The 57,671-nt window shown below is 56.8% G+C and carries 52 protein-coding genes, 1 tRNA gene, 1 other RNA gene, 2 pseudogenes and 1 riboswitch (2 of these 57 cut by a window edge); of the genes and pseudogenes, 33 read left to right on the forward strand and 23 right to left on the reverse strand.

Translation table 11 applies throughout. The features are described from left to right. The 6 genes from rpiA to K3727_03880 all read left to right on the forward strand — a co-directional run. A protein-coding gene (gene rpiA, locus K3727_03855) for a ribose-5-phosphate isomerase RpiA (protein UWQ91947.1) crosses the window boundary here: on the forward strand, positions 1 to 129 show its end. 660 nt of this gene lie to the left of the window's left edge; the window shows 129 of its 789 coding nt (coding positions 661–789); its start codon lies beyond the left edge, outside the window; the stop codon is at positions 127 to 129. An 11-nt stretch (positions 130 to 140) separates the two neighbouring features. Continuing rightward, entirely contained in the window at positions 141 to 1,499 is a 1,359-nt protein-coding gene (gor, locus tag K3727_03860; GenBank protein ID UWQ91948.1) for a glutathione-disulfide reductase, read from the forward strand. 76 nt (positions 1,500 to 1,575) lie between these two features. Then, entirely contained in the window at positions 1,576 to 2,727 is a 1,152-nt protein-coding gene (gene hflK, locus K3727_03865; GenBank protein ID UWQ91949.1) for an FtsH protease activity modulator HflK, read from the forward strand. Continuing rightward, positions 2,727 to 3,605 (forward strand): protease modulator HflC, encoded by an 879-nt coding sequence (locus K3727_03870; protein UWQ91950.1) that lies wholly within the window; start codon positions 2,727 to 2,729, stop codon positions 3,603 to 3,605. The genes hflK and K3727_03870 overlap by 1 nt, the downstream gene beginning before the upstream one ends. After that, positions 3,602 to 3,808 (forward strand): DUF2065 domain-containing protein, encoded by a 207-nt coding sequence (locus tag K3727_03875; GenBank protein UWQ91951.1) that lies wholly within the window; start codon positions 3,602 to 3,604, stop codon positions 3,806 to 3,808. The genes K3727_03870 and K3727_03875 overlap by 4 nt, the downstream gene beginning before the upstream one ends. 345 nt (positions 3,809 to 4,153) lie before the next feature. Beyond that, positions 4,154 to 5,548, forward strand: coding sequence for a Do family serine endopeptidase (locus K3727_03880; GenBank protein ID UWQ93262.1), 1,395 nt, complete (start codon positions 4,154 to 4,156; stop codon positions 5,546 to 5,548). Positions 5,549 to 5,843: 295 nt separating this feature from the next. On the opposite strand, the gene K3727_03885 is transcribed toward K3727_03880, so the two are convergent. The 3 genes from K3727_03885 to K3727_03895 form a co-directional block, all read right to left on the reverse strand. After that, positions 5,844 to 6,512 carry a Crp/Fnr family transcriptional regulator gene (locus K3727_03885; protein UWQ91952.1) on the reverse strand — a complete coding sequence of 223 codons (669 nt, stop codon included), beginning with the start codon at positions 6,510 to 6,512 and terminating at the stop codon, positions 5,844 to 5,846. 103 nt (positions 6,513 to 6,615) lie between these two features. After that, positions 6,616 to 7,101, reverse strand: a complete 486-nt coding sequence (locus K3727_03890; protein UWQ93263.1) for a peptidoglycan-binding protein — start codon at positions 7,099 to 7,101, stop codon at positions 6,616 to 6,618. Positions 7,102 to 7,188: 87 nt separating this feature from the next. Then, on the reverse strand, positions 7,189 to 7,674 hold the full coding sequence (locus K3727_03895; protein ID UWQ91953.1) for a hypothetical protein: 486 nt from the start codon (positions 7,672 to 7,674) through the stop codon (positions 7,189 to 7,191). 83 nt (positions 7,675 to 7,757) lie between these two features. On the opposite strand from K3727_03895, the gene K3727_03900 reads away from it, so the two are divergent. Beyond that, the gene (locus K3727_03900; protein UWQ91954.1) at positions 7,758 to 8,081 is read left to right on the forward strand and encodes a 2Fe-2S iron-sulfur cluster binding domain-containing protein; all 324 of its coding nucleotides are present in this window, start codon (positions 7,758 to 7,760) and stop codon (positions 8,079 to 8,081) included. Beyond that, positions 8,081 to 8,959: a VCBS repeat-containing protein gene (locus tag K3727_03905; protein ID UWQ91955.1), complete on the forward strand. Its 879-nt coding sequence runs from the start codon at positions 8,081 to 8,083 to the stop codon at positions 8,957 to 8,959. Before K3727_03900 ends, K3727_03905 begins: the two co-directional genes overlap by 1 nt. Before the next feature lie 125 nt (positions 8,960 to 9,084). Here the strand turns inward: K3727_03905 and K3727_03910 are convergent, their stop codons facing one another. The 3 genes from K3727_03910 to purD all read right to left on the reverse strand — a co-directional run bounded on the left by K3727_03910 (position 9,085) and on the right by purD (position 11,995). Next, complete coding sequence (locus tag K3727_03910) at positions 9,085 to 9,699, reverse strand: LuxR C-terminal-related transcriptional regulator (protein UWQ91956.1); 615 nt, start codon at positions 9,697 to 9,699, stop codon at positions 9,085 to 9,087. Between the two features lie 209 nt (positions 9,700 to 9,908). After that, positions 9,909 to 10,391, reverse strand: a complete 483-nt coding sequence (locus tag K3727_03915) for a GNAT family N-acetyltransferase (GenBank protein UWQ91957.1) — start codon at positions 10,389 to 10,391, stop codon at positions 9,909 to 9,911. A gap of 341 nt (positions 10,392 to 10,732) precedes the next feature. Then, complete coding sequence (gene purD, locus K3727_03920; protein ID UWQ91958.1) at positions 10,733 to 11,995, reverse strand: phosphoribosylamine--glycine ligase; 1,263 nt, start codon at positions 11,993 to 11,995, stop codon at positions 10,733 to 10,735. A gap of 98 nt (positions 11,996 to 12,093) precedes the next feature. Between purD and xseA the strand changes: the two genes are divergently transcribed. Next, complete coding sequence (gene xseA, locus K3727_03925) at positions 12,094 to 13,683, forward strand: exodeoxyribonuclease VII large subunit (GenBank protein UWQ91959.1); 1,590 nt, start codon at positions 12,094 to 12,096, stop codon at positions 13,681 to 13,683. Positions 13,684 to 13,753: 70 nt separating this feature from the next. On the opposite strand, the gene K3727_03930 is transcribed toward xseA, so the two are convergent. After that, positions 13,754 to 14,155, reverse strand: coding sequence for a hypothetical protein (locus K3727_03930; GenBank protein ID UWQ91960.1), 402 nt, complete (start codon positions 14,153 to 14,155; stop codon positions 13,754 to 13,756). A gap of 36 nt (positions 14,156 to 14,191) precedes the next feature. Beyond that, on the reverse strand, positions 14,192 to 15,241 hold the full coding sequence (locus K3727_03935) for an alkane 1-monooxygenase (GenBank protein ID UWQ91961.1): 1,050 nt from the start codon (positions 15,239 to 15,241) through the stop codon (positions 14,192 to 14,194). A 105-nt stretch (positions 15,242 to 15,346) separates the two neighbouring features. Between K3727_03935 and K3727_03940 the strand changes: the two genes are divergently transcribed. The 4 genes from K3727_03940 (at position 15,347) to K3727_03955 (ending at position 18,866) form a co-directional block, all read left to right on the forward strand. Next, the gene (locus K3727_03940; GenBank protein ID UWQ93264.1) at positions 15,347 to 15,994 is read left to right on the forward strand and encodes a lysoplasmalogenase; all 648 of its coding nucleotides are present in this window, start codon (positions 15,347 to 15,349) and stop codon (positions 15,992 to 15,994) included. A gap of 60 nt (positions 15,995 to 16,054) precedes the next feature. Next, positions 16,055 to 17,260, forward strand: a complete 1,206-nt coding sequence (gene ftsY, locus K3727_03945) for a signal recognition particle-docking protein FtsY (protein UWQ91962.1) — start codon at positions 16,055 to 16,057, stop codon at positions 17,258 to 17,260. Between the two features lie 86 nt (positions 17,261 to 17,346). After that, positions 17,347 to 18,249 carry a DMT family transporter gene (locus K3727_03950; GenBank protein ID UWQ91963.1) on the forward strand — a complete coding sequence of 301 codons (903 nt, stop codon included), beginning with the start codon at positions 17,347 to 17,349 and terminating at the stop codon, positions 18,247 to 18,249. Next, on the forward strand, positions 18,246 to 18,866 hold the full coding sequence (locus K3727_03955; protein ID UWQ91964.1) for a septation protein IspZ: 621 nt from the start codon (positions 18,246 to 18,248) through the stop codon (positions 18,864 to 18,866). The genes K3727_03950 and K3727_03955 overlap by 4 nt, the downstream gene beginning before the upstream one ends. A 114-nt stretch (positions 18,867 to 18,980) precedes the next feature. Here K3727_03955 and K3727_03960 read toward each other — a convergent pair whose 3' ends face one another. Together K3727_03960 and K3727_03965 are read right to left on the reverse strand one after the other, a co-directional pair. Beyond that, entirely contained in the window at positions 18,981 to 19,670 is a 690-nt protein-coding gene (locus K3727_03960; protein UWQ91965.1) for a glutathione S-transferase N-terminal domain-containing protein, read from the reverse strand. 32 nt (positions 19,671 to 19,702) lie between these two features. Continuing rightward, complete coding sequence (locus K3727_03965; protein UWQ91966.1) at positions 19,703 to 20,638, reverse strand: alpha/beta hydrolase; 936 nt, start codon at positions 20,636 to 20,638, stop codon at positions 19,703 to 19,705. Between the two features lie 153 nt (positions 20,639 to 20,791). After that, positions 20,792 to 20,870, forward strand: a riboswitch (SAM riboswitch). A gap of 60 nt (positions 20,871 to 20,930) precedes the next feature. Here K3727_03965 and metZ point away from each other — a divergent pair. Continuing rightward, positions 20,931 to 22,121, forward strand: coding sequence for an O-succinylhomoserine sulfhydrylase (metZ, locus tag K3727_03970; GenBank protein ID UWQ91967.1), 1,191 nt, complete (start codon positions 20,931 to 20,933; stop codon positions 22,119 to 22,121). Positions 22,122 to 22,171: 50 nt separating this feature from the next. Here the strand turns inward: metZ and modC are convergent, their stop codons facing one another. The 4 genes from modC to K3727_03990 all read right to left on the reverse strand — a co-directional run bounded on the left by modC (position 22,172) and on the right by K3727_03990 (position 25,730). Further along, positions 22,172 to 23,272 carry a molybdenum ABC transporter ATP-binding protein gene (gene modC / locus K3727_03975; GenBank protein ID UWQ91968.1) on the reverse strand — a complete coding sequence of 367 codons (1,101 nt, stop codon included), beginning with the start codon at positions 23,270 to 23,272 and terminating at the stop codon, positions 22,172 to 22,174. After that, the gene (gene modB, locus K3727_03980) at positions 23,269 to 23,973 is read right to left on the reverse strand and encodes a molybdate ABC transporter permease subunit (protein UWQ91969.1); all 705 of its coding nucleotides are present in this window, start codon (positions 23,971 to 23,973) and stop codon (positions 23,269 to 23,271) included. The genes modC and modB overlap by 4 nt, the downstream gene beginning before the upstream one ends. Next, positions 23,970 to 24,713 carry a molybdate ABC transporter substrate-binding protein gene (gene modA, locus K3727_03985; GenBank protein ID UWQ93265.1) on the reverse strand — a complete coding sequence of 248 codons (744 nt, stop codon included), beginning with the start codon at positions 24,711 to 24,713 and terminating at the stop codon, positions 23,970 to 23,972. The genes modB and modA overlap by 4 nt, the downstream gene beginning before the upstream one ends. Before the next feature lie 135 nt (positions 24,714 to 24,848). Beyond that, the gene (locus K3727_03990) at positions 24,849 to 25,730 is read right to left on the reverse strand and encodes a hypothetical protein (protein ID UWQ91970.1); all 882 of its coding nucleotides are present in this window, start codon (positions 25,728 to 25,730) and stop codon (positions 24,849 to 24,851) included. 202 nt (positions 25,731 to 25,932) lie between these two features. Between K3727_03990 and K3727_03995 the strand changes: the two genes are divergently transcribed. The 10 genes from K3727_03995 (at position 25,933) to K3727_04040 (ending at position 37,551) form a co-directional block, all read left to right on the forward strand. Next, a tRNA-Thr gene (locus tag K3727_03995) sits at positions 25,933 to 26,008 on the forward strand. Between the two features lie 164 nt (positions 26,009 to 26,172). Beyond that, positions 26,173 to 27,360, forward strand: a complete 1,188-nt coding sequence (locus K3727_04000; protein UWQ91971.1) for a tyrosine-type recombinase/integrase — start codon at positions 26,173 to 26,175, stop codon at positions 27,358 to 27,360. Further along, positions 27,324 to 28,205 carry a hypothetical protein gene (locus K3727_04005; GenBank protein ID UWQ91972.1) on the forward strand — a complete coding sequence of 294 codons (882 nt, stop codon included), beginning with the start codon at positions 27,324 to 27,326 and terminating at the stop codon, positions 28,203 to 28,205. Before K3727_04000 ends, K3727_04005 begins: the two co-directional genes overlap by 37 nt. Positions 28,206 to 28,294: 89 nt before the next feature. Next, on the forward strand, positions 28,295 to 28,504 hold the full coding sequence (locus tag K3727_04010; protein UWQ91973.1) for an AlpA family phage regulatory protein: 210 nt from the start codon (positions 28,295 to 28,297) through the stop codon (positions 28,502 to 28,504). After that, positions 28,497 to 28,922, forward strand: a complete 426-nt coding sequence (locus K3727_04015) for a helix-turn-helix domain-containing protein (GenBank protein UWQ91974.1) — start codon at positions 28,497 to 28,499, stop codon at positions 28,920 to 28,922. Before K3727_04010 ends, K3727_04015 begins: the two co-directional genes overlap by 8 nt. 52 nt (positions 28,923 to 28,974) lie before the next feature. Continuing rightward, on the forward strand, positions 28,975 to 29,997 hold the full coding sequence (locus K3727_04020; GenBank protein ID UWQ91975.1) for a site-specific integrase: 1,023 nt from the start codon (positions 28,975 to 28,977) through the stop codon (positions 29,995 to 29,997). Positions 29,998 to 30,059: 62 nt separating this feature from the next. Then, complete coding sequence (locus tag K3727_04025; protein UWQ91976.1) at positions 30,060 to 31,616, forward strand: type I restriction-modification system subunit M; 1,557 nt, start codon at positions 30,060 to 30,062, stop codon at positions 31,614 to 31,616. After that, a complete protein-coding gene (locus K3727_04030; protein UWQ91977.1) occupies positions 31,613 to 32,848 on the forward strand; it encodes a restriction endonuclease subunit S in 1,236 nt (411 codons plus the stop codon). The genes K3727_04025 and K3727_04030 overlap by 4 nt, the downstream gene beginning before the upstream one ends. Before the next feature lie 68 nt (positions 32,849 to 32,916). After that, on the forward strand, positions 32,917 to 35,790 hold the full coding sequence (locus K3727_04035) for a type I restriction endonuclease subunit R (GenBank protein UWQ91978.1): 2,874 nt from the start codon (positions 32,917 to 32,919) through the stop codon (positions 35,788 to 35,790). 825 nt (positions 35,791 to 36,615) lie between these two features. Continuing rightward, positions 36,616 to 37,551 (forward strand): hypothetical protein, encoded by a 936-nt coding sequence (locus tag K3727_04040; protein UWQ91979.1) that lies wholly within the window; start codon positions 36,616 to 36,618, stop codon positions 37,549 to 37,551. Positions 37,552 to 37,724: 173 nt separating this feature from the next. Here the strand turns inward: K3727_04040 and K3727_04045 are convergent. After that, positions 37,725 to 38,027, reverse strand: a pseudogene (locus tag K3727_04045) (ABC transporter permease subunit). Positions 38,028 to 38,610: 583 nt separating this feature from the next. On the opposite strand from K3727_04045, the gene K3727_04050 reads away from it, so the two are divergent. Both K3727_04050 and K3727_04055 read left to right on the forward strand, forming a co-directional pair. Beyond that, entirely contained in the window at positions 38,611 to 39,147 is a 537-nt protein-coding gene (locus tag K3727_04050) for a DUF1643 domain-containing protein (protein ID UWQ91980.1), read from the forward strand. A gap of 164 nt (positions 39,148 to 39,311) precedes the next feature. Beyond that, complete coding sequence (locus tag K3727_04055; GenBank protein UWQ91981.1) at positions 39,312 to 42,290, forward strand: AAA family ATPase; 2,979 nt, start codon at positions 39,312 to 39,314, stop codon at positions 42,288 to 42,290. A 337-nt stretch (positions 42,291 to 42,627) separates the two neighbouring features. Here the strand turns inward: K3727_04055 and K3727_04060 are convergent, their stop codons facing one another. Further along, the gene (locus tag K3727_04060; protein UWQ91982.1) at positions 42,628 to 43,275 is read right to left on the reverse strand and encodes a class I SAM-dependent methyltransferase; all 648 of its coding nucleotides are present in this window, start codon (positions 43,273 to 43,275) and stop codon (positions 42,628 to 42,630) included. A 97-nt stretch (positions 43,276 to 43,372) separates the two neighbouring features. On the opposite strand from K3727_04060, the gene K3727_04065 reads away from it, so the two are divergent. Further along, positions 43,373 to 44,281: a LysR family transcriptional regulator gene (locus K3727_04065; protein UWQ91983.1), complete on the forward strand. Its 909-nt coding sequence runs from the start codon at positions 43,373 to 43,375 to the stop codon at positions 44,279 to 44,281. Positions 44,282 to 44,856: 575 nt separating this feature from the next. After that, positions 44,857 to 45,780 (forward strand): LysR family transcriptional regulator, encoded by a 924-nt coding sequence (locus K3727_04070; GenBank protein UWQ91984.1) that lies wholly within the window; start codon positions 44,857 to 44,859, stop codon positions 45,778 to 45,780. A 1,052-nt stretch (positions 45,781 to 46,832) separates the two neighbouring features. Here K3727_04070 and K3727_04075 read toward each other — a convergent pair. From K3727_04075 to K3727_04100, 6 genes and pseudogenes are all read right to left on the reverse strand, one after another. Beyond that, positions 46,833 to 47,233 (reverse strand): annotated as a pseudogene (locus tag K3727_04075) (XRE family transcriptional regulator). Between the two features lie 144 nt (positions 47,234 to 47,377). Further along, positions 47,378 to 47,761, reverse strand: coding sequence for a tyrosine-type recombinase/integrase (locus K3727_04080; protein UWQ91985.1), 384 nt, complete (start codon positions 47,759 to 47,761; stop codon positions 47,378 to 47,380). Positions 47,762 to 47,821: 60 nt separating this feature from the next. After that, positions 47,822 to 48,520 (reverse strand): hypothetical protein, encoded by a 699-nt coding sequence (locus K3727_04085; GenBank protein UWQ91986.1) that lies wholly within the window; start codon positions 48,518 to 48,520, stop codon positions 47,822 to 47,824. Between the two features lie 44 nt (positions 48,521 to 48,564). Beyond that, the gene (locus K3727_04090) at positions 48,565 to 49,143 is read right to left on the reverse strand and encodes a hypothetical protein (GenBank protein UWQ91987.1); all 579 of its coding nucleotides are present in this window, start codon (positions 49,141 to 49,143) and stop codon (positions 48,565 to 48,567) included. A gap of 94 nt (positions 49,144 to 49,237) precedes the next feature. Then, positions 49,238 to 49,336, reverse strand: an RNA gene (gene ffs / locus K3727_04095) — signal recognition particle sRNA small type. Between the two features lie 51 nt (positions 49,337 to 49,387). Next, positions 49,388 to 51,298, reverse strand: a complete 1,911-nt coding sequence (locus K3727_04100; protein ID UWQ91988.1) for a bifunctional 2',3'-cyclic-nucleotide 2'-phosphodiesterase/3'-nucleotidase — start codon at positions 51,296 to 51,298, stop codon at positions 49,388 to 49,390. 220 nt (positions 51,299 to 51,518) lie between these two features. Here K3727_04100 and nudC point away from each other — a divergent pair, with 220 nt between their 5' ends. Then, entirely contained in the window at positions 51,519 to 52,502 is a 984-nt protein-coding gene (gene nudC / locus K3727_04105; protein ID UWQ91989.1) for an NAD(+) diphosphatase, read from the forward strand. A gap of 37 nt (positions 52,503 to 52,539) precedes the next feature. Continuing rightward, positions 52,540 to 53,007, forward strand: a complete 468-nt coding sequence (locus K3727_04110) for an SRPBCC family protein (GenBank protein ID UWQ91990.1) — start codon at positions 52,540 to 52,542, stop codon at positions 53,005 to 53,007. Positions 53,008 to 53,048: 41 nt separating this feature from the next. On the opposite strand, the gene K3727_04115 is transcribed toward K3727_04110, so the two are convergent. Beyond that, positions 53,049 to 53,882, reverse strand: a complete 834-nt coding sequence (locus K3727_04115) for a prephenate dehydratase (GenBank protein ID UWQ91991.1) — start codon at positions 53,880 to 53,882, stop codon at positions 53,049 to 53,051. Positions 53,883 to 54,003: 121 nt separating this feature from the next. On the opposite strand from K3727_04115, the gene K3727_04120 reads away from it, so the two are divergent. The 3 genes from K3727_04120 to K3727_04130 form a co-directional block, all read left to right on the forward strand. Continuing rightward, on the forward strand, positions 54,004 to 54,507 hold the full coding sequence (locus K3727_04120; protein ID UWQ91992.1) for a cytochrome c family protein: 504 nt from the start codon (positions 54,004 to 54,006) through the stop codon (positions 54,505 to 54,507). 319 nt (positions 54,508 to 54,826) lie between these two features. Further along, entirely contained in the window at positions 54,827 to 56,752 is a 1,926-nt protein-coding gene (locus K3727_04125; protein UWQ91993.1) for an extracellular solute-binding protein, read from the forward strand. 9 nt (positions 56,753 to 56,761) lie between these two features. Next, positions 56,762 to 57,671 carry the 5' portion of a microcin C ABC transporter permease YejB gene (locus K3727_04130; GenBank protein UWQ91994.1) on the forward strand. It continues 182 nt past the right edge of the window, so only the first 910 of its 1,092 coding nucleotides appear in the window; its start codon is at positions 56,762 to 56,764; its stop codon lies beyond the right edge, outside the window.

The following is a 57,671-nucleotide window of genomic DNA, read 5'->3' on the forward strand; positions in this document are numbered from 1 at the left end:
TGTGACACCGTGGTGATCGGCTTTGGCGACGGCAAGGTCGAAATCCGCGATATCAATGAAGGCACTGTAGAGCACGACCGGCTGGATTTTGTCGAAAGCGACAACCTGTTCACCGATCTTGCCGACTAAAGGTAGATAGCATGAGCTTTGATTACGATCTGTTTGTCATCGGTGGTGGGTCCGGTGGGGTGCGTGCGGCGCGGGTTGCTGCGGGCGACACCGGTGCCAAGGTCGCATTGGCCGAAGAAGACCGCTATGGCGGAACCTGTGTGATCCGGGGCTGTGTGCCCAAAAAGCTGATGGTATTTGCCAGCGAGTATTCCGGCATGGTCGAAGACGCGCAGGCCTATGGTTGGGACATTCAGCCGGGTGGCTTCAACTGGGATGCGTTCCGGGGCAAGCTGAACGCCGAATTGGACCGGCTCGAAGGGATCTATCGCAGCCTGCTCAAGAATTCCGGTGTCGAGAGCTTTGACCAGCGTGCCAAACTGGTCGACGCCCACACGGTCGAGCTGTCAGACGGCACCCGCAAGACTGCCAAACATATTCTGATTGCAACTGGTGGGCGCCCCGTGGTGCCAGAGTTTCCGGGGTCCGAACTGGCGATCACCTCGAATGAGATCTTTCACCTCGACAAGCTGCCGGACAGCATCCTGATCGTCGGGGGCGGCTATATCGCCTCGGAATTTGCAGGAATCATGAACGGGTTGGGGGTGAAGACCACCCAATTCTACCGCGGCGCGCAGATCCTGCGCGGGTTCGATGACGAGGCTCGCGGGTTGGTTTGCGAAGAGATGTGCCAGAACGGCATCGACGTGCATCTGGGCACCAATGTTCTGGAGATGCGCAAAGAGGGCGCGCAGATCTGGGTCAAGGCCACCAATGGCGAAGAACGTCTGTTTGATCAGGTGATGTATGCCACCGGCCGTGCGCCCAATGCGGATGACATGGGGCTCGAAGAGATCGGCATTGAACGCGGTCGCAAGGGTGAAATTGTCGTGGATGCGTACAGCCAGACCGGTGTGCCGTCAGTTTATGCGATCGGGGATGTGACCGACCGGGTCAATCTGACCCCGGTGGCGATCCGCGAAGGCATGGCCTTTGTCGAAACCGTGTTCAAGGGCAATCCGACCCCGGTCGATCATGACCTGATCCCGACGGCGATCTTTACCCAGCCAGAAATGGGAACCGTGGGTCTGAGCGAGGAAGAAGCCCGCGAGCGTGAACCGATCGAGGTTTATTCGGCGTCGTTCAAACCGATGCAGCAGTCCTTTGCAGGACGTGCGGCACGGGTGCTGATGAAGCTGATCGTCAGTCAGGAAACCCGCAAAGTCTTGGGTTGTCATATCGTCGCTCCGGGTGCCGGTGAAATGATCCAATTGGCGGGCATCGCGGTCAAAATGGGCGCAACAAAAGAAGATTTCGATCGGACCGTGGCGGTGCATCCGACTATGTCCGAAGAGCTGGTGACAATGAAATCACCGACGCGGACCGCTTGATTTTCGGGCGGTCCTGCACAGTTATGTGATATGGCCGCGAATCCTGCGGCACAAAAAGGAAAGTTGAAGGAGCGACATGGCGGGCAACAGCGGTGGCCCCTGGGGGGGCGGAGGCGGCTCTTCGGGCGGCGGAGACAACCGGGGCAACAATGGCGGCAACAACGGAGGGGGACGACGCCCCGACGATGAAGGCCCGCAGATTCCCGAAATTGATGACCTGATGAAAAAGGGTCAGGAACAACTGCGCGTGCTCATGGGCGGGCGTGGCGGCAGCGGCGGAAATTCCGGCGGTGGAAACCGGCGAGGCGGCGGTGGTCCGGCTCTGACTGGTGGTACCCTGGCATTGGGCGCGGTTGCGGCAGCGGTCCTGTGGGGCATGGCCAGCTTTTACACGGTCAAACCCGAAGAACAGTCGGTGGAATTGTTCCTGGGCGAATATTCGGCCACCGGCGGTCCGGGCCTGAACTTTGCGCCTTGGCCTGTGGTGACCAAGGAAGTCATCCCGGTCAAGGTCGAACAGACCGAACTGATCGGGGCGGGATCGCGTGGTGGCGACGCCGGGCTGATGCTGACCGGGGATGAAAACATCATCGATGTGGATTTCCAGGTGGTCTGGAACATCAACGATCCGGCACAATATCTGTTCAACCTGCGCGATCCGCGTCAGACCATTCAGGCGGTGTCTGAATCGGCGATGCGGGAAATTATCGCCCAATCCGAACTGGCTCCGATCCTGAACAGGGACCGGGGGATCATCGCTGAACGTCTCAAGGAACTCATCCAGTCGACGCTCGATAGTTACGATTCGGGCGTGAACATCGTCAGGGTCAACTTTGACGGTGCCGATCCGCCAGAGCCGGTCAAAGATGCCTTCCGCGAAGTGCAATCTGCTGGTCAGGAACGTGACCGTCTGGAAAAACAGGCTGACGCTTATGCCAACCGGGTCCTTGCGGGCGCGCGCGGTGAATCCGCTCAGCTGCTGGAGGAGGCCGAAGGCTATCGAGCCAGTGTCGTGAATGAAGCCGAGGGTGAAGCCAGCCGTTTCATAGCGGTTCTGGAAGAGTACTCGAAGGCCCCGGATGTGACCCGCAAGCGTCTGTATCTGGAAACCATGGAAGAGGTCCTGGGCCGCGTGGACAAGATCATTTTGGACGACCAGTCTGGTGAAGGGCAGGGGATCGTCCCCTACCTGCCGCTGAATGAACTGCGCAAGGGAGGTTCCAACTGATGCGTAAATCTACGTTTCTCCTCCCCGTTGTCGTTGTAGCTCTGGTTGTTGCGCTCAGTTCCGTCTTTATCGTGGACGAACGTGAACGGGCGCTGGTGCTTCAGTTTGGGCGTGTTGTTTCGGTCAAAGAAGAGCCGGGCCTGGCGTTCAAGATTCCTTTGATTCAGGAAGTCGTGCGTTATGACGACCGGATCCTCAGCCGCGAAGTCGGACCGCTGGAAATTACTCCGCTGGATGATCGCCGTTTGGTTGTCGATGCCTTTGCGCGCTATCGTATCCTGGATGTGCGCCAGTTCAGACAGGCGGTTGGTGCCGGTGGGATTGCGACAGCTGAATCGCGCCTGGATTCGATCCTGCGTGCCCAGACCCGCGAAATCCTGGGGTCGGTCAGTTCCGATGATATCCTCAGTTCGGACCGCGCGACGTTGATGCTGCGGATCCGCAATGGTGCGATTTCACGGACTCGATCTCTGGGGTTGGAAATCGTCGATGTGCGGCTGAAGCGCACCGACCTGCCGCAGGCAAACCTTCAGGCAACCTTTGCACGGATGCGTGCCGAGCGTGAACGTGAAGCTGCCGACGAAATCGCTCGGGGTGAAGAAGCTGCCCAGAGGGTGCGCGCCCAGGCAGACCGGACGCAGGTTGAAATCGTGTCCCAGGCCCAAAAAGAAGCCGAGATCGTTCGGGGTGAAGCGGATGCGCAACGAAACGCCATCTTTGCAGAAGCCTATGGTCGGGACACCGAATTCTTTGAGTTCTACCGGAGCCTGACCGCTTATGGGCGGGCCTTGCAGGAAGGTAACTCTTCTATGGTGATGTCGCCCGACTCCGAGTTTTTCAACTACCTGAAGTCATCTGAAGGTCGCGTTCAGGAGTGAGTGAAACACTTGGCAACATATTTCTGGCCTTCGGGCTGGTGTTGATTGTGGAGGGGCTGGTCTATGTACTGGCCCCTTCGCTTGTTGAACGGATGTTGGAAATACTGCGGGCTTTGCCCGACGAGGCCCGAAGACAGGTTGGTGGTCTGGCTGTTGTTGCAGGGCTGGTTCTGCTCTGGGCGGCGCATCGCCTCCTCTCATAATTTTTGGGAATGTTGGAATTCCGGGGATCATATCCTCTGAAATATGCAGATTGCAGGACGGATCGTTTAAAATACGGGGTATTGGGTGACGTACGGTCCATTCACTTCCGGTTCACTTGCTTTTGAAACCTTGCAACATCCGTTGCGAGATGAGGTAAAGTTACTACATTGAGCCCATGAAAATTTTGGGGCGTCTTGAATTGCGACCCAACCCGCCGATGGCGGGGTGTCTCATACAAGCTTTGATAAGGAGTGTTACGCGTGCAGCCACAGGCAACCTATTCCATTTCCGGACCGAACATTTTTGCCGCCAGGTTGCGGCTGTTCTGGCTGGGTGCTGTCACAATGCTGATGGTATTGACGCAGACCCTGACTGCCCAGGCACGGCCAGAGAGCCTGGCCCCGTTGGCAGAGCAGATCAGCCCATCGGTGGTCAACATTACGACGACAACCGTCGTCGAAGGCCGGACTGGCCCGCAGGGTATCGTGCCCGAAGGCTCTCCGTTTGAGGAGTTTTTCCGGGACCGCCCCGGAAATGGCGACGAAAACCGCCCGCGCCGGTCTTCGGCGTTGGGATCGGGTTTCGTGATCTCCGAGGATGGTTTTATCGTTACCAACAACCACGTGATCGACGGCGCGGATGAAATTCAGATCGAATTCTTTCCAGGCGAAGGCCAGCCGGCGGAAACATTGCCGGCCAAAGTGATCGGAACCGATCCCAAGACTGACATCGCTCTGCTCAAGGTCGAAGCCGACATGCCACTGCGGTTTGTCCGTTTTGGTGACAGCGATACCGCCCGCGTTGGCGATTGGGTCGTTGCGATGGGGAACCCCCTGGGACAGGGATTTTCGGTCTCGGCCGGGATTGTATCGGCCAGAAACCGCGCGCTGAGCGGGACATATGATGACTACATCCAGACCGACGCTGCCATCAACCGCGGCAACTCCGGTGGACCTTTGTTCAACATGGAGGGCGAGGTCGTTGGTGTGAATACGGCGATCCTGTCGCCCAATGGCGGGTCGATCGGTATCGGATTTTCAATGGCTTCGAATGTGGTCCGCCGGGTGGTTGATCAGCTCAAAGAGTTTGGGGAAACCCGTCGTGGGTGGCTGGGTGTGCGTATTCAAGACGTGAGCCCGGATGTCGCCGAAGCGATCGGTCTGGAGAAGGCCAGCGGGGCGCTGATCACCGATGTGCCCGATGGTCCGTCCAAGGAGGCAGGCCTGCTGGCTGGTGATGTCATCATGAGCTTTGACGGTGTCGACGTAAAAGACACCCGGGGGCTGGTCAAACAGGTCGGAAATGCCGAAGTCGGCAAGGCTGTGCGTGTGGTCGTCTATCGTGATGGGGGCACTCAGACGGTTCTGGTAACGCTAGGACGTCGTGAAGACGCCGAACGTGGGGAAACGTCGACACAGCCGGCGACTCCGGACGTGAGCGAAAAGGATATTCTGGGCCTGACACTGGGACTTCTGACAGATGAGTTGCGCAAGGAGCTGAGTGTCCCGGCCGATCAGAATGGCTTGGTTGTGATGTCGGTCGACGAAGCCTCGCAGGCATGGGAGAAAGGCCTGCGTGCAGGGGATGTGATCACCGAAGCAGGCCAGCAGAAGATCGTGTCGATGGACGGGTTCGAAGAGCGCATTGCAGAGGCAAAAGAGGCCGGGCGCAAATCCCTGCTGCTGCTGGTGCGTCGCGCAGGTGAGCCGCGTTTCGTGGCATTGAGCCTGGAGAACTGACAGGCAATTTCAGATCTTGGAACGGCCGGGCTTTGCCCGGCCGTTTGCATTTTAAGTGCAGGGCCGGTCGAGCGCCTTTGGGAGCGCGCTGTTGTCTATCTCGGGTCAAAAATGGAGAGAGCCATGTGTTGGGGACACATGGCTCTCTCTTGGGAATAAGATCGGCTTGGGACAGGCACAGGACATGCTTGCCGACCCTTGCACCCAGACTGACCGGCAGCGGCACGCGCGTCTGTGATATGTTTCACAAGCCGGTAAGATTATTGAAGTTTTTGGTTGGTAGCTTGCTTTGGGGTCAGATCAGGTCTGGTTCGGCAAGTCGGTGCAATGCAGTTCGGTCCAGTATCTCCAATCCGCCTCGGGTGGCACCAATAACACCTGAGCGCTTCCAGACCGAAATCGTTTTCGATACGGCCTCGCGGGTGGCACCGACAAATTCGGCCAGTTCGCTTTGGGACAGCCCCAATGTGCAGCTTTGTGTTTCTTCCGTCAGGTGGAGCAGCTTGCGTGCCAGGCGGGAGGAGATCGGCAGGAAGACCTGCTCGTTCAACTGGCTGCTCATCCAGCGCATGCGCTGACCAGCCAGGCGGATCATGTCGGCCGCCAATTCAGGATGCTGGGCCAGTTGCTCCAGAACATCGGGATTGCGCACACGCAGGACCCGGGTCGGTTCGCTTGCCATGACGGTTGCAGTGCGGGGACCGGGGTCGAACAATGCGATTTCGCCAAAGATTGATCCGGGACGCATGATGTCCAGGGATAACTTGCGCCCGGTCGCGGACAGGATCGACACTTCGACCGCGCCGGTAACAATCACAAACAGCGCGTCCCCGACGTCTCCCTGCTCGAACAATACCTGACCCTGGTCCAGGGGAACTTCGGTGGCCTGGCTTGCCAGAAGCCGCTTTAGCCGATCCGAGGCGCAAGATAGGAAACCGGTGTCGGGCAGGTCATGTGGCTCCATCAAGGTTTCCTTTGTTTCAGTTCCGGTCCCCAACCAGTCAACAGGACCACAGGCAGAGGAGCAAGGGGAGGATTACCGCTTTTGTCTCCATTTAGTCAGAGGTTTATTCGATCTGCACCTCGACCAGACCCAGCTTGCGGGCGGTTGCCAGAGAGAGAATGCCGGTGTCCAACCCGTGTGGCTTCTGATATTTTCGGATCGCTGTTTGGGTGTGTGTATCCATCTCTGCCGTGATCTGACCACGATACAGGCTGCGCACCTTGAGCGCGCGTTGAAGCGAAGCGATGAATTGAGGGGTCATGACGTCGTCACAGGGGGTTTCAAACCACTCTTCCGTGCGTTCGCGAACGATCTGCTGAATGGTCTCCGTCTTGAAGATCGCCGGGCTCGTGACGGTCCCATCGACCAGTATTTGCGCCGGTTGTATCATGATCTGATGGGTGACCGTTTCAATGACGGCGGGGGTAACCTGTTTGCCCCAGCAGGTTCCCGGAGCAGCGCCGGGGGGGGCTTCCTGCTGCAGGCGCGTGACCTGAGAGCCAGTCGGTCCATTCAAGTCGGGCAAGCCCTGTTCACAGCCTGCAAGCATGGCACATAGGCAGGCCAACGTCGCAACGTGGCGAAAGGGAAACTTGGTCGACATGCTCGGGCCTCGGACAGGCGTTTTGCCACGATCCTAACCTAAATCGGATGTCGGCGCAAAGGCCGCATCGGTGTCGTGGCCCTGTTCCTGCAAGAGCAGGTCCAGCATGGGAGAGATGTCTTCGATCTCTTCGGCGATCAGATGGGAGACCGAATGTGCGCGCTGCAGTCGCCCCGTGATCCTGAGCAATCGCCCTGCTATCACCGCTCGCCGGAAGCGTTCGTACATCTTGCGCCAGACGATCACATTGACAATGCCGGTTTCATCCTCGAGCGTCAGGAAAATCACCCCTTTGGCGGTGCCGGGACGCTGCCGTAAAATGACCAACCCGGCCACGGTCAACCGGGTTCCGTCGGGGGGGCGGCACAAGTGTTCGGCCGGAAGGCAGGCCGGAGGGCGGGGCCAGTCCGGCCCATTTGGAACGGGCGTTAGAAACAGGGGATGGGACATTTGGGTTCTGGGGACTGGAGGTGTTAGAACAAATATAGAACAAAAGAGCAGAAAGTCCAGCTGCGGCATCAATCAGTCGCAAATGGGGCTGGCATCACTGCGGGGGCTTGGCTAGACAGTTGCGCGAGTACCGAGAGGGGAGAATACCGACGATGGCAAAGATTACCTATATCGAACACAACGGCACCGAGCATGTTGTTGACGTGGCCAATGGGCTGACCGTGATGGAAGGCGCACGCGACAACAATATTCCGGGCATTGAAGCCGATTGCGGGGGTGCCTGTGCCTGTTCGACATGCCACGTCTATGTGGACCCTGCCTGGGTGGAAAAACTGCCGGCCAAGGACGACATGGAAGAAGACATGCTGGACTTTGCCTATGAACCAGACGCCGCACGGTCGCGCCTGACCTGTCAGGTCAAGGTGACTGATGGGCTGGACGGTCTGGTCGTGCATATGCCGGAAAAACAGATCTGATGCGATCCGGGACCAAAGCGCGGCGTTTTCTGTCGCGCCACTGGTCTCGATGCACCCGCCGCGCGTGGTTGGCGGCGGCACTGTGGTTGGCCGGGGTCGGTGTCGTCGCGGCCTGTCAGAAACCACCTTCTGATCTGGCCGGGGACGGATCGTTTGTGCGCTTACCAGCGTGTTCGGGCCGCCAGTTCGAAACCTGCCCGGGGCAACAGATTTCTGCGGCCTGGTATGGCGAGGAAACCACGCTGTACCCGCATGGCGTTCTAGGGGATGCCATCGAATATTCCCGGCTGGAGGTTTATACCAGCGCAGAACATGCCACCGCATGCGGGACCAAAAGCGTCCGGTTGGACAAGCAGCATGTTTTCGAAGATTTGGCACCGCGGTTGGTCGATTTGGATGGTGACGGCACGGCCGAAATAATCACAATTCGCAGTCATGTGGACAAAGGGGCGCAGATCGCCATTTACGGCGGTGGCGGCGATGATGCCCAGCTGAAGCTCATCGCAGCCACGCCCTATATCGGCCGCAGAAACCGCTGGCTTGCTCCTGTTGGCGCTGCTGATCTCGACAGAGACGGATACGTCGAAATTGCCTATGTTGATCGTCCGCACCTGGCCAAGACCCTGAGGGTTTGGCGGTTCCGGGATGGAAAGCTGGAGCCGGTGGCCGACCAGCCGGGTCTGACCAACCACAGGATCGGGCAGGATTTCATTACGTCGGGCATTCGTGACTGTGGGCAGGGACCCGAGATGGTCACCGTTGATGCCGGTTGGGACAGGGTCATGGTGTCCCGGTTGCAGGGCGGTCAGATCCGGACCACAGCGCTGGGGCCATATGAGGGGCGCGCAAGCGTCGATCAGGCATTGACCTGTTCCTGAGCGTTGTGTGCCGGCCCAATTTTGCCAAGCAGCAGGGTTGCCGTTCGTTTGTCTTTGCAGCCATCAACGTTCTATGACCTGCTCCAATTCGCTCACTCCGGTTTTTAACGTCTGTTACCGGCGGCTCAGCCGGCAACGCGCACCACGTGCTCTCCTTCGATCTGACCGAGCGACGAAAACAGCGCTGCCGTGTTGCTGGCGCTGAATTTCTTGAGCAGCTTGGCGCGATAGACCTCGACAGTGCGATAGCTGAGCTCCAGGTCGCGGGCAATTTCCTTGGAGGTCTTACCTTCGGAAAGGAGAGAGAACACTTCCCGCTCGCGCCGGGTCAATGGCTGATACGGGCGGAGAGCAGAGAGATCGGCAAAACTCCAGACGGCACGGGCCAGTGGATCATCGGGGGTAAAGCTGTGACCGCGCACCCGAACCCAGAACAGGTCGCCGTCCTTGCGTCGCATGACCCGTTCGTCCCAATACAGGTTGCCGCGTCCCAATGTGTCGTCTCCGCGATGGCGCACATTCAGAAATTCGGCCTCGCTGGGGTACAGAAAGACAAACAACTGGTTCAGTAGCTCGTCCTGTGAATACTGGAACATCTCACGAAATCGTAGATTGGTTTCACGGATCACCCGGTTTTCGGTCACCACCAGCCCAATGGGCGCATAGTCAAAGGCCAGCTCCTGCAGATCTCCGGATCCATAAGCCCGGTCAAGTTCGCTTGGCTCTGGTGAGCGGGTCATTGCGATCTCCGTATGATGGTGGCGGGAACAGAGGTCGTCCCGCGACACGCATAGTTTTGCACCCTGCTCCTTGATGTAAAGCGCTAACTGACGGGCTGCAACCGCACCGCGCTGCGCGGGCGCGGTGCCAGGCCCAACGGGGCGCGACGCCGCAGGCGTCAAGGCCGGGCGGGAGCGCTTTTTGGGAGGATGTTTCCTTGGTCGGACGATCAGGTCGTTTCGCACGAAACCATGTGGCGCATGGTCAGGGATGTTGGCCTGTCGTACCCGGGATGAGAGGTGACACCGGTCTGAATGAACCCCATGCGGGCAAAGGCGGCATGGTTTTCAACCAATTCGATCCGGGATTGCAGCTCGACCCTGTTGAAACCAAGCGCTCTGGCACGGTCACAGGCGAGGTCCACCATGACCCGCGCCAAACCCAACCCGCGGGACTCTTTGGCGACAGCGAGCTTGCCAAGATACAGGTGATCGGATTTCGGAGTGAGAAAGACGCAGGCGGCGACAGGGTCCCCGATGACCCAGACTTCACCCATCTGGCATTGCTGGAGCAGGGCATCTTCGGACAAGCGATGCATGGAAGAGGGCGGGTCGATCCTGCCATCCATATAAGCAAAGCTGGTTTGAATCAGCTGTAGCACCTCGCCAAGCCGATGATCGGTTGTAGTGATAGTGTTTGGGCGTGACATCATAGGGAACTCGACAGCCCGATGTTACCCGTTCACTGCAAAAAGAAAAGGCCTTCCAGCTTGGTGATGTCCGGGTGTTGATCCGCACCGACACCCGGCACTCGATGTGCTCCCGTCCCTTTGCCCTGTCTTTCTGACGAAAGACCGGACAAAGCGTTGGGCCTAGCACCGCGCGCTGGCGCGCGGTGCTAGGCCGCTTGACGGTGACGTTTTCGGCCGCGTGAACTGTGACGGCAGCGGGCCTGCGGCGCGCTGCCAGGCCCAAGGCCTATGATCCTGCATCTGTGATGCAGGATCAGGGCGCGGGAGCCCTTTGGTCTTTGGTCTGGACCCTAGGCAGGGTTTCAGAGTGCGCGCCAGCCGATATCGCGACGGAAGAACCCGCCGGGCCAGTCGATGGACTCGACCATCGCATAAGCGCGGTCGCGGGCCTCTTGCAATGACTCACCTCTGGCTGTGACATTCAGAACCCGGCCACCCGTGGCGACAATCTTGCCGTCCTGTGCCTTGGTTCCGGCGTGAAACACCATATTGTGGCTATCCTCAGGCTGGGTCTCCAGTGCTTTGATCTCGGTGCCTTTTTCGTAGGACCCGGGATAGCCATTCGCCGCCATCACGATGGTGATCGCGTGATCGTCGCCCCAATTCACCTGCGCCTCTGTCAGCCGGCCTTCGGCTGCCGCATGCATCAGGTCCAGTGCCTGTGCTCCGAGACGCATCATCAGCACCTGACATTCCGGATCGCCAAAACGCACATTGTATTCCACCAGACGCGGCTGGCCGTCCTTGATCATCAGGCCGGCATACAGCACCCCTTGATAGGGCATGCCGCGCTCTGCCATCGCCTTCATCGTTGGTTTGACGATTTCGTCCATCGCCTTGGCTTCGATCTCAGCCGACAGAACCGGGGCGGGAGAATAGGCCCCCATCCCGCCGGTGTTCAGACCGGTGTCGCCTTCACCGACGCGTTTATGGTCCTGGGCCGAGCCAATCGGCAGAACGTCTTCACCGTCTACCAGAACAAAGAGCGATGCCTCTTCACCCTCCATGAATTCCTCGATTACGACTTCGGCCCCGGCACCGCCAAAGCTGCCACCGAACATGTCGTCGATGGCGTCCAGCGCTGTGGCTTCGTCCATGGCAACGATCACGCCCTTACCGGCTGCCAGCCCGTCGGCCTTGACCACGATTGGGGCACCGTTGGCGCGGATATGGGTCTTAGCGGCCTCGGCATCGGAAAAATGGCCGTAGCCAGCGGTTGGCGCGTTCGAGACGTCACAGATTTCCTTGGTAAAGCTCTTGGACGCTTCCAGGCGCGCGGCGGCCTCGGACGGGCCAAAGACCAGCACACCGGCTTCGCGCAGGCGATCTGCGACACCGACGGCCAGAGGCGCTTCGGGGCCGACGATGACAAAATCAATGGCATTCTCTTCGGCAAAGCTGGCAACTGCACCGCCATCCATGATGTCAAACGATGCACATTCCGCGATCTGTTCGATCCCGGCATTTCCGGGGCATACGATCAGTTTGTCACATTTGGGGTTCTGCATGACGGCCCAAGCCAGAGCATGTTCACGTCCACCGCTTCCGAGGATAAGGATATTCATTCGCGCATACTCCGATCTGCTTGGCCTTGCTTGACGCGCGTTCTATGCTGATGCGACGCATAGAACAAGAACCCGCGCCATTTCGAGGGAGCGCCCAATTGTCCGACCTGTTTGACGAGCCCGTGCCGGGCCAAAACATGCCTGAATTCACCGTTTCGGAGATCTCGGGCGAGGTGAAACGCACGCTGGAAGGTACATTTGGCCGGGTTCGGGTGCGTGGCGAGGTCGGTCGTGTGTTCAAGGCGCGCTCGGGACATCTCTATTACGACATCAAGGACGATCGTAGCGTGCTGGCCTGCACCACATGGAAAGGGCAAGTGGCGAATCTGTCGGTCGTTCCCGAAGAGGGCCTTGAAGTCGTCGTGACCGGGCGACTCACCGCCTTTGGGGCGCAATCAAAATACAATCTGAATGTGGATGAAGTCGCCGTTGCCGGTCAGGGCGCGTTGATGGCGCTTTTGGAAAAGCGCAAGAAGCAGCTTGAGACCGAGGGGTTGTTTGCCGCCGAACGCAAGCAAGCGTTGCCCTTCCTGCCGGATATCATCGGTGTGGTGACCTCGCCATCGGGGGCTGTGATCCGGGACATTCTGCACCGGCTGCGCGATCGGTTCCCTCGCAAAGTTCTGATTTGGCCTGTGGCCGTGCAGGGGGCCAATTGCGCGCCCGAAGTGGCCCGTGCCATCAATGGATTCAACCAGCTGACACCGGGTGGGGCGCTGCCCCGGCCGGATCTGATTATCGTCGCGCGCGGTGGTGGTTCAATCGAGGATCTGTGGGGGTTCAACGAAGAGATCGTCGCCCGGGCAGCAGCAGCCTCCCAAATTCCGCTCATCTCGGCGGTGGGACATGAAACCGACACCACTCTGATCGACTTTGTTTCGGATCAACGGGCACCGACACCCACGGCGGCTGCAGAACTGGCGGTGCCGGTGCGGATGGACCTATTGGCCTGGAGTGATGACATGGGCGCACGCCTGACCCGCGCGGCGACGCAGGCGATCAGCCAGCGCAGCCAGCGGCTGGCCGATCTCAGTCGCGCCATGCCGCGAGCCGACAGCCTGTTGGACTCGCCGCGCCAGAGGTTAGATCAGGCCGAAGAACGTCTGCCGAATGCGCTGATCCGGGGCGTGCAGAATCGGGAGTTGCGTCTCAGCGAAGCGGCCGCACCATTGCGCAGCGAGGTCTTGCGGAGCCGGCTGCGGCGTGATCACGAACGCTTGGAAGATCGCGTCAACCGGTTGCTACCTGCCCTGGAGCGCGCAATGACACAGCGCCATGATCGGGTGACCGCCTGGGGTGCCCGTCTGCAACCACAACGTTTGAGGCAGGATTTGGATCGCCAAGGGGATCGGCTGACCCGGCTGACCCAGAGGCTGGCCCTGGTTGGACACAATCAACTGACCCGTTGGCAGGACCGTCTGATTGCCGTCGACCGCCAACGCGAAATCCTGAGCTACAAGGCCACGTTGGCACGGGGATATGCGGTGGTCCGGGCAGAAGGGGCAGTTGTGACCACGCGGGCTCAGGCCGCGGGTGCGACAGAATTTGAAATCGAATTCGCAGATGGGCGTCTGGATGTGGGCGGGGCAAAGGTGGGAAGCGCCTCGGCAGACCCTGCACCCGCGCCCCGGTCGGCCTCTCGGACAAAACCCCAATCACCCCCAGACGATCAGGGCTCTCTGTTTTAGGCGATGGCTGGCAGGTCCGGGTATCAGTGAATGCGCCTTATCTGTGTCGGGGTTTGTCGCCATTCCGGGATCAGACGCCGACTTCGGGTCCATGGCAGATCATTTCGGCGTTGATTTCATTGCCTTCATACAGATCGGTTGAGGTCGCGTCGCCTTGCAGTCTGGCGGTCAGGCCCTGATCGCCCAGCTCAAAGTGCCAGCATTGCGGATCTGACCGATCTTCGTAGAGGAAGCAGATCTGGTCAGAGTCCTGATACCAGCTCCCCTCCAGGCAATCGCCGTCCAGAAATGACCAGATCACCCGACGACCGGGAAGATAGCGTTCGACTCCATAGGGTTCACCGTCAAAACCGTAGAAAAGGGTCTTGCCGCGTGTGTATTTGTCAAACTCCTCGGCTCCGATCGGGGAGTCGGCCAGGAGGCTTGCGGGCAGCAGCCCAAACAGAGTGAACAAAAGCGGTGACATACGCATGGGCCGACTGTGCCAGATCAGGCGGCGGTTGCACAGTCACTGTCGCGTGTGCAGCGTTGGGTTTGAGCTGTCAGGCGCAGCGCGCTGGCGCAGCAGAGCAACACGCGGGTCCATGATTCGCCGCCACAATGGTGGGAACAGCGCGATAACTGCCATCAGCGGCACCGGGCGGGGCAGTGTCGGCATGTCCTTGGTGAGTTCCAACGCCGGATAGGGGCGTCCGGGGTGCATATGATGATCTGAATGCCGCGGTGCATTCAGCATCAGCGCCGAGGAATACCAATGAGGCGCATTCCAGGAATGCTGTGGCCCAGTTGGCTCCAGTCTCTGATCGTATGTCTGACGCCTCAACCCATAGTGCTGGACATAGTCGGCCAGAAAGATCTGGGCCTGGGCATAGGTGCAGATGGCCAGCAGAACCAGAACCCCGCCCAACCCGGACAGCGCTGTGGCCAAAAGGATCAGCGCGCCTGCACCGGCGAGATATCCGAAATATGGGTGCATTCCGCCTGAATCGGTCCGCTTCAGCCGCCGCGACGTTTCAGCCTGCCACCCGGCCCGCAAGGACCCGAGCCAGGCCCGGGGCCAGAAGCTGTAGAACCCCAGACCAAGATCGGCGGAATTGGGATCTCGTTCCGTGCCAACGTGCACGTGATGCACCAGCATATGCGCCGACACATGGTGCCCGATCAACATCGAGGTATAGACAATCGCTCCTAACCGTCTCAACCCACGCGCGGGGCGGTGTATCAGTTCGTGCGCGTTGGGGTGCGAAACCTGCCCCATGAACAGGCCCGCCGCGGCCCCGGTCAGGACCGCCTGCAACATTGGCATCTGTGGGATCGCAATCACCAGGGCAGGCAGCAGCCCTAGATGCCCAAGCGCCAATGTCACCGACAGCAGATCAGCCCGGTGCATTGTCTGCGCATCCCGCTGTACCGGCAACTTCCTGCGTCCCAACCGGTCCAGCGCATAGACACAGAGGGTCATGTAGGCCAGGGCCACTCCCGGCCAGATCCCTGCCCATAGGCAGGCACAGATCAACAGCGCCAACGGAGACAGGGAGGCAAGGGAAAACCAGAACATCAAGATCCTTTCACAGGCCTTTGCGCAGGGTCATATTTGACCCAAGGCCGGTTAACAGGCAATGCCTTTGCATCTCAATGCAACGGGGCCTTTATGTTTCAGACCATGGATCAGAGCCTGATGTTCGTCATCTCTGCCGCTGCGGGCGTGGGGTATCTGTTTCTGACAGCCCGCCCGCCCAGTGTCCTGCGCAGCACGATCAAAACGCTCTGCGTCGCGGCGTTGGCTCTGGCGGCATGGACCGCGGGCGCGCCGGGGGTGTTGGTGGCGGCCTTGGGACTTTGTGCAGTGGGCGACTATTGCCTGTCGCGTGATGGCGAACGTGCTTTTATGGCGGGGGTTGGGGCATTTGCTTTGGGTCATCTGGTCTATGTGGAGTTGTTTTTGACGCATCCGCTGTCTGACCCGACACGCCTCATGACGTTGGCCGGTGGGGCGGTTGTCGTGATGTTGGCCCTTGTCGGGGGTGGGATGGCCAAAGTGCTGGCTTCAAGGGCGGGGCCGATCGTGCCTGCGGTTTTGGCCTATATTCCGATCATTCTGGCCATGGCCGTGTCGGCGCTTACGCTGCCGGGGCAGGGAAGTTTGATCTGGGCAGTACCTGCGGCAGTCAGTTTTATGGTGTCCGACATGGTGCTGGCGGTGGAAACCTTTGTGCTGAATGACGACCACAGGATGCGACGGTGGACGCCTTATGTGGTCTGGCCGCTATATTGGGGGGCACAGGTCGGATTTTTCGCCGCATTTGCCTGAGGTGCTTTGCAACTGGTGCCGATCCGCATTAGGTGGAATGAAACCGCTGCGGAGATCGAAATGGCGTTTTTCTCAAAGCTCAAGGACCGGCTGTTCAAATCCTCGTCGAAACTGGAACAGGGTCTGGACGCAATTGTGGAAGAGGGAGGCGAAACCGCCGCCCCTGCCAGCGACCTGGCAGATCCGGCACCTGCATCCGCGCCGACCGTGCCCGAGCCCACCCGGGACGTCAGGGATGCTGCCCCGGTTCTGGAAGAGCGTCCCGCGCCCGGCGCGGCACAGTTACAGCCTGACCCGCTTCCCGTTGCCACCCCGGCACCGACGCCCGGACCTGTGACACCTGCATCTCCTGCTCCCACATCACCACCACCAGCTGAGGCCAAGCCTGGTTTTCTGGGGCGCCTGTTGGGACGTGGCACCACGGATGAGCCGCGTCGGGTGTTGGATGATGACATGCTCGAGCAGCTCGAAGAGCTGCTGATTGCGTCGGACATGGGCGTGGATACCGCGCTGCGTATTACGTCCAATATGGCCGAAGGCCGCGTCGGAAAACGTCTGTCGGCAACCGAAATCAAGGAACTGATGGCTCAGGAAATCGCCCGGGTGATGGAGCCGGTGGCCAAACCGATGCCGATTTATTCAAAACGCCCGCAGGTGGTGCTTGTGGTGGGGGTCAATGGGTCAGGCAAGACAACAACCATTGGCAAGCTGGCCAGCCAGTTCAAAGGTGCGGGAAAAAAGGTGGTCATCGCTGCCGGGGATACCTTTCGCGCCGCTGCGGTCGAGCAGTTGCAGGTATGGGGCGAGCGTGCCGGTGTGCCGGTGCTGACTGCGCCAGAAGGGTCTGATCCGGCCTCGTTGGCCTTTGACGCCATGACCCGCGCACAGGAAGAGGGGGCGGATCTGTTGATGATTGATACCGCCGGCCGTTTGCAAAACCGGTCAGACCTGATGGAAGAACTGGCCAAGATCGTCCGAGTGATCCGCAAAAAGGACGAAACCGCGCCACATAACACCCTGTTGGTGTTGGATGCCACGACTGGTCAGAACGCGTTGAACCAGGTCGATGTCTTTCGCAAGATCTCCGATGTTTCGGGTTTGGTGATGACAAAGCTCGACGGGACAGCCAAAGGCGGCGTTCTGGTGGCGCTGGCGGACAAGTTCGGGCTGCCGATTCACGCCATTGGTGTGGGGGAACAAATCGACGATCTGGCCCCGTTTGACCCCGAAGAGTTCGCCGCCGCGCTGACTGGGCTCGACACGTAAGAGAAGCCCTCTGGCGGGTCTAAACACCACCGAGCGCTGGGGGCAGGTTGCCTTTGGTGCTCTCCACCCAATTGAAAGCCCACACTTTGAGCGACTGGCTGATCTCTCTTGAAGGCACCGAGGCCGGTCATCAGGTGGCGCTGGGCCTGGCGATTATGGCCGCGTTTCTGCATGCGGTGTTTGGGGCCCTGCAAAAGGGGCGTCACGATCCCTGGTTGTCACGCGGAGCAATTGATTTTTCCTATTGCATCATGGCAGCACCCTTTGCCCTGTTTGTCGTCCCCTGGCCGGAACCGCATATGTGGGGCATCTTTGCGGCCGCCTGGGCCATTCACATCGTTTACAAGACCTTGCAGGCCTGGGCCTATACCAAAGGGTCCTACACGGTGGTCTATCCGGTGGTGCGGGGCAGCGGGCCGCTGTTCACGGTGATCGGGGCATATCTGTTGTTTGGCGAAGCCTTTAACCTGGTTCAATGGCTGGGCGTGGCCACGCTGCTAAGCGGAATTTTTGGATTGGCCTATTACAATTACCGGTTCCTTGAAACGGAGCGGGATACGTTGGGCGTGGCGTTGGTGCTGGCGGGGATGACCGGCATCCTGGTGGCCATGTACACGACATATGACGCCTATGGCATCCGGGCGACGGCAGATCCGTTCACCTTTCTTGCCTGGTTTTTCATGATTGATGGCTGCACCTTTCCGATCGTGTCGCTGCTGCGGTGGCGTGGGATGGCGGATCGTCCAGCACCTGGGCCGTTGATGGTCAAAGGGTTCTTTGGCGGGCTGATTGCGTTCTGTTCCTTTGGCGCGATCATGCTGGCCACGCGGCTGGACAAGGTCGGGGAGGCGGCTGTGCTGCGCGAAACCTCGACCGTGTTTGCGGCCTTGATCGGCTGGCTGGTGCTCAAGGAGACCGTGGGGCCGCGCCGAATTGCGCTGATGGCTTTGATCGCTGCGGGGGCCGTGATAGTGGAGGTGGGCGGATGACGAAAGGTACCGATGTGAGTGACAAGAAGATCAACGGCAAACTGAAGATGGCGCTGGAATTGGGCCCGGTGGTTCTGTTCTTTGCGGCCTATGTAAAGCTGAAGGATCAGGTGTTCACCATTGGTGGTGCAGACTATGACGGATTCATTCTGGCCACGGCCGGATTTGTGCCGCTGATGATTTTGTCAACGCTGGCATTGTGGAAGCTGACCGGCAAACTGTCCAAGATGCAGATTGTGACACTGGTGCTGGTGGTGGTGTTTGGCGGGTTGTCGGTCTGGTTCAATGATGACCGGTTTTTCAAGATGAAGCCGACATTGATTTACCTGCTGTTCGGCGGGGTTCTGGGTATCGGGTTGTTGCGTGGACAGAGCTATTTGAAGTTCGCAATGGAAGAGATGCTGCCGCTGGAGCAGGAAGGCTGGATGATCCTGACCCGACGTCTGTGCGGGTTTTTTCTGGCGTTGGCGGTCTTGAACGAAGCGATCTGGCGCACGCAGACCACGGAAATCTGGGTGTATTTCAAGACTTTTGGGCTGTCGGCGGCGGTGTTCCTGTTCTTTATGACACAAGGCAGCATCTTTCAGACCTACGGGTTGGACGAAGAAGAAGGCTGAGCATGCTTCCGTCAAAGGGCAACGGGGTGCTCCCGCCCCTTTGACGGGCACTGCGTGCCCACAAAGCGTTGGGCGTGGCAGCGCGCCTGCGGCGCACTGCGGTCAGTGCCAGTCTCAAGCCGTGGACCCAAAGAGATCAGCCTGGACCCATGTATCGGATCGGTCACCGCGCAGATCAGCGTGCAGGGCACGGCCCGCGCGGGTGGCGGGGCGATTCCAGACTGTGCGCAGCCAGCGGGCCAGGTTCGGTTTGTCGTCCAGCGTTTGCTGTTGCCCTTCCCACAGCGAGGCCCAGGGCCAGATCGCCATATCGGCTATGGTGTATTCGGGACCGGTTACAAACTCGTTTCCAGCCAGCTGCCTGTCCAGCACGCCGTAGAGCCGCGTAACTTCGTCACGATAGCGGGTCTGGGCGTAGGGCAGGGGATCGGGCGCATACTTCAAGAAGTGATGGCATTGGCCAGCCATCGGTCCGACTCCGCCCATCTGCCACATCAACCATTGATCAGTCCGTAGTCGGGCGCGTTCGGTTTCGCCATAGAACCGACCAGTCTTGCGCGCCAGATACTGTAGGATGGCACCGCTTTCGAACAGCGAGACCGGCGCGCCGTCTGGCCCGTCTGGATCAACAATGGCAGGCATCCGGTTGTTGGGTGAAATGATCAGGAAATCGGGCGCGAATTGATCGCCTTTGCCGATATTGATGAGGGTTGTCTCATGGGGCAGACCCATTTCGTGAAGCGCGATGGAAACCTTCCATCCATTCGGCGTTGGCCAATAGTAGAGCTGGATTGGCTCGGGCATGCTGTGTCGGTCCCCCATGTTGTTTGGGGCAATCATCCGGTTTTCTGGGAGAACGGCAAGGGGGCAACCCGAGATGGACGTGCAACATGGCGTGACCGGCGGGTGACATCATGCTGTGGCGGCGCACGGTGTAGCAGGTCCAGAGGCAGGCGGTGCGCATGGCGCAACAGATCGCCATAGAAAGTCAACGCGCCGGGGCGCATATAGGTCGACCAATGACAGATCCTGCGGGTGGGCGGTGCAATTGATGCACCGATCCGGGCGAGATGGGCCAATGTATCCGCACAATCCAACTGCAAAGTAACAGCATTGCAGGCATCGATCCCGGACCCCAGCGCCCGATCCCCGCGCAGCGGCGGGGTGATCAAACGTTCATACAGAAAATCGAACAGATCGTTTTCGCGGGATGTGACATTGATGAATTCTGCGGTTTGCCCGGCAGGGGTTGCCAAGGCCGACTGCGCGACGGATTGATAACACGCCCCTGTCAGTGACAGAATGCGGCGAACCGAGCCTGCGGGCAGATGTTGCAAGGCCGCGCAGGCCGGTTCAACACCCATCGAATGGGCAACAATATGGATCGGTTTGGTCGGGCAACAGCGATGCAGGTAAGCCAGCACCTGCGCCAACGCACGCCCCGCCTGGCGGGCGCGGCGCTGGGCCTGCCACAGCACCCCGGAGGCGTCCCAGCCGAATGCAACGCCCAGTCCTTCGTCGGATGCGCCCTGCCCAAAGCCCAGGCGCACAGGCCAACTCACCGGCGCTCTAGACACGGCCAGAGGCTCAAAGGACAAGATATGCCTGTGCGGGCAGTTTCGGGGGTGATCCGGTTGATACTGAAACCCGTGTATCATGACGATCACGGGCCCAGGGGTGGCGCTCGCCCGGTGCAACAGAGGCCAAAGTGATTGGCTGGATTGATGAAGGTATGGAATGTCCCGGCGGGCATTGATGCGGATCAATGGCATGGTGACCCCGTTCCTGTCGGCAATCTGTGATCTCCTTTTGGCTTGACGCTATGAAGTGGAGATGAAGGTCGGGTGACGGCTCCGTGACGGGTGTTTAACGTTTTGCATACCTCTGGCGACTTGACGCAACGGCGCAACCGGCGTAAATCGACCCCACTGAATCGTGGCGATTTGTTACCGGATTGCGGGCCACGTAAAACAATCCCGCTAAAGAGGTCAGGATGAGGGACCCCCTTTCGCTTGGCCGATTGGGGGTTTTTTGTTGCGCCACGCGCGCATGGAGGACGAAGAGATGAGCGAGACCTGGAACAAGCGGACCCAGATGGTCCATGGCGGCACCCGTCGCAGCCAGTATAACGAGGTGAGCGAGGCGATTTTTCTCACCCAGGGCTTTGTTTATGAGAATGCTGAACAGGCCGAAGCGCGGTTTCTGAAATCGGGGCCGGATGAATTCATCTATGCCCGGTATGGCAATCCGACCGTGGCCATGTTCGAAGATCGCATTGCGATGCTCGAAGGGGCCGAAGATGCCTTTGCCACCGCGTCGGGAATGGCGGCAGTCAACGGTGCACTGACCTCTTTGCTCAAAGCTGGTGATCATGTGGTATCGGCCAAGGCCCTGTTCGGATCCTGCCTGTACATCCTGGAAAACATTCTGGCCAATTTCGGTGTCGAGGTCACATTTGTCGATGGCACCGATCTGGAGCAGTGGCGGGCGGCCGTGCGCCCCGACACCAAAGCGGTGTTTTTTGAATCCATGTCCAATCCCACGTTGGAAGTGATCGACATCGCCGGAGTGGCCGAAATCGCCCATGCGGTTGGTGCCTGTGTCGTTGTGGACAATGTGTTTTCGACGCCTGTGTTTTCGCGCGCCATAGAACAAGGTGCCGATGTGGTGATCTATTCGGCAACCAAACACATCGATGGGCAGGGACGCGCATTGGGCGGGGTGATCCTGGGCACCAAGGAATTCATCCGCGGCACTGTCGAACCCTATCTGAAACACACTGGCGGCGCGTTAAGCCCGTTCAACGCCTGGATTATGCTCAAGGGGCTGGAAACCATCGCCCTGCGGGTCAATGCCCAGGCCGCCGCGACGCAGCAGATCGCCGAGGCACTGGAAGGCAACCCGGCGTTGGAGCGGTTGATGTATCCGGGGCTGAAATCCCACGCGCAGAATGCGTTGGTGCAGACCCAGTTGGGCGGCAAAGGTGGCACCGTTCTGTCGCTGGATATCAAGGGCGGCAAAGACGCCGCCTTTCGGTTCCTCAATGCGATGAATGTGGCAGTGATCTCGAACAATCTGGGGGATGCGAAATCCATCGCAACCCACCCGGCGACCACCACGCACCAGCGTCTGAGCGACGAACAGAAGGATGAACTGGGGATCACCCCGGGTCTGGTTCGATTCTCGGTTGGACTCGAAGACGCAACAGATCTGATTGCGGATCTGGAACAGGCTCTGGTGGTCTCACAAATCTAGTCAGAAAACCGGTGCAGCGGCGGGACAGCCTGTCCGCTGCGCCGACCCTGTCAACCTGCACCGACATCGGTGCGGGCGATCGACACGGATTTGATGACCGCAAAAATCGCACACCCCGGCTTCAATGCCATGGCTTCGGCTGACCGGCGGGTGATGCGCGCCAACAGCCTGTCCTGGCCGCAATACAGTTGAACGATGGTACCGGGCCCCTGGCCTGACCGCAGGGCGACCACGGTTGCCGGCAGAATGTTCAATGCAGAGGTCCCGGTCGGGCGTTCAGTGGACAACAGGATGTCCTGGGCCAGAATGCGCACGCGGGTTCGGCTGTGCACATCAGCCTGCATGCGAGGCAGGAACAGTTGCCCGCCCGAAACCGTCAGCTCCGTCAAACCGTCATCGTGATGCGCCGCGATGGTTGCGGGCAGCACCGCGCCCGCCTCGCGCAGGCCGAATTGATGAACCATCTGGGGGTCCGACAGGACCTCTTCGGCTGGACCCGCGCGGGCGACCTGCCCGTTTTCGAGCACCACAACAGAAGTCGCCAGCCGCGCCACTTCGGCGACCGAATGGGACACATAAAGGATCGGCAGTCCCGTGTGGTCGCGTAGCCGTTCCAGATAGGGTAGGATTTCTTCTTTGCGGGCATTGTCCAGCGCGGCCAGCGGTTCATCCATCAATAACATGCGTGGCCGTGACAACAGCGCCCGCCCAATCGCAACCCGTTGTTTTTCGCCCCCGGACAGGGTGGTCGTTTGACGGTTCAAAAGGTCCGAAATTCCCAGCAGATTGGCAACCTCATCCAGGGTCGGCGCCCAACCTGCAGCAGGCCCGTCAGGGCGGGCAAACCGCTGGCCATACAGCAAATTTCGCTGCACGTTCAGATGTGGGAAAAGCCGCGCGTCCTGAAACACCAACCCGAACCGGCGTTTGTGAACAGGGCAATTCACGCGCTTTGCCGTGTCCAGCAGGGTCTCGCCACTCCAGGCAATGGTTCCCTGACGGGGGCTCAATAACCCCGCAACCGCATTGATCACAGTCGATTTGCCGCTGCCCGAATGCCCGAACAATGCGGTGATCCCAGAAGGTGCCGTGAACGCCGTTTTCAGCGTCAGATCTCCCAGCGGGTGCGTGATGTCGACAGACAAGCTCATGTTGGGGTGCCTCTGGTACGCCGGGACGCCCGGCGCGAGAATACTTCGGAGGCTACCAGCGCGCCCATCGCGACTGCTACAGAAATCAGAACCAACCGCAGTGCCGAGTTTTCACCGCCGGGTATCTGAAGAAAGGTATAGATTGCCGACGGCAGGGTTTGGGTTTGACCGGGAATATTGGAGACAAATGTGATCGTCGCGCCGAATTCTCCCATTGCTTTGGCAAAGCCCAACACAGCACCCGCGATCAATGCGGGCAGGATCAACGGCAGAGTCACGGTTGCAAAGATCCAAAGACGCGAGGCACCCAATGTGGCAGCGGCCTGTTCCAGCTTGGGATCCACGGATTCAAACCCCAACCGGATGGCCCGCACCATCAGCGGAAATCCCATGATTGCCGCTGCCAGAACCGCTCCGGTCCAGCGAAAGGCAAGGATCAGTCCGAATGTCTGCTCAAGCCAGCTGCCAATTGGTCCGGTGCGCCCGAAACCCAATAGCAGCAGGTAACCGGTCACGACAGGGGGCAGGATCAGCGGCAAATGCACCAGGCCATTGAGCAGCTGTTTGCCGGGGAACTGATGTCGTGCCAGCACATAGGCAATCAACGTTCCAAACGGCAGGCTGAGCAGGGTGGACCAGGTTGCCACCTTTAGCGACAGAGCCACGGCCTGCCATTCTTCGGGGCCGAGCCAGCCGGTCATTGCTCTGGCTCCAACGGGATAAATCCATGGGCCTGAAACACATCACGGGCACTGCCCGAGCGCAGGAAGTCATAGACCCGCTGTGTCAGCGGAGTAGGGGCGCCAATCATGGCCAACGGATAGCGGATCGGGGTGTGGCTGTCGTCTGGGAAAACGTCGACCACTTGGACCTTGGCGTCAGGACCGGGGTCTGTGGCATAGACGATGCCGTATTCGGCTTCGCCCGATGCCACCAATCGCAATGCAGTCCGTACGTTGTCCCCTTGTACGACGTGGGGTTGGACGTCGGTCCAGACGTCCAGGGTTTCCAATGCCTCGCGCCCATAAATCCCGGCTGGAACTGCACGGAGCAAACCCATGGCCAGATGGGCGTTGTCTGGCAGCTCTCTCAGGGTCGCTGCCAAAGGTTTGTCACCGGAAATTCCGGGGGCAGCGATCAGGACCAGACGATTGCCAAGCAGATCTACGCGGCTGCCCGGGTTCAGAAGCCCCTGTTGGTCCAACACATCCATCCAGTCCGAATTGGCCGAGATGAACAGCTGAGCAGGTGCGCCATATTGGATCTGACGGGCCAGAGCCGAGCTGCCTGCATAAGACAGCCGCAGTTGCACGCCATCAGGGTTTTCCGCAGCCCGCGCGGCGATCTGATCCAAGGCCGGTTTCAGGCTGGCCGCAGCAAAAATCGTGACGGGTTCAGCGCTTGCGTACGAGGGGGTGGCACAGATCAGACACAGCCCCATAACAGCCCCAAGCCAGGATCTGACGCGGCCCGCCATCCTTGCACGGGTGCCCTTGAAAAGGATGCCAACGCCCCCCCTGTGCCGATGATCCTGTGATGTCGATACCCTCTGCAAGTCGGCCCCGCCATCTGTTGTCTAGGGGGCAATCACGGTGACGCCCGGAATTCTTTGGATTGTGTATATATCTTCGTCATAGGCGTCTGTCATGGCGCTGACCAGTTCGACAGTCCACCCTGGCAGATCCAACTCTTCTTCCAGCGCGTCGTCCAGCGCGAATTTGTCCAGAAAAGCGGCAATGACCCGGCGTTTTTGCATTTCAGTCAGGGTCGGATTCTGATGCAGATACCCCCGGAACCGTTTCATCCCCTCTTTGGACATGATTGTTGATAGCAGGTCAAAGCCACCGTTGATCTTTTGCCCATGTTCCAGACCACCCATATCGCGGATGATCTGTGCCCAGATCAGGGGGGAATCCTCATAACACCAGACTGTGATGGGCAAATCTGCGGACAGGGCGCGAATGTCCGAAATGGTGTCAGACCATCGCAGCGACAGCAGATCAGTCTCTTCCAACGCCTGTTGGATCCGCTGCGGCGGTGCCTTGCGTAAAACGCTGGGAAGCAATGTGGCAGGGTTGCGGATTGCCATGAACAGTTCGACCTGATCATAACTGAACAACTGTTTGAGCTGTGCCATGCGTTTTGCCGCTTGGGGGTAGAGGGCACCTTCGTTCAATAAGTAATTCTTGCTGCTGAAGAAATTGGGAACAGACAGGATGACCCGATCCGCGTCTTCTTCGTCCAGAATGGCATCCAGCAGAATGTCGCGCGCATCTTCCGAGGGAACCGCATCCTCGGCTTCCAAAGCCTTGCAGCTGGATTTGATCAGGTCCCGATACCGACCCGGTCCAGGTACAACGGTTCCAGTTTGTCCAAAGGCGTCCTGGTTCACCAACAAGCATTTCATTAGGCGATCTTCGCTGGTCGAATGGGCGCCGCTGTGAAAAATGACTTGCATTGTGAGGTTACGGGCAATTCCTGATGAACGTTACCTCATTTGGGTAACGCGATAAGGGGGCCGGGTCAAACAGCTTTGCGTTGCGGTAAGGTGCTGGACAGAAAAATCCGGTTTCAGGGTGAAATTCCATCTTGCAGCAAAGCAATATTCCCGGTAATCGGTCGGCATCCGTCAAGCCGGTCAACGATCGGTAGGATCAGGTGCCCCTATAGCTCAGCTGGTAGAGCAACTGATTTGTAATCAGTAGGTCCGCGGTTCGAGTCCGTGTGGGGGCACCACTTTCCAATTCATTAAAGTCCAAAGACATCCGAAAATCCCTGTGATACATGGGTTTTGGCGATGTTCTTTGTCCGGTGCCGTCCTAGGGCGTTTGGTGGAATGCCCCCAGATTGGGGGGCTTTTTGGGGGCTTCGTGACTTTGGTGAAATGGCGAGGCCCCCAGATGCCGCTCAGTGACGTTCAGATTCGAAATCTAAAACCCAAAGCCAAATCCTACAAAGTTTCCGACTTTGAGGGGCTTTTCATTCTTGTGACCCCCTCCGGATCTAAGCTCTGGAATGTGAAGTATCGACTGCACGGCAAGGAGAAAAAACTGTCTCTGGGTGCGTATCCGGCCATCTCTCTTGCACAGGCTCGAAAGCTGAAAGAGGAAGCCCGCGCCAAAATTGCTCAAGGCACCGATCCGTCCGAAGCGAAGCAGGAGGCCAAGCGCGAAACCCAGGAAGCACAAAGCCATACGTTCGCCAAGATTGGGGATTCGTTTCTGGAGAAGCAACGCAAAGAGGGCAAAACCCAAGCCACTCTCGACAAAACGATTTATCATTTGAAACTCGCGAACGCGAATTTTGGACGAAAACCCATCACCGAAATCACCGCGCCAATGATCCTGATGTGTCTTCGCAAAGTCGAAGCTAAGGGCAACTATGAGACAGCTCACCGGTTGCGTGCTCGGATTGGGTCCGTCTTTCGGTTTGCCGTAGCGAGCGGGTTAGCCGAAACCGATCCCACATATGCGCTTAAAGATGCACTGATACGTCCAAACCGAAAACACCGCGCCGCAATCACTGATCCAATGAAACTTGGGGCACTCATGACTGCTATTGACGGTTTCGATGGTCAAGCGACCACGCGGATTGCGCTGCAACTGTTGGCTATGTTGGCCCAAAGGCCAGGCGAAATCCGACAGGCGAAATGGCAGGAGGTCGATTTCGAGGCTAAGGTTTGGTCTATCCCTGCGGCCAAAATGAAGATGCGTCGCGATCACAATGTGCCGTTGCCAAACCAAGCCACCGAACTTTTGACGGAGCTGCGGGAGATTTCAGGCGATGCTGAATATCTCTTTCCATCGTTGCGTTCTTGGCATCGGCCTATGTCGGATAACACATTGAACGCTGCCTTGCGCCGCATGGGGTATTCCGGCGACGAAATGACCGCGCATGGGTTTCGCGCTAGTTTTTCCACGTTGGCGAATGAAAGCGGGCTGTGGAACCCTGATGCAATTGAAGCGGCGCTTGCACATGTCGAACGCAATGAAGTGCGCAAGGCATACAATCGGGGGAAATATTGGGATGAACGTGTAAGGCTTGCAGATTGGTGGGCGACGATGTTGGATGGTCTCAGACCAACCTGAGCATTGATTTGAAAAAGATCTATAAACTTAAACAGTGGTATTCTATTCAAGATGCTGCGGAGAGACTTTCTCTAACGCTTGAGGAAGAAGTGAGTTCAGCTGCGGTTCTCGAGCTGGCGCTTGACGGCCATATTTGCCTTCATTGGTTTATGCGACATGTCTCTACCCGAGAAGTTGTATATCAAACTCGTTCGTTGCCACTGTCGTTCGACAAGGAGAACAAACCTATTCTGCCTTCGGGAGGGGAGGGTAAGACAGTGAATGTTGAGTTCAAGGATTTTTTTCCTTTGGAAGGTCGAAAGAGTATTTCGATTTTGGACGGCCCGCATCGTTTGCGACTAGAGCTATGTGGTGCATTGGAAGACTATCTGAGAGCGCATTTGACGAATACCGGAGGGGAACTGGTTTCCTTAGATGGGTTTTTTGTTGAAAGTGACGATGGACACGTTTTCCAGGTAATGGAGTCTTTCGATAGTGTATCCATAAAGAGCATGTTTCCAGACGACCGATTAAGCATGCATGACGTGCGCGGATACTACCCGTCTGGAGATTGGCCAGCTTTGTCAGAGTTGGGGTTCACCAAGCAAGAGTTGGAGCGTTTTGAAGGTACACTTCAAGACAGCGGTCCAAAGGAGGTTGCCAGTCGCGAACGTCAAACTTTGTACAAGATGCTGATCGCGATGGCTTTGGATGGCTATGGGTATGATCACGCCGCTTCAAGAAGCCCATTTCCTACGGAGTTGGAAGGTATTTTGGAGCGGCTTGGGCTCCCAGTCAGTGACGATACCATTCGCCAGAAACTCAAAGAAGCTGCGGAATTGTTGGGTCGAGACGTCGAAAAATAACCTAATTCGGTTTCGCCCAAACCTAGTTCCGCCAGTTACACTCCCGACCAAGTTAGACCTGATCCATCTTCAACAAACGAGATGGAACAATGTCTGATACTGGCAACTTCCCCCTTACAGGGTTCGTGAGACTTTCTCAAATTTTGGCTCCGGCGGGCCCAATTCCTGTTTCAAAGTCGACATGGTGGCAAGGCGTCAAAGATGGGCGGTTTCCGCAACCGCAAAAGCTTGGGCCGCGCACAACAGTTTGGAAAGTCGAACACATTCGGGCGCTTTTTGAGGATCGGGAGAATGGGTAAACGCGCCAACCCGATGGCGGTCAAGGCAGCACTCACATACGACATAAACGAAGCTGCGGCTGCTTTGGGCAAAACACCTGCGACCATTCGCAGTTGGATCAAAGACGGCCTCCCAGTCATGAGTTCCCGCAAGCCGTACCTTCTTTCTGGCGAGTCAATCCGTTTCTATCTTCGGGGAAAGTACAAGGCTGCCAAGCGTCCACTTGGGCCGGATGATTTCTTCTGTCCGGGGTGTGGAGGTGCCCGACGGCCTGTCGGGATGGCTGCGATAGTATCCCCTATCAAAGGCAAAACGGCTTTGTTGAAAGGGGAATGCTCTGAGTGCGGGTGTACTTGCACCCGCATGATTTCCAAGTCGCAGCTTGGGGAATTCGCTCAACGGTTCCAGTTGTCGAACAACGCAGACAGCGAACCCTAAGTGACACCACCTCCACTCCCTCAAACTTTCACAATCTCTAAGGAGGAACCCCATGAGGAAATTCAACGAAGAAAATGAGCGGATCAAACGCCGTTACTTGCAATATCTTAAGACCGCGAAGCGGAAGGACGCAGGAACTGTTCTCAAAGCGGCGGAAGCAATTTTGCGGTTTGAGGCCAGCACGAACTACGCGAACTTCAAACGGTTTCACATCGAACAGCCGATCAAGTTTCACGACCGTATCAATTCCGAAATTAGCAAAGTTACTGGCAAGCCCCTTTCAAAGTCGACAATTGCTTCGGTACTAGCGGCAAACAAAGCGTTCATCTTTTGGCTGGCTGATCAGCCCGGCTACAAGAGTCGTATCCGTCATTCTGATGCGGATTATTTTAACATGGATGCAAAAGGCCAGCGGGTGGCGAGGGCAACGCGAGAAACACCTTATCCATCTATGGAGATGGCCCGCCACGCCTTCAACTTTATGCCGGAGACCTCAGACGTTGAACTGCGCAACAAGGCTCTGTTTGCGTTTCTGATGCTCACTGGCGCGCGCGACGGGGCGGTTGCCTCTTTGCGGCTCAAGCATATCAACGTGATCGATGGGTGCGTGTATCAGGATGCGCGGGAGGTCAGGACAAAGAACGCCAAGACCTTCACAACCTACTTCTTGCCGGTAGATGCCGCGTATCAGGCCTGTTTTGATCAGTGGGTGCGCTATCTAAAACAGGAAAAGCTGTTTGGGCCGGACGATCCGCTGTTTCCGCCTGCGGAGATCAAACCGGTTGATGGTGAATTCAAAGTGGTCGGCCTAAAGCGTGTAACCTACAAAAATGCCAACGCCATTCGGGCGGTGATCAAGGAGGCTTTTGTACAGGCCGATCTGCCGCCCTTTACACCCCATGCGTTTCGCAGAACTTTGGTGAAATGGGCCGACACCACCTACCCAACCCGCGAGGCCTTCAAGGCTTTTTCTCAGAACATCGGCCATTCCAATGTTGTCACAACCATAAGCGCCTATTGTCCGGTCGGCATTGAACGTCAGGCAGAGTTGATAAAGGCCGCAAGGCCATGTTGAGACTTTCCCTAGCCCGCGTTCTGCGTCATCAATGGGCAAATTCAACTTGAGAGCGACAGGCAATGACCGACGAACAAAAAAAGAAGCTGGAACAAAAGCTCTGGGACATCGCCAACACTTTGCGCGGCAAGATGAATGCGGATGAGTTCCGCGACTACATTTTGGGCTTCATCTTCTACAAGTACCTGTCTGAGCGGCTCTACATATATGCCAATTCTGTCCTGTCTGAGGATGGGATCGATTTCGCGGACGTTGATGAGGCGACTGTGGACGGTAAGGCGATTTCGGACGCGGTGGCCGAGGCGGCGATTGATGAGTTGGGCTACTACCTCAAACCGTCTGAGTTGTTCGGTGCCGTTGCCAAACGGGGCAGCAAGCCCGGCAACTTTATCATCGAAGACCTTGCGCGCATTCTGAACAATGTCGAGCGTTCGACCATGGGCACGGAGTCTGAGGACGATTTTGACGATCTGTTCTCGGACATGGATCTGACGTCCAACAAGCTGGGCCGCACGGAAGAAGCCAAGAACACCCTGATCGCCAAAGTGCTGACCCATCTGGATGAAATCGACTTTGAGCTCGACAAAGCGGACAGTGACGTGCTGGGCGATGCCTATGAATACCTGATTGGTCAATTCGCCAGCGGGGCGGGCAAAAAGGCGGGGGAGTTTTATACCCCGCAAGAGGTTTCCACCATTCTGGCGCGCATTGTGACCACAGGCAAAACCCGGATCAAGAACGTTTATGACCCCACCTGCGGGTCCGGGTCGCTGTTGTTGCGCGTCGCCAAAGAGGTCGCGGTGGGTGATTTCAACGGACAGGAAATGAACCGCACCACCTATAACCTTGCGCGCATGAACATGATCCTGCACGGGGTGCATTACCGCAATTTCGACCTGCAACAGGAAGACACGCTGGAACACCCCCAGCATGTCGACAAACGGTTCGAGGCTGTGGTCGCCAACCCGCCGTTCAGCGCCAAGTGGTCGGCCAACCCGCTGTTGTTGAACGATGACCGGTACAGCCAATACGGGCGGCTGGCCCCGGCGTCCAAGGCGGATTTTGCCTTTGTTCAGCACATGCTGCACCAGTTGGATGACAACGGCACCATGGCGGTGATCCTGCCCCATGGGGTGCTGTTTCGCGGCGCGGCCGAGGGGCATATCCGCGAATACATCATCAGGGAACGCAACTGGCTGGATGCGGTGATTGGCCTGCCTGCGAATGTGTTTTACGGCACGTCCATTCCCACCTGCATTCTGGTGTTCAAGAAATGCCGCGAATACCCCGAGGATATCCTGTTCGTCGATGCGTCGACCTGTTTTGAAAAGGCCAAGAACCAGAATTATCTGCGCACTCAGGATATCAACAAGATCGTCGATACATTCCGGGGCCGCGCGGTCGAGGATCGGTTTTCGCACCGCGCAATGCTGTCCGAGGTGGCCGAGAATGACTATAACCTCAACATCCCGCGCTATGTGGACACGTTTGAAGCCGAAGAACCGATTGATCTGGCCGAGGTCGCGGCTGAGCTGAAGGCAAATGCGGCGGGCATGGAGGATCTGGACGCGCAAATTGCGGAGTTCTGTGCCGAGCTTGGCATTGAGGCGCCGGTATGAGTGTACCTGTGTTGAGGTTTGCTGAGTTTGAGGGCGCGTGGAAACAGTGTGAACTTGGTAGTTCTGTTTCGCTCCAGTCCGGCTATGCATTCTCTAGCGACTATTTTGGCGAAGTCGGACGCAAGCTCGTCACGCCAAAAAACTTCACAAAAACAGGGGCTGGCAGCTTTTCGACTTCGAACACAAAGTTCACCTCTGAACCAGTAGACGGAAAGTTCGTGTGTGCTGAGGGTGATTTGCTTGCTTTGCTTACTGACCTAACACCGTCCTGTGAACTACTTGGCAAGCCATTGGAGCTTACAACAGCGGACGGAGAGGTCCTGTTGAATCAGCGTATCGTGCGCATTGATCCGATAGAGGACAAAATTCAGAAGGGTTTTCTCAAAGCGTTCATGCTGAGGGACGCATTTCATATCAGAATGTTCAGCACGGCAAGTGGGACGACAGTTCGGCATAGTTCCAATAAGGTCTTGAGAGAGACACTTATCTCACTACCTTCTCTCCCCGAACAAAAGAAAATCGCGGCGTTTTTGGGGGTGGTGGATGGCAAGATCGCAGCGCTGCGGGAGCGGGAGACGGGGTTGGAGCGCTATAAACGCGGGCTGATGCAGGCGCTGTTCAGCCAACGCTTGCGCTTTACCCAACCCGACGGCACCGCCTTTCCCGATTGGGAAGAGAAGCGGTTGGGGGATGTGGCGACACGAAGCACGGCGAAAAATGCCAAACTCGAATACATGCGTGTTCTTACCAACTCTGCTGTTCAGGGGGTCATTGATCAAGGTGACTACTTCGACAAAGATATTGCCAATGCCGACAACCTCGCTGGGTACTACGTGCTGAAAGAGGGTGACTTTGTTTACAATCCGAGAATTTCGGTCAGCGCTCCAGTTGGTCCCATCAAGCGTAACAATTTGGGGGATGGTGTAATGTCGCCGCTCTATACCGTCTTTCGATTCAAAGAAAAAAACACCGAGTTCTTCAACCTTTTCTTCGAAACGACAGTTTGGCACAAATACATGAAGTCCGTTGCAAATTACGGTGCGCGGCACGACCGAATGGCCATTACTTCTGGCGATCTTATGAACATGCCCTTGCCATACCCTCACCCCGACGAGCAAGCCAAAATCGCTAAGGCTCTGCAAGCGATGGATGCGAAAATCGCGGCTGTGACGGGGCAGCTTGAGCGGATGCAGGATTTCAAAAAAGGTCTGTTGCAGCAGATGTTTGTGTAAGGGGGATGCCCGCCCCTTTTTGTTAACCTGGGACCCGGTTTTGCGGTTCCAAAGTGTGAGTTAAAAACATGTCTGACACCCAATCCGAAGCGCAGTTAGAGGCTGATCTGGTCACACGGCTGGAGGGGTTGGGCTATGACCCGGTCTCTTTGCCCGACATGGCTGCGATGCAGGCCAATTTGCGCGCGCAGTTGGGCAGGCAAAATGGGGTGACGCTGTCGGATGGGGAATTTGCCAAGGTTCTGAACCATCTCGACAAGGGCAATGTGTTTGACAAGGCCAAGACCCTGCGCGGGCGGATGCAGCTGACGCGGGATGATGGGTCGCCGCTGTATCTGCGGTTTTTGAACACGCAAGAGTGGTGTCAGAACCAATATCAGGTCACGACGCAGGTGACCGTCACGGGGCATCACAAAACCCGGTTTGATGTGACGCTGTTGATCAACGGTCTGCCCTTGGTGCAGATCGAGCTCAAGCGGCGCGGGGTTGAGCTGAAAGAGGCGTTCAACCAGATCAACCGCTATCAGCGTCACAGCTATTGGGCCGAGAGTGGCTTGTTCCAATATGTGCAGTTGTTCGTGATCTCAAACGGGGTGAACACGAAATACTATGCCAACAACCGCAATCAGGATTTCAAGCAGACGTTTTTCTGGGCCGAAGAAGACAACACGCTGGTGACGCAGCTGGATGCCTTTGCCGATGTATTTCTGGAAAAGTGCCATGTCAGCAAGATGATCAGCAAATACATCGTGCTGCATGAAAGTGATAAGATCCTGATGGCGTTGCGGCCCTATCAGTATTACGCGGTGGAGGCGATTGACGCGCGGGTAAAGGCGGGGCGCAAGAACGGGTATATCTGGCACACGACGGGATCGGGGAAGACGTTGACCTCGTTCAAGGCGGCGCAGCTGTTGATCGAAAACCCCAAGGTCGACAAGGTGGTGTTTGTCGTGGATCGCGCTGATCTGGATTATCAGACCACCAAAGAGTTCAACCATTTCTCGGATGGGTCGGTGGATGGCACCGATAACACCAAGGCCCTAGTTGGGCAGCTGGGTGGCGATACCAAGCTGATTGTCACCACCATCCAAAAGCTGAACACCGCCATCTCGCGTGACCGCTATGAAGGCGCGTTACAGGCGGTCAAGGATCAGCGCGTGGTGTTCATCTTTGACGAATGCCACCGCTCGCAGTTTGGCGACACCCACAAGCGGATTGTGCAGTTTTTCAGCAAGGCGCAGATGTTCGGGTTTACTGGCACGCCGATCTTTGCGGACAACGCGGTGGCCAAGCGCACGACCAAAGATCTGTTTGCCGAGTGCCTGCATAAATACGTGATCACCGATGCGATTGCTGACGAAAATGTGCTGCGGTTTTCGGTCGAGTATTGGGGCAAGCTGAAGCGTAAAGACGGCAGTTTGATCGACGAGGATGTTCCTGCGATCAACGTGCGTGAGTTTTTTGACAACCCTGATCGTATCGAGGGCGTGGTCGATTGGATCATTCAGAACCACGACAACAAGACCCACAACAAGCAGTTCAGCGCGATGCTGTGTGTGAGTTCCGTTGATGCCCTGATCGCCTACTATGAGGCGTTTCGGCGTAAGAAGGATGCGGGCGAGCATCACTTGCGGGTTGCGACGATCTTTACGTATGGCCCAAATGAAGCGGACCCCGATGCGGACGGCATGATTGGTGACCCCGAATTGAACGTGGCCGACATGCCAGTTGATGTGCACAAACGTGACCGGTTGGAGAGCTTCGTTGCAGACTACAATGCAATGTATCAGACCAAGGAAACGGTGAAGGACAGCGCAGGGTTTTACACCTACTACAACCACCTGAGCAAACGGCTAAAGGATCGGGACCGCAAGGATGCCTTGGACAAGGACCGGCTGGATATTCTGTTGGTCGTCAATATGTTCCTGACCGGATTTGATGCCAAAAAACTCAACACGCTTTATGTAGATAAGAATCTGAAATACCACGGTCTGATCCAGGCGTTTTCGCGCACAAATCGCACGCTGGGGCAGTTGAAATCTCAGGGCAACATTGTCTGTTTTCGCAACCTCAAGCCAAACACGGATCAGGCGATCACGCTGTTCTCCAACAAGGAAGCCATCGAAACAATCCTGATGGCTCCTTATGGCGACTACCTAGAGCGGTTTAACGCGGCTGTTGACGTATTGAAGAGCATTGCGCCTGATCCTGATAGCGTAAACGAACTAAAGTCCGAAGAGGATCAGTTGGCCTTTGTGCAGGCGTTCCGTGATCTTATCCGGCTGCGCAATGTCTTGACCAGTTTTACCGAATACGACCCTCAAGATTTGGCGTTAGAGCCGCAGGCATTTGAGGACTACAAGAGCAAGTATCTGGACATCAACGATAGAGTCAAAGCTGATAGGCCAGATGATGCGGCATCCATCCTTGAAGAGGTGGATTTTGAGTTGGAGCTTATCCAGCGCGACGAGATCAACGTTGCATACATTCTAGCCCTTTTGTCGGAAGCCTTTGCTGAAGCGGACAGCCTCGATCCCAAAATAAGAGATGGTTCCAAAGCAAAGAAGAAGATGATTTACGATTTGCTTGGTTCAGAAAGACATCTGCGGAGTAAACGAGAGTTGATCGAAAAATTTATCGAACAGCACATGACGGTCTTGCCAGAAGGGCAGACTGTTGCTGAGGCCTTCAATGGGTTTTGGGACGCGGAAAAATCAAATGCTATTGCTAAAGTCTGTGAAGCCGAGAAACTCGATTCCGATGCATTCAAAGCAATGATTGAGCAATATCACTTTACCGGAAAAAAGCCGCTTCAAGGCCAGATCGTGGGCGCGCTTAAAGAAAAACCCAAGATTCTGGAACGCAGGAGCATTGTCCAGCGGGTCGGAGAAAAGCTGTTGCAGTTTATCGCAACATTTGACGACGGTCTCGGAGAGCTTTGAGTTGCAATTTTGGGGGTCTTATTGGGGGCGTCCGGCGATAATCGAATTAAAATAGTTATTAAATTCAATATCTTTGCGTGCCAATGGGGAGTCGTGTGGGCTAACATCTTGAAAATAAATATATAAACAACTTTTTGGGACGCGCTTCCACGTTGGGTGTTCAGTTTGTGTCCCGACGTGTGTCCCGTCTTGGGGCGCTAAATCGCGTGTCAGATCGTGTCAGATCGCTACGGCTATCAACTTCACATTTCTTACGTCAGTTTCGAACCGACTACGATTTCTGACGGAGGAAAAGAATGTCATATGAACTGAGCGCACCGCCCGTAGTGGCAGACCTGCAATCCCATGCACGAGCAATAACGTCCCAAGCGTTTAGCGTTTCGCACCGAACACTTGGTGACTGGCCTATCTCGACGCCTCTTGTGAATGGTAAGCGGCAGCCCAGAACAGCGGAAGTCTGGGCGTTTGCTCTGGCGGTGCTGGGGGATGCTGACCTCGAAGCGGAAGTTACACAGCGCATGACACAGAGCCTTCGGACAGACGTAGAGGTTCTACTTCCGGCTGCGAGGGAGGCCAAGGCAGAGCGCGACTCGAGCCTAAAGGGTGGGCGCGGCGCGCATCTGCGCACCGAGAACGCAGCAGTCTAAACGGTGTGTGCTTTGTGCCGTTGGGAAACGGCCCAAGCTCCGAAGGCCAAAGCCCCCCCCCCCGTTGATTGTGCTTTATATATCTATGAGACCGACATTCGAAGTCTGGCCTGAGAGACGAAAACCTACACCTCCAAAAATTCCGCCCCCTGTCTGGGCTGGTTAGAAGGATGCGGTAATGGTTCCAAAAGACCTCAATGCGGAGAGGCTAGCGCAGATGGACCTCGACGACTTTAGACCGATTGCGATGCTTTTGCGTGGGCGCACCTTCATCACCGCGATCCGAGCGGAGGGCTCTGGTATTGAGGGCTTCTGGCTCGACGCCGCCGATGATGAGGCTTGGGCGGAAGGCGAGCAACGCATCTCTGATCTGAACGCTCAAGGGTGGAATATCTATTTCAGCCCCAATCCCCCGCGTTCGGATTTTAGCGGGGCGAAACCCAAGCTAGCAGACATTCCTGAAATTCAATTTCTACAGGTTGACCTTGACCCTGATGATGTAGCTGGTCTTGGGCACCCACTGGCCTGCGCTAAGGCCAAGAACAGTGCCCAAAGGTTCTCCAAAACGTATCTGCCCAACATCGCTATCAACTCGGGTAATGGTTTTCAGCTTTTTTGGATGTTCTCTAAACCTGTAGATGTCAAAACAGCGATACGTCTGAACAAGAAGTTGGCGCACGCTGCCGATCAAATGAGTGGCATCTCCTGTTCGGGAACTTGGAACCCGGACCGCATCATGCGAGTGGCAGGCACGCTCAACTGGCCGACAGGACCGAAACTGCGCCGTGGATATCCCGAAGAGCCAACGCAGGCGTCCTGCTTGGGTGTGGTTCCCGAACGCGAACTCGACGTTGAAGCGATAGACGCGCTGTCTGTGCCGCCAGAAAAGTACCAGAGCGCAGCAACCGGCACCAACATCGCATGTCACCTAGATTGTTGCCTGAGCAGCCTAGAGACGATTTTGTGGCGCTGGACAATGGCTGGATGCTGGACCCACACTATGCGGCCCTGCACAGCGGAGAGGCGCATGGCGGTAATCGTAGCAAGTGCCTCATGGGTTTTTGCGCGTGGCATAGGAGGCATGGCCTGTCGCTTGCTGAAAGTGCCGCTCTGATTGCCTATGATGGCGGCGCCGCACTCGATCATGTGAACGACCAGCAGTATCCCGCGCGTGCCGTAGCGCGAGCCTATGAACGTTCTGACGCAGCGCCCGTGTTCGCAGATGCAGAGGTTATTGATGACCATGCAGATGCACCTCCGCCCCTGACGCCCGAAGCTACGGCCGTTAACACGGTCCAGAATGACAACCAGAAGGACGATGCCGAAGCCTGCCAGAATGCCGACGCCAAGTTCGAGATAGCGGATGCCGCGCAGGACCAGAACGCCCAGCCCAGGTGCCAACACGAGAGAGGCGATCACGACCATGGCCAGGCTCATCATGATGGTCTGGTTCACGCCGGCCATGATATTGGGAATCGCCAGCGGCAGCTGCACGCGCAGCAACTTCTGCCGTTTGGTCATGCCAAATGCATCAGCCGCTTCGATCACGTCGCGGTCTACTAGGCGGATGCCCAGGTCGGTCAGCCGGATATACCGGGGTCTTCGTGGTCGCCTTCAGCACCTTGGTCAATACCGCACAAATCGACACAGACAATGCGCCGCGCGACAGCATTGGTTTCCTTGATCCCGCCCTCAAGGGCAAACTGGTGCTGACACAGCCGGAATGGCCGCATTCTCCTCTGCCATGCAGCAGGTGACATTCGGCAGTGCAGGGGGCTCTCGTGCTGTGAGCGCGCGCAGTAAGAAAACAAAATTCATAATAGGGCTCCCTACTGCCGTTCGCTGCACCAGGTGCGGATGGCTGCAGGCAGCCCTTTCGCGACATTCGTGCCAGGTGCGACTTCAGCTATGCTGCGAGAGCAAAGCATCCGACCCAACTTCTCGAAAGCTGCCATTCAAGGGGTGATGGCCGACCGGACAGATGCTGCGCCTCCAACCAATGGCCGCGAAGCGCAATAGCGACCTTTGCAAAGTCGCGCGAACGGCCCAAACCTGCCGTTCGCGAGCCCATCAAATACTGCAATGCGGCTTAACGAAAGCAGACCTTTGCTAATCCAGCACCAACTGCCATATCAAATGAGTAAAAATAACCGCTGGTTTTGGGGAGATTGATATGTTGCATGGACTTGCTGAAATTGATCGGCCACTCGGAAGAACATGGAATCTAGAAGAAGACGTCCGAGGTTCGGCGATTTTCTCGCGGTGCGGGAATTATCGACCATACCTCAGCCGGCGTTGGGGCGAAGGCCGTACAATTATGTGGTTATGTATGAACCCATCTTCTGCGACAGATCAACTTGACGATGCAACTTCGAAAAAGCTCACGAGACACTCGCGAAGGCTTGGGTACAGCAAAATGTTTTTACTGAACGTTATGGACTATCGTGCGACAGACCCTCGGCAAATACACTTGGATGCCGAACGCTCAAATAGAAATATTCACTACATCACGAAGTGCGCCGCTCTATCTGAGACTGTAGTTTTTGCCTATGGACGCCTTAAGGACAGAAGAGGCTGGAAGGACTATGCGGCGGAGGCGGTTCAGGCCTGTAGAGGAATTCAGCCACAGTGTGTGCTTATCAACCGTAACGGCTCACCTAGACATCCGCGAAATTTTCCAGCTCGGTTTGCTCTCAGGGATTTTAATTGAAGCGATCTGCCACATCCGGCCCAAAGCCGCCGTTTGGATTCTACAGCACGCCGCAGCGCGGCTTCCCCAGATCGGTCATTCATGCTTGCCGCAGAAAATTGCGCGGTACAATGTATCCCACGTAACTTGAAGCGCTTCCTCTATGCGCAAGTGGATTAAAAGCAATGACTATTGAGTACAAGAAAGATGGGTCGGGATGGCATCGGTGGGATCTCCATCTCCACGGGCCAGGCACCAAACTGGCAAATGGCTACGGTGATACCAGTGATGACAATCTCCGCGCCTATCTCGAAGTGCTAGAGGGCTCAGACGTTCAGGTATTTGGGATCACAGATTATTTCTCCTTTGACTCTTACTTGGCCGTTTCACGAGCGTATGAGCACCTTTACCCAGACGGTACAAAGGTCTTTATCCCGAATTGTGAGTTCCGGCTCACGGAAACCGTGAGCTCGGACGGCCGCAATGTTCACACCCATGTCCTGATCGACCCTGCGCTTGCTTTCGAAACGAAGCTGCGCACATTGCTCAGCGATCTGCATACCCACAAAACTCGGGAAGGGCTGCGCCTTCGCTGCAGCGAGCTCACCTCGCGCGAAGAATACGAACAGGCCACAATCAGCCTGTCCGATCTTCAAACGGCTCTCAAAAAGGTGTTCCCCGACGAGACGGCCTATATAATCGTCACGGCGGCCGGCAATGATGGTCTGCGCGGCGTTGACACGAAATCCGCCCGCAGCAAATCGATCTCGGATGAGCTAGACAAGGCCAGTCACGCTTTCTTCGGGTCAGACAAGAGCACCGGCTACTTCCTTAGTACGGACCGCTACGAAGACGGCAGCCCTTCCGAGAAGAAGCCCGTCTATTCAGGCTCGGACGCTCATGCGATGGCCGATCTTAGCAGGCTCTCCGGCGATGAGGCAGGATACCCGCCGACCTGGATCAAGGCCGATTTGACGTTTAGAGGGCTCCGGCAAACGCTCTTTGAACCAAAGGGTCGCGTGCATATCGGCGAGCGTCCCAGCGTGTTGGAACGCCTCAATCAGGATGCAACCCGTTTCATCGCGGGGCTGCGCATTGATCAGATTGCGGGATATGCGGGAGCCAACGGCTCCTGGTTCAGGAATGTTGCGATACCCTTCAACCCCGAGCTAACGGCTATTATCGGCAACAAGGGGAGTGGCAAGAGCGCCATCGCCGACATTCTTGGGCTCCTCGGGGAGTCGCGCCAGCAAGAGCATTTCTCGTTTCTGACCGACGAAGCCCGCAACCGCAAGTTTCGCCAAAAAGGCTATGCCGAAAATTTCACGGCAACTCTGACCTGGGCGAGCGAAACCGAGCGCACGAAAAAGCTCGATGAGGATGCTGATGCGCTCCGGCCCGAAGCTGTCAAGTACCTTCCCCAGAACTACTTCGAAAGCCTGACGAACGAGATCGAGGTCAAAGCGTTTCGCAAGGAGATAGAAGAGGTTGTTTTCTCGCATGTGGAGGAATCCGACCGCATGGGGAAATCGACGTTTTCAGAACTCGAAGACCTGAAGACCGCGCAGAGCAAGAGCGACATTAGCGCCCTAAAGGTACGTCTGCGCGAGCTAAACATCGAGATCATTGAACTTGAGCAGCAAGCAGACCCTTCGACCAGCGCCCGGTTGAAAGAGCAGTTGAATCAACGGCGCGAAGAGTACCGCGTCCTTGAGAATTCGAAACCTGCGGCTGTCGAAAAGCCGGAGGAAGAAACGCCCAAGCAGCGCGCCGTGTCCGAGGAGATAGAACGAACGCGAGCCCTTCAAGCGACCATCACGGAACGTGGCAAGCAGGCGGTCGACCGACTATCGGCCATAAAGACCGACCTGATGTCGCTCGGATCGCTCAAGGAGTCCATCAACGCTCTCGACGCTCACGTGAAGCAAGGCAAGGAAGAGCTTAGGCCCATCTGTACACGCTTTGGTCTGGATATTGACCTTATCGTTTCCCACAAGGTCAGCACCGCAAGCATCGATGCCAAGGCTACCGAACTTGCCGCCGAAGTGAAGGCGCTGTCTGCCGAGCACGCTGGCGAGTTTACCGAGGGCACGGACTTAAATGCGCTCACCAGCGTCCCCTCTCTACGTAAAGCCCACAAGTATCTCGCTGATAAACTGAAGGCCTTGCAGGAAACTCTGTCCGCGCCGCAGCGCCGCTATCAGCGCTACCTCCAGACCCTTTCGGAAATCAAGCAGAAGATGGAAGAGGTCATGGGGGAAGATGAGAGCCCCAAGCCTGGCACCATCAAAGACTTGGGGGCCCGTATCCGCTACATCGAGGAAGATCTGCAGGCGCAACTTGATACCCGTTATTCCGACCGCGACGATCTCGCGCGTTCGATTTTCACCTCCAAGGAAAAGGTGCGCTCTTTCTACGAAGGCCTGAAATCCAGCGTCGAGGAGAAGCTGGAAACTGTAAGTTCGGAGGCATTTGATGTATCGATCGACGCGTCATTTGTGCCGACGCACGAGTTTCCGAGGCGCTTTCTGGAACTCGTGACCCAGACGGCGCGCGGGCCGTTTCGCGGTGCCGTAGAGGGGCGCAGCGATCTGGAAAAGCGTATGACAGACGTGAACTGGAATGATGTTGAAACCATCCTAAGCTTTGCCAAGACCATCATTGCCGACATCAAAGCGGAAGATATCTCGAAACAGATCAAGGACGTTAAGCGTCTCTACGATCTGCTTTTCTCGCTGGAATATTTCGAGCCGCGTTATGAGCTTCGATTGGGCGGAAAAAACCTGAACCAGCTTTCTCCAGGCGAAAAAGGTCTATTGCTGCTGGTATTCTACCTGCATCTCGACAAAGAAAAAACACCGCTGATTATCGACCAGCCGGAAGACAACCTCGACAATGACAGCATCTTTACCGTGCTCGCGCGTTGCATTCGCGAGGCTAAGAAGTCTCGGCAGGTGGTATTGGTCACTCACAACCCGAACCTTGCCGTCGGGGCCGACGCCGAGCAAATTCTTTACGTGACGCTCGACAAGGCCGACAACTACAAATTCACCTATGAAAGTGGTTCGATTGAAAACCCACGTATCAACGATGCGATCGTCAAAATTCTGGAAGGCTCCAAACCTGCGTTCGTTCAACGACGACTGAAATACCAGATAAAATAGAGTGTCCGCTTGTAACGATGCTGCGGAAGCAACGCGGCATCGCCGCATATCTGCTTGCCGCCCGCTATGTAGGTCACGCCGGGTTTGCGGCGTGATCTTGGCGGAATGTCCGCTTCCATGTCTTTGCAAGGGTGCGTTCGCAACTGCAGAGAAAGCCGGCTTCCCGCCCTCAGTGTTGCCAGTTCATGTCTGCTTTGGGCTGCAAGCAGACCTCACCGCCTTGATGGTTCTCAACTGACCAGAAGGTCCGTCCTCTGATGGGTATCGAAGGCGGTTATGCGCAGAAAGAGCGCTTTGCAGAACTCTGCCAAACACACCAGATCGTCACCCGACGCGACTAAGACTTACGCGCAACAATATAGCGGCTTGTAAACATCCCGACTTTATCCGTTTTCTCAATGATATCGAAACCAACGCCGTTCATTTTTCGCTCAAGGGTTTCTGGAGTTATAAAGTCAACAAACGGGGCCTTTCCAATGGCCTGCATAACAGGGATCGCAACTTTACTAATCATTGCGTATTTTAAGCCGCCATGCTCTGGGGCGCAAACGGTTTTGGAGATAAAAAGTCCGCCCGGTTTTATCAGTGAAGATATGTATTCAAGAGCGCAATCGAGCGCTGGTAAAAGGTGAAGCAAATTGTGCGCTAGGACCGCATCGTAAGATGCGTCGTCAGAAGAATGGTCTAAAACTTCAGCCACTTTGAATGTGACGTTTCCAACACTTTCGCGTTCGAGTTTTTCATTGGCGATCTCGATCATTCCCGAAGAGAGGTCTGTAGCCGTAATATGGGTTACATGTGGTGCGATCAGCAGTGCCGTCGAACCTGTGCCGCAGCCAATTTCCAGCACGCTATCTTCGGGCTTCAAGTGAGATTTTGTGCGCTCAAGAGTCCTCAGATACCCGTCCATGTCCCGGATAGGATCTGTGGCATACTTGCGAGAAATTTTGCTCCAGAACGCGGCGTCTTTGGATAGTGCAGCCATTGAGAGTTTCTTTCCTATCACGCGATTTTGGTTCTTCTACGATTAAACGAATTTTAAGTGAATTGCCTTTTTACGCAGAAGCTTTATGCATAAACGCATGAACTGGAAAGCGATCAACTTTGACTGGAACCAGGTGCGCTCTTTCCTAGCGACGACCGAAAAGGGGTCGTTCTCGGCAGCTGCGCGTGTGCTTGAGCAAACCCAGCCGACGGTGGGCCGACAGGTTGCGGCACTGGAGCGATCACTGGGGGTAACTCTTTTTGAACGGGTTGGAAATTCACTGAACCTGACCAGCGCCGGAGCAGACTTGTTGGTGCATGTGCAGGAGATGGCTGAGGTTGCGAACCGAATTTCACTAACCGCGACAAGCCAGTCAAATACCGTTGACGGGCAAGTCAAGATTACCGCATCGGATGTTATGTCCGCCTATCAACTTCCGCCCATCCTTAAGCGCATCCGTTTGGCGGCTCCGCGCTTGGAGATCGATGTCGTCGCAACGAATGATCTTCGCGACATACAACGGCGAGAGGCTGACATTGCCATCAGGCATGTGCGCCCAACTCAGCCAAACCTGATAGCGAAACTAGTGGCCGAAGCGACAGCCCATTTTTACGCAACTCCTTCATACCTTGACCAGGTCGGGCGCCCCAAAACGGAAACTGAACTTGCAAAACTGGATTTTGTTAGTTTTGGAGAGGCGGCTACGATGATTGGCTTTCTCAACCCAGCGGGCATTCCGGTCACCGCGCAGAACTTTCGGATAGGGTCAAATTCCGGGATCGTTTCATGGGAGCTGGTGCGGCAAGGCCTGGGGGTGAGTGTTATGTCTGACGATGTCGCAGCGATGACCCCCGGCGTTGAAAGGGTGCTTCCCGATCGAGAGCCGTTCAAATTTCCGATTTGGCTCGCCACACATTCTGAGCTGCATACTGCACGAAGGATCCGGCTGGTGTTCGACCAGCTTGCAGAGCAATTGAGCGCACCAAGTAGGGGACCTCAACGCTAGGCTTGAAGGTCTGCTTTGCCGAACTTTGAAAGGTTTTCAGCGGACATAGCGGTAGTCCGATTGTCGTCCGACTTGCCGAAACGTTATGTCTGCTTGGGGCTGCTTCTGTCATCTGGCGGCTGGGTACTGGTGCGGAATCTCTGCGACCCTGCGGCCGCACTGCCGCATGTCCGTTTCGAGCCCAGAACGGTCTTGCCTGCGGTTCAAGCTGCGCCCTTGTGAAGCCTTTGGTTGAGCCATAACGACCTTGATCTGCCTTCATGATGTATATCACTGATGACTGACCTCTATGAGAGAGTGTCGCGCCCACGTACGCGTTGGGAGGAACTGGAACAGAGATGCCAAGCCACGATGCAACGCTCTGAATTTCTTCTCATTTGGCAACCTGTAACTCGGGAAGTGGCCAGAGCGCGGGCGACCGCTGGCATCGTACTTTGAAACTGCACGTAAAATGTCGGTATTTGGAACCATCATTGAATTTCTCCGTCAATGTGCCATTTTCAAGATGACTATGAATTCCTTTTGGTAAATCTGAGAGTCAGGAATACTACTGTGATGAAAGGTGATCTATCATCATGCCGCCAGACTGGACAAAGCTGCCATCCTTAACCGCTCTTCGAGCATTCGAGGCTGCAGCACGGGCAAAAAGCTTTTCCGCAGCCGCTCGGTCGCTCAACGTTACCCACGCTGCAGTGGCGCAACAGGTCCGTGCTTTAGAAGAGTTCATTGGAGTTCAATTGCTTGAACGTTCAGCGCGGGGTGTGAGCCTGACGTCTGAAGGTCGGGAACTTGCTAAGGCTTTGGCCACTGGTTTTGCGGCAATCGCGGAAGGTATCGAGACACTTCAGGAGAAAAACAGGAATCGTCCCGTTCGCGTAACAACCACTGCTTTTTTTGCCGAGGCCGTCATATTTCCAAAGATCGCAGAATTCTGGAGTACAGCTCCGGAAATCGAAATCTCGTTCAACCCGTCGGACAAGAATATTGACCTTGTCGCAGAAGGCTTCGATCTGGGTATCCGGGCAGGAGACGGAAACTGGCCGGGCTTGAAGAGTCGCCTGTTGATAGAGAGCCCAACCCGGGCCTTTGCAGCACCTAAGCTCGTCGATGACCCCGCAACCAAATGGGAGGAAATACCTTGGCTGATCCCGGACGGTAGCCTCTGGGAACGCGAAGCACTAGAAGAGTCTGGCATCGACACGAGCACCATCCGAACCTTGGAACTGGGCAACCCATCTCTTGAAATCCGTGCTGGAGAAGAAGGTATGGGGCTCGTGATTGAATCCGAAATCGATGTTCGCGCTCACGTCGAGGCGGGAACGCTGAAAATTGCCCCCATCGCAATCACTCACATGTCTCAATATTTCATCGTAACACCACCATGGAAGCCACGTGCGCCGGTTGCTGCATTTATTGAGTGGCTTTTGGCAGTTGGACCAAATTTCGGCGAGGAAGCACCGTCGCCCAACGATAAGCGAACAGCACATCTGACTAACTGAATGACTGCGCCAATTGACCGAAAGAAGTCGAGGGGCAGCTTTGTCCGGAGGCTGTGTGGAAACTATCTGAGTTTAGGCGATTGTTCTGGTGTTGGGGCGCTCGGGATCGTATCGGCCAAACGACCGACTGTGGCGCGTCAGATTTGGTTTGAGGCAGTTGATTGGCCAAGTGACCGCCTTTTAGGCTTTCATCGCGGCAACTAAAGCCGGGATACCCATGATCTTCATCACGCGGGTCGAGACCTTCTTCAAAACCATCAGTCCCCGGCGCATGCGCCGGTGCAGGGACGGGCGACCCCACGGCCATTTATTTCGCGGCCTTCCCAGTCTTTCATGTATTTGGTTCCTTCGATGACGCTGTTCTTGAAGACATTATAGCGAGATCGTTCTCGGGATGCGGGATCTCAGAGAAAAAATTTTCTAGCGTCTGTAGGCGCCTGAACTGACCAGGCGACCGTGAAACTCACCAGACCTGCTGGGGCGCTTGCTGGCAAGCGCAGTGAATGCACATGTCCAGAGAGCACAAAACGCAAGGCACCAGCTACGAAGTCGCTGAGCAGCTTTGGCGATCGACAGATTTGGCGTGGGAGCTTACGAGATCAGGATGCTGGCGGCGCCAGAACGCATCCCCATAGTCTCCATCGAAAACTTCTAGGACTTCGCCGTTCCTATGAATCGCATCAACCGTTCCTACCGGGATGTCGAGCCTTTCCTTGGCGCGATGTGAGATGGCTGCGGCCAAATTGACCTCGGCACGTCACTTCCAAGAACAAGGCTGCCAAGCGGCACGGAGCGGAGTTTACCAATCTTAGGGAACGGACAGTGTGGAAACGTTGAGCAGGGATCCGGCGAGGCGCAGTGATCCAGCCATTCCTCGCCACCATCCCGGCCATTGGCTTCATCAGCCCCTCTCAGGCGCGCATAGGTGCCGCAGGAGCTGCACCCGACGCAAGGTAGGCTTGTGGGGTCGCTGTCGTTGCTCACCTCGCGCAGGAAGCGCAGCCAGGCGCGCTCGTTGGGGGTCAAGTCGTCCATCTGGTCGCGCATGTCGACTACCTCCCGAAGAACGTCTTGATCGCCACTTGCGACCTGCTGGTCAGCCTGGGATCGGTGTTTCTAGAGGCTTCACGGATCGCCTGAAGCCAGCCAACCTCGTTGGCGGTGACGGGCTCGCCGAACACCTCCACGACTGCCTCGGCTGCCGTCCGGCCAATCGCCTGCTCCAGAGCGAGGCGCATCATGAAGGCCGGATCTGCCTCCAATGCGTGCGCAAGGGCCGGCACGCGATCCAGCTCGACCTTGGAGCTACCCTGTTTGAGCATTGTGAGCATGTTCTGATTCACATATCCGGCCTGGGCCGCGATTTCAGCCTGGGTCTTGCGCCCGCGCAGCTCCAATACGCGTTTGGAAATGTAACCGCCAGTTCGCTGTCTTCATACGGTTTCTTGGTCATTCTCGCTCTCTCAGATGTGACGCAGCACGTGCTGTATGTCTTCGATATAGCGACGGCATGTATGGGGACGTGTGGCGGGAGCGAGACCCCTCAATGTTCGTAGCAGGTCGCATCCGACTGAACAGAAGCGACGTTCTCATTAGTTTAATCTACCGGATCGCTTGAGCCCAAGCCTTCGATGGGCAGATCGAATTTCACCTTGTTCAGCGCATCCGACATCAAAGTAACCGGCGACGCGTGAATGTAGACCGATGCAACTTCCTGAGGCGCATGCCCAGAGATCATTTTCGATAATTCGCGCGGGACGCCTGCTTTGGCCAGTTCCGTCGCCAGGGTATGCCTGAAGCTGTAGAACACCTTGTTCTTACTCTTGATGCAGAGCTTGACTAGGAAAGTGCTGTTGAACCAATCATTGACCTTGTCCGTCCGTTTCGCCCACTCAGGGAACAGGAAGGTTTTCCCAGATGCACGCAGCCGCTCCACGTATTCGAGAAAGCCGAGTCGAACAAGGTCGTCATGGATCGGCACCAAGCGTTTACTGCGTTGGTTTTTAGAGGTAACGGCGAGGAAGAATACCGGGACACCTTGCTACTCATAGATATTAACCAGCCGCATTCGTGCCATCTCAGACGAGTTGCGGACGCCCGTGTAGAGCATGACCAGGAGTGCCCACTGGTTCAATCCATATGCTGCCGGATCCGCGAATATTGGATCCCCGAAGATTGTCTGCAACTCGTCCCTGGTGAAAGGCAAGTAGGACGCTCCCCGGTGGACCTTGCTGCCTGTGTCGACGCGGATGCCCTGTGCCGGGTTGGTGTCGATATGGCCGTTATTTGAGGACCACTGGAGGACGCTTGACAGGTGCGACAGCCACTTCATGTTGATGGTCTTGGGGGCGAGCGTTGCGAACGGCTCGGCTAGCTTGGCATTGGCCTTGATGGCCTGAGGTAGCGTCAGGCCCGGGAACCGCCTCGTGTATCGGTTCGGCGCCTCCAGAAGGGCCTGCTTGTAGTCAATAACGTTCTTCTTGGTGATTGCACGGACCGCGACCTCACCTCCCATGAACTCGGAGAACATGCGCACAGCGTTTCTGTGCTCCTCCATTGTCTTCGGTGCCAACGTGTTACCGCCGGCTGTGCGTTCCTTGTGAAACGCGCTCAGGGCATCCGACAGGCTTATGCCATGAGCCACCACCGTTTTCGCGGGGTTAGATTCCGGCTCGGGATCTGGGGCAGTGACCAGCGGGTCACGAGGTTGGCCAGAATAGTCGCCCTGGTCCCGCTCCAAGGTGTGCTCCAGCGCCTCGATCTCGGCGCGCAGCAGAGCATTTGCTAGATCTTGCCAGCCAGGTGAGCCAGGGAGTAGGTCCAGGCTGTTCTCCGAGACGTATTGGCGAACAGCAGGCTCGATCCACCGCGTCTCACCAGAAGCAAAGCTGGCGTGGATGCTGCAAGGCGACGGGTGCGGTTCTTGCTGTAGAAGTCCCGGGCGCTCAGCATCAATTCGTAGTCGGCCGATGCATTGATCATTGCGAACGGACCCTGGTGACTGCCGATGTCACCGCTCTCGAGTTTCTGCAGGATCTGCTCTCTCTCGACGTCCATCGCCTCTCGCGTCGGCATGTCTGCCCGCTCGGCGTCATCGTCGGCGAGAGTGTTCGCATAGTGCGCCTTGGCCGCGACCGATAGTGCCAGCTCCGGCGCGTTCCTTAGCGCTTCCAGGCGTTCACGTGCCTCGTCGATCTGCATAAGAAAGCGATTGATAATCCCGATCGCGAGTCGTTCACGCGACCGGGGGTCGGGTGGCAAATCACTTTCCGATAGCTCTGTCTTGCCAATGATCGGGACCAGTTCATCCGGAACCTTGATCCTGACGCGCCACTTCCCGCGTATGTGCTGAACGTATTTCATACCCACCTCGAAGCCCTGTTTTGTAGCAGTTTTTGTAGCACATGCCCATGAAAACTATGAGTTTTGTGTACTTTCAATGGACTGGGAGGGAGGAGGGTGAGAGGCTGGACAACGACCCAAGCGGGGCTCGTTACGGCTGCTTCCTTCCGGATCTGACCGGGTTGGCGAGGCGCTTACCCGCGCCAACCTCTCACCGGTGGATATAGTGCGGGCAGGCGGGCTTGGCAAGTCCTGGAAATCCGGCTCAGAGCGTCAGGATCAGGGACAGAAACCCGTCACCGGTGATCCCTTCAACCACGACGTCCTGGCTGTCCAGTTCGGACAGATATTTCTGAGCACCCGGCCCGGTCAGAACACGGGCACGCGCGCGGGCATTGCGAGAAGGAACGAATCGCCACCCCTTTTCGGTTGCCTTCAGCCTGTCCCGATGGGGGGCTGCGGCGATATGTGCGCGAATGACGTCCGACAACGCGAGATTTGGCAATGGCAGAATGCGCATGTTCCCCAAGATGGGAAAGCAGCCTCCACCGGCCAATCTGTAACTGTTGGTTGCGACAACGAACTCCTGGTCCGCCGAAATGGGCCGACCGTTCCATGTGATGTCACGCACGCGGCGGGCGTCTGATGCGCAAACGCTGCCATCTGCGGCGAATCGAGCCGGCTTGGACAAATCAATGGCATAGGACAGCCCGTGGAGAACGTCGAAATTGTGCCCGGCCCGTTGGTTGCACAGCAGATCAATAGGGTGCATCTCTTCGGCGGCTGCTGTGGCCGGGATTTGGTTGAATACACTGGCTGACATTTCGAGCCAATTCATCACAACCTGCCCGGAAACAACAACCGCTTTGAGCTGGTTGGGATAGACGTGCAGGTCCGCAACATTTCTCAACCGCATTGGACCTGGGGAAATATCGGTGAAATTATCAGGTCCGGCGCGTCCCCCGAATTTTCCCGGTGCAACGGCCGACAGCAACGGCAGCGCGGCTTCGGGTTTCCCTGCCAAGATCTTTTGCACAGCAGCAGACTGAGCAGTGGCAACCAGTGCCATCGCCCTGTCGGATGCAAAGAAAGTGAAATATGAATGCAGGGAGGCATCGGTTTGCCCGACCGGCTCCTGCATCCGGGCCCTGGTGGCGGTATGGGCTGGGGCCAACGTTTGGGTCAATGCGTTGTCTTCAGGGGCAACATAAACCAACTCTCCCTGCTTGGATCGACGCAGAATTGGGCGTAAACTCGCCCGCGACTGGTCTATTGCCCAGCCCGTATTGGCAGCCCAGGTCAGATCCAGGTCGATTATGCCAAGATGTGACCCACCGACGCCAGGCAAAACCGTGGCCGCCGCCCCGGGAGCCATGTCATCACCGGATGCGCTGAACGGCAAATGGGTGTGCCCGCCAATCACGACATCGACGCTGCCGGACTGTGCCAAAGGGTGGACAATATTCTCCATTCCGGTGTCCGCAGTTTTTGGGCCAAGCCCGCTGTGAGCCAGCGCAATCACGATATCGCAGCCAGCATCGCGCAGTTCGAGAGATACCTGTCGGGCAGTGTCGAGCATGTCGTGAAACGCGACTTTGCCAGCGATCAGATGGGCGTCCCATTGCAGGGTCTGCGGTGGCAACACTGACAGCACACCGATTCGGACAGAGCGGGAGCTCTCTGTCGCGGAGGGAACCGCGCGCTCCAGAATGAACGACCTGTGAACCGGCAGGGGGGGAGCCGTTGCGAAAAGTTCGAGATTCGAGGCCACAACCGGACAAGGTGCGTCTCTGAGAATTCGATCCAGAGTTTCCAAACCGAAATTAAAGTCATGATTGCCCAGCCCGATAGCATCGTAATTCAAACTTCGCATGGCCTGCATCAGCGGGTGCGGGCGGGTGCCAAGAGAAATTGCCAGATCCCCCATCGGCGTCCCTTGCATTCCGTCTCCGTTGTCGAACAACAGGCATTGACCACCCCGTTCGGCGGTTTCGGCGCGGGCCTCGCGGATCAAAGATGCGGTGCGGGTCAAACCAACGGCGGGGTTAGAACGGTCTGCATAATAATCAAACCCGCACAAGTTCATATGCAGATCGGTTGTCGAAAGTATGCGGAGCCTGGCTGAGGATCGGGATGTGATCGGTGCGCGCTGGGCCTGTGCGTTCTTGCTGGGCATCCTGTTCCGGTTTTTTGTTTTTCTTGCTGTCGGGGTTTCGGACGAATAACGCGAAAAGAACTCTTAAGTCGCAAGGTTTAACTGTCAGACCGGATCGGTGATGATGCGCGTCCTGCGGCGGTCTACCTGTGATTGCCATACGTTGGCTCTTGCAACTTGGACATTGGCAACCGATGTTCCTCCACGCAAGCGGCGTAGACGTAAAACCGGGAACTGTAACATGAAAACAGCAGAGCAAGTCACCTTTGGTGGTGCAGGTTTGGACCGGGCCGCCCATTTGCGGGAACAGCCGGAGATGCTTGCCAGCATGTTGGCCGAGGGCAATGCGCAATGCCTGATCCTGTGGCGCGGCAAGATACTGGTGCGGGGAGAACGGCTGGACCGTTTGGCACCGCTTGCGGCACATCACGACATTGTCGTGAATGGTCCGGCGGGACCTGTTTCATCGCCGCTTTTTCTGGGGATTGCCGCCGATGGTCTGCCCTGGTTTGTGCGCGATATTTCTGCCTGGGCACCAGCCGATCTGGAGACCGCCGCACTGGACAGTTTTCTGGACCAAAGCGAACAACAGCATCCCGATCTTCCGACAGGCCATGTTTTCGCTGAATTGCGGCGGATCATGACCCGCCTGTCTGCGGAGGAGGCCGAATTGGCCGCAACGGCCAAGGCAATTCTGGGTTGGCATCATACGCACAAGTTCTGCGCAAAATGTGGCGAACCCAGCGAGAGCACCATGGCAGGCTGGCAACGTATCTGTCCCAGCTGCGGGGGCGCGCATTTCCCGCGCACAGACCCCGTTGTCATCATGTTGATCACACATGGCAACAAGGTTTTGATGGGGCGGTCGCCGGGTTGGCCGGAAGGGATGTACTCCCTATTGGCTGGTTTTGTAGAGCCAGGCGAAACGCTCGAGGCGGCAGTTCGGCGCGAGGTTTTCGAGGAAGCAGGTGTGCAAGTCGGGGCCGTGACTTATCTGGCAAGTCAACCTTGGCCCTTCCCTGCATCATTGATGTTTGGTTGTGCAGGGGAGGCATTGAGTTCCGATCTCAACATCGACCCGGTGGAAATTGAAGATGCGCTGTGGGTGACCCGCGAAGAAATGATGGCGGCCTTTGCGGGAGAGCATCCCGTACTGTTGCCTGCGCGGAAAGGTGCAATTGCACATTTCCTGTTGCAGAACTGGCTTGCGGATACGCTGGATTGAGGGGACAATCGCGTCAAACAAGAGGCGCAGTCAAACCATGGAATTCATCAGCAAGGAAGATATCGAAGCTCCGATCGGTGATGTGTTTGCCGCATTGAGCGAATTCGAAACTTTTGAGCGTCAGGCGATTCGTCGTGGCGTGGAATTGCAACGGCAGGGGGATCTGCACCACCCCGTTCCCGGATTGTCGTGGGACGCTGAATTCACGATGCGGGGAAAGCTACGCAAGATACGGGTGCTTTTGACCGAATATGAGCCGGACACGTCTATTCAGCTGGAAGGCGAAGGATCGGGCCTGAAGGGGCATTTTGATCTGGACCTGATGGCGCTGTCGCCAAAACGTACGCGCATGACCGTGACCCTGACGGTGGATGCCAAAAGCCTGTCTGCACGCCTGTTTCTGCAATCGCTGAAACTGGCGCGCGGGAATTTGACAAAGCGGTTCAAGTTGAAAGTGGCCGACTATGCCAAAACGATGGAAGACCGGTTAAGCCGTCTGGCTTGAAACGGGCCGATTGGTTCTATTTGCGCCAGGATAGCCAGCGATCAATCGCGGGCTTGATGCACAGGATAAACCCCCAGGATTTCGACATTCGTCGTGAAATACCCCAGTTCATCCATAGCCAGATGCACATTGTGATCGTCGGGATGGCCTTCGATTTCCGCATAGAACTGGGTCGCGGTAAAGGAACCATCGACCATATAGCTTTCCAGCTTGGTCATGTTGACGCCATTGGTCGCAAACCCACCCATTGCCTTATACAGGGCAGCGGGAATGTTGCGGACCTGAAAGACAAAGCTTGTAACCATGCCGCGATCACCCCGCCGGGAATGGTCGGCTTTTGGGGACATGACCAGAAAGCGAGTGGTATTGTTGTCCTCATCTTCGATATGACGGGCCAGAACACTCAACCCATAGATTTCTCCAGCCAGCTCACTGGCCAGAGCAGCGGAATGGATGTCGCCCGCTTCGGCCACTTCGCGTGCTGCGCGGGCATTGTCCGGGCTGACCCGTCCACGAATTCCGTGATGGCGCAGGAACCCGGCGCATTGCGGCAACAGGACCAGATGGGAATGAGCTTCGCGAACGTCTTGGATCGTGGCACCCGGAACAGCCAGCAGGTTGATGTGGACCCGGACAAATTCTTCGTCGATGATATGCAGCCCGCTCTGGGGCAAAAGCCGATGAATATCGGCGACGCGCCCGTAGGTTGTGTTTTCAACCGGTAGCATCGCCAAATCAGCATTGCCTTCCTTGACCGCGTGAATCACATCCTCGAACGTGCGGCAGGGCAAGGCCTCCATATTGGGCCGCGCCTTGGCGCAGGCTTCGTGACTATAGGCTCCGGGTTCCCCCTGAAAGGCGATACGATTGGTCATTTGCCGCTTTTCCCTGCAAAATTGTTACACCGGGCGTTTGGTCGCGCTGTCTATACCTTGCCTAAGCCAAGGGGAAGCCTTAGACACTCCCGCAAACAGATCTAATGGAACAGCGATCACGATGGACACGATGACCCTTACCAAAGCCGCTGCAGCTCTTTGTGGCGCGTTGCTGGTGCTCCTGCTGGGCAAATGGGCCGCAGAGGGGCTGTATCACATGGAGAGCCACGGTGAGGCTGCCTATGTGATCGAAGTCGAAGAGACAGCCAGTTCTGAAGAAGTTGAAGAAGTTTCGTTCGACGAACTTTATGCGCAGGCCGATGTTGGCAAAGGTGCCAAGGTCTTCAAGAAATGTGGTGCCTGCCACAAGGTCGAAGACGGCGTGAATGCCACTGGACCGTCTCTGTACGGTGTTGTGGGCCGGACCATGGGTGGCTTGGACGGCTTTGGCTATTCCGGCACCATGGCGGGCATGAGCGACGGCACTTGGACCCCCGAAGAGCTGGATGCCTTCCTGACCAAACCGTCGGCCTATGCAGCAGGCACCTCGATGAGCTTCTCGGGCCTCAAGAAGCAAAAGGACCGGGTGAACCTGATTGCTTATCTGGATAGCCTGGACGACTGATCCGGTTTCTTGTGAATGCTAAAAAAGCCACGGCAATTTGCTGTGGCTTTTTTTTGTCTCGCCCAAAGCCGCTCGAACGATATCGTTACACAAGTTGCAACGTCTTTGGGCCGCTTCCCCCCAAAGATTGTGATCAAAGTCTTCGAAGCGCCCCGTTGCGCGCAGGTTTGCCTGTTGCGGGCTCTCAAATGGGCGCGCGCGGTCAATTCACGGCTTGTTCATGGAAACGGAACTTGAATATCCCTACTGCGGACCATTAGCTTGGCCATGACACAATGCGCGCCCGATCCAAGAGGTGCGTCCAAGGAGGAAGAGCCTGATGACAGCCCCCCGCACCGCTGTGCGTGTTCGCGTATTGGACCCGAAACCTGCTCAGAGGGTCCTGATGAATGCTCTGGCCGTTCTGGGGCTGGCACTGATCGTCCTGTTCAGCGTGACCTCGCTCAGCTGGGCCGATGACAAGATCATCAAGAGCCACGGGTTTTCGGAATTTGGAGATTTGAAATACCCGGAAGGGTTTGCGTATTTTGACTATGTCAATCCTGATGCGCCGCGCGGTGGAGAATTGTCCTATGCGGCCGAGGGGACTTTCAGCAGTTTCAACCCCTTTACTCGCAAGGGGCGTGCCGGTGCCCGGTCCGCCGATCAATATGAATCCCTCCTGACTCCTTCCTATGATGAACCCGCCGCCTATTACGGGCTGCTGGCCGAAAGCCTAGAATATCCTGAAAGCCAGGATTGGGTGATCTTCAACATGCGTCCCGAAGCGCGGTTCTCAGATGGCACACCGGTAACTGCCGAGGATGTCGTGTTTTCGCATAACATTCTGCTGGACCAGGGGTTGAAGTCCTATGCCGATGCAGTGCGTGCCCGAATCCCAAAGGCCGAGGCACTGGGTCCGCTTAGGGTCAAGTTCTACTTCTCCCCCGACTTTCCGCGCCGCGCGATGATCAGCCAGGTGGGGGGCACTCCGGTGTTCTCCAAGGCCTGGTTCGAAGAGGATGCGGAAAACCGGCGTTTGGATGAACCTCGACTGCAGCCCGGCGTCGGTTCAGCCCCCTATGTGTTGGACAGCTATGACATCAATCGTCGTGTCGTTTACAAACGTAATCCCGATTACTGGGGCGATCATGTGAACGTCAACGTGGGCCGCAATAACTATGACACCATCCGCATCGAATATTTCAGCGATTCCATTGCCGCGATGGAAGCGTTCAAGGCCGGGGAATTCACCCTGCGACAGGAAAACAATTCCAAAAGCTGGGCCACCGCCTATGACTTCCCCGCCATTTCCAACGGGCAGGTGATCAAGGGCGATTTTCGCGATGGTGACGTTCCGCCTGCCAGCGGCTTTGTCATGAACATGGGACGTCCACAGTTTCAGGACATCCGCGTGCGCGAAGCGGTTCAGCTGGCCTATAACTTTGAGTGGACCAACGAGAGCCTGCAATACGGACTTTTTCAACAACGCAGCTCGTTCTGGGAAGGCACTGATCTAGAGGCAACGGGCCTGCCGGAGGGGCGCGAACGCCAAGTTCTGGACGCCATTGGCGATGCGTTGGATTCTGCTGTGTTGACCGAAGAGCCGGTCGTGGCGCACAGTTCGAAACCCAATCGCCAAACCGACCGGCGCAATCTGCGCCGGGCGATGAAGCTTCTGGATGAGGCCGGGTGGATGGTTGGCGATGACGGGGTGCGCCGCAACGCGCAGGGTGAAACGCTGAAAATCGAATTCCTGGCAGACCGCCCGTCTCTGGACCGCTTGATTCAACCGTTTGTCGACAACCTGAAATCCATGGGCATCAACGCTGTCTACAGCCGCGTGGACAGTGCCCAGTTCACTCTGCGTCGTCGCGAACGTGATTATGACATGATGATGGGCAGCTATCCGATGTCCCTGCAGCCCTCGACTGGGCTGTATCAAAGATTCGGGACCAAGGATGCCGAATATTCAGTGTTCAACACCGCCGGTGTGCATGGTCCCGATATTGAGCCTCTGATTGACAATATTGTTGCCGCCAAGACAACCCAGGACCTGACCGCCAATGTGCGCGCGCTGGATCGGGTGCTGCGCGCGAAACGGTTCATGGTGCCGACGTGGTATTTGGGAAAATACTGGGTGGCCTATTGGGATCAATACGCGTTCCCTGACAACCTGCCTCCGTTTGCCCTGGGGATCGAAGACCTGTGGTGGGTGGATGCCGACAGGGCTGCAGCCTTGAAGTCCTCTGGCGCGTTGCGGTAACCCGCGATCATGGGAGCATATATCCTCAGACGCCTGTTGTTGGTGATCCCGACGCTGATCGGGATCATGATCATCAACTTTGCCCTGGTACAATTCGTCCCCGGTGGCCCGGTGGATCAGGCCATCGCACAGCTTCAGGGCGGCGGTGATGTTTTTGAGGGCTTCGCCGGGCAGGGCAATGATGTCCAGTTGGACACCCAGACCACCGCGGCCAGCGAACGCTATATCGGTGCCCGAGGCTTGCCGCCCGAGTTCATTAAAGAGCTTGAAGAACTCTATGGGCTCGACAAACCTGCGCATGAACGGTTTTTCGCCATGATGGGCAATTACATGCGTCTCGATTTTGGCGAAAGTTACTTCCGCAAGATCGAAGTACTGGATCTGGTATTGGAAAAAATGCCGGTGTCGATCACGTTGGGTCTTTGGTCCACGCTGATCGCCTATATCATCTCGATCCCGCTGGGCATTCGCAAAGCGGTGCGCGACGGATCGCGGTTTGACACCTGGACCAGCGGCATCATCATCGCCGCCTATGCCATCCCGGGGTTTCTGTTTGCGGTGATGTTGCTGGTGCTGTTTGCTGGCGGATCCTATTGGCAAATCTTCCCGTTGCGGGGGCTGACATCGGATAATTTCGAAACGCTGTCGCTGTGGGGAAAGATCGTCGATTACCTGTGGCACATCACCCTGCCTGTTGTGGCCTCGACCATATCGGCCTTTGCCACGCTGACGCTGTTGACCAAGAATTCGTTCCTGGACGAGATCAAGAAGCAATATGTGATCACCGCACGTGCCAAGGGTTTGAGCGAGAGCAGGGTGCTGTATGGCCATGTATTCCGCAATGCGATGTTGATCGTGATTGCCGGGTTTCCGTCTGTGTTCATCGGCTTGTTCTTTGGCGGGTCGGTGATTATCGAAA

The organism is Rhodobacteraceae bacterium M382, from assembly GCA_025141015.1.
GTDB lineage: Bacteria > Pseudomonadota > Alphaproteobacteria > Rhodobacterales > Rhodobacteraceae > Aliisedimentitalea > Aliisedimentitalea scapharcae.

Bases quoted from the DNA above. Each gene is read 5' to 3' on its own strand.
- gor (UWQ91948.1), top strand. From the start codon at position 141: ATGAGCTTTGATTACGATCTGTTTGTCATCGGTGGTGGGTCCGGTGGG.
- hflK (UWQ91949.1), top strand. From the start codon at position 1,576: ATGGCGGGCAACAGCGGTGGCCCCTGGGGGGGCGGAGGCGGCTCTTCG.
- K3727_03870 (UWQ91950.1), top strand. From the start codon at position 2,727: ATGCGTAAATCTACGTTTCTCCTCCCCGTTGTCGTTGTAGCTCTGGTT.
- K3727_03880 (UWQ93262.1), top strand. From the start codon at position 4,154: ATGCTGATGGTATTGACGCAGACCCTGACTGCCCAGGCACGGCCAGAG.
- K3727_03885 (UWQ91952.1), bottom strand. From the start codon at position 6,512: ATGGAGCCACATGACCTGCCCGACACCGGTTTCCTATCTTGCGCCTCG.
- K3727_03890 (UWQ93263.1), bottom strand. From the start codon at position 7,101: ATGCTTGCAGGCTGTGAACAGGGCTTGCCCGACTTGAATGGACCGACT.
- K3727_03895 (UWQ91953.1), bottom strand. From the start codon at position 7,674: ATGCCGCAGCTGGACTTTCTGCTCTTTTGTTCTATATTTGTTCTAACA.
- K3727_03900 (UWQ91954.1), top strand. From the start codon at position 7,758: ATGGCAAAGATTACCTATATCGAACACAACGGCACCGAGCATGTTGTT.
- K3727_03905 (UWQ91955.1), top strand. From the start codon at position 8,081: ATGCGATCCGGGACCAAAGCGCGGCGTTTTCTGTCGCGCCACTGGTCT.
- K3727_03910 (UWQ91956.1), bottom strand. From the start codon at position 9,699: ATGACCCGCTCACCAGAGCCAAGCGAACTTGACCGGGCTTATGGATCC.
- K3727_03915 (UWQ91957.1), bottom strand. From the start codon at position 10,391: ATGATGTCACGCCCAAACACTATCACTACAACCGATCATCGGCTTGGC.
- purD (UWQ91958.1), bottom strand. From the start codon at position 11,995: ATGAATATCCTTATCCTCGGAAGCGGTGGACGTGAACATGCTCTGGCT.
- K3727_03930 (UWQ91960.1), bottom strand. From the start codon at position 14,155: ATGCGTATGTCACCGCTTTTGTTCACTCTGTTTGGGCTGCTGCCCGCA.
- K3727_03935 (UWQ91961.1), bottom strand. From the start codon at position 15,241: ATGTTCTGGTTTTCCCTTGCCTCCCTGTCTCCGTTGGCGCTGTTGATC.
- K3727_03940 (UWQ93264.1), top strand. From the start codon at position 15,347: ATGGATCAGAGCCTGATGTTCGTCATCTCTGCCGCTGCGGGCGTGGGG.
- ftsY (UWQ91962.1), top strand. From the start codon at position 16,055: ATGGCGTTTTTCTCAAAGCTCAAGGACCGGCTGTTCAAATCCTCGTCG.
- K3727_03955 (UWQ91964.1), top strand. From the start codon at position 18,246: ATGACGAAAGGTACCGATGTGAGTGACAAGAAGATCAACGGCAAACTG.
- K3727_03960 (UWQ91965.1), bottom strand. From the start codon at position 19,670: ATGCCCGAGCCAATCCAGCTCTACTATTGGCCAACGCCGAATGGATGG.
- K3727_03965 (UWQ91966.1), bottom strand. From the start codon at position 20,638: ATGCCATTGATCCGCATCAATGCCCGCCGGGACATTCCATACCTTCAT.
- metZ (UWQ91967.1), top strand. From the start codon at position 20,931: ATGAGCGAGACCTGGAACAAGCGGACCCAGATGGTCCATGGCGGCACC.
- modC (UWQ91968.1), bottom strand. From the start codon at position 23,272: ATGAGCTTGTCTGTCGACATCACGCACCCGCTGGGAGATCTGACGCTG.
- modB (UWQ91969.1), bottom strand. From the start codon at position 23,973: ATGACCGGCTGGCTCGGCCCCGAAGAATGGCAGGCCGTGGCTCTGTCG.
- modA (UWQ93265.1), bottom strand. From the start codon at position 24,713: ATGGGGCTGTGTCTGATCTGTGCCACCCCCTCGTACGCAAGCGCTGAA.
- K3727_03990 (UWQ91970.1), bottom strand. From the start codon at position 25,730: ATGCAAGTCATTTTTCACAGCGGCGCCCATTCGACCAGCGAAGATCGC.
- K3727_04000 (UWQ91971.1), top strand. From the start codon at position 26,173: ATGCCGCTCAGTGACGTTCAGATTCGAAATCTAAAACCCAAAGCCAAA.
- K3727_04010 (UWQ91973.1), top strand. From the start codon at position 28,295: ATGTCTGATACTGGCAACTTCCCCCTTACAGGGTTCGTGAGACTTTCT.
- K3727_04015 (UWQ91974.1), top strand. From the start codon at position 28,497: ATGGGTAAACGCGCCAACCCGATGGCGGTCAAGGCAGCACTCACATAC.
- K3727_04020 (UWQ91975.1), top strand. From the start codon at position 28,975: ATGAGGAAATTCAACGAAGAAAATGAGCGGATCAAACGCCGTTACTTG.
- K3727_04025 (UWQ91976.1), top strand. From the start codon at position 30,060: ATGACCGACGAACAAAAAAAGAAGCTGGAACAAAAGCTCTGGGACATC.
- K3727_04030 (UWQ91977.1), top strand. From the start codon at position 31,613: ATGAGTGTACCTGTGTTGAGGTTTGCTGAGTTTGAGGGCGCGTGGAAA.
- K3727_04035 (UWQ91978.1), top strand. From the start codon at position 32,917: ATGTCTGACACCCAATCCGAAGCGCAGTTAGAGGCTGATCTGGTCACA.
- K3727_04040 (UWQ91979.1), top strand. From the start codon at position 36,616: ATGGTTCCAAAAGACCTCAATGCGGAGAGGCTAGCGCAGATGGACCTC.
- K3727_04050 (UWQ91980.1), top strand. From the start codon at position 38,611: ATGTTGCATGGACTTGCTGAAATTGATCGGCCACTCGGAAGAACATGG.
- K3727_04055 (UWQ91981.1), top strand. From the start codon at position 39,312: ATGACTATTGAGTACAAGAAAGATGGGTCGGGATGGCATCGGTGGGAT.
- K3727_04060 (UWQ91982.1), bottom strand. From the start codon at position 43,275: ATGGCTGCACTATCCAAAGACGCCGCGTTCTGGAGCAAAATTTCTCGC.
- K3727_04065 (UWQ91983.1), top strand. From the start codon at position 43,373: ATGAACTGGAAAGCGATCAACTTTGACTGGAACCAGGTGCGCTCTTTC.
- K3727_04070 (UWQ91984.1), top strand. From the start codon at position 44,857: ATGCCGCCAGACTGGACAAAGCTGCCATCCTTAACCGCTCTTCGAGCA.
- K3727_04090 (UWQ91987.1), bottom strand. From the start codon at position 49,143: ATGAAATACGTTCAGCACATACGCGGGAAGTGGCGCGTCAGGATCAAG.
- K3727_04100 (UWQ91988.1), bottom strand. From the start codon at position 51,298: ATGCCCAGCAAGAACGCACAGGCCCAGCGCGCACCGATCACATCCCGA.
- nudC (UWQ91989.1), top strand. From the start codon at position 51,519: ATGAAAACAGCAGAGCAAGTCACCTTTGGTGGTGCAGGTTTGGACCGG.
- K3727_04110 (UWQ91990.1), top strand. From the start codon at position 52,540: ATGGAATTCATCAGCAAGGAAGATATCGAAGCTCCGATCGGTGATGTG.
- K3727_04115 (UWQ91991.1), bottom strand. From the start codon at position 53,882: ATGACCAATCGTATCGCCTTTCAGGGGGAACCCGGAGCCTATAGTCAC.
- K3727_04120 (UWQ91992.1), top strand. From the start codon at position 54,004: ATGGACACGATGACCCTTACCAAAGCCGCTGCAGCTCTTTGTGGCGCG.
- K3727_04125 (UWQ91993.1), top strand. From the start codon at position 54,827: ATGACAGCCCCCCGCACCGCTGTGCGTGTTCGCGTATTGGACCCGAAA.